Here is a 57,671-nt window from a genome sequence, read left to right as displayed (position 1 = left end):
GAGGCCGCCGACCGCCGCCGCAACCCGGACGAGGACGTCCTGCTGCAGCGCGCGCAGGAGCTGTCGCGGCGCTACCTGGCCGACCTGGCGCAGCCGTCCAGCGTGGTGTGGGTCGAGAACCAGCTGAACCGGTGGGGTTCCTGCACGCCCGCCGACGCGAGCATCCGGCTGTCGACCCGGCTGCAGGGGATGCCCGGCTGGGTCCTGGACTACGTCCTGGTCCACGAGCTCGCGCACCTGCTCGTGCCGACCCACAGCCGGCACTTCTGGGCGCTGCTGGAGGCCTACCCCCGCACCGAGCGGGCACGGGGGTTCCTCGCCGGGATGGACTTCGCGGCGGGCCGCCCGGACAGCGGCGAGGGTCTCGACGACCTCCTCGAGGAGGACGACCCGCCGGTGGCGGCCCTGGCCCGCCACGACGCGACGGCGGAGACGGTCGTGGTGGGGCGCCGGGGGCGCGCGACCGGCTGAGCCGCGCGCCCCGTCGGCCCCGTCTCAGGCCTGCGGCGGTCCGTCCGGGGTGTCGCCCGTCCCGTCACCGCGGGGGCCGTCGTCGTCCAGCAGCTGCCGCAGGGCGGCGTCGATGTCGTCGTCGGCGGGCTGCCCGCCCACCGCGGCACCCGTGCGCCGGTCGGCGAAGGCCGCCGGGTCGTCGAGGTCCGCGGCCGTCGGCAGCAGGTCCGGGTGGTCCCAGACGGCGTCGCGGCCCGCGGCCCCGGCCCGCTGCTCCAGCAGCTCCCACAGCGCGGCCGCCTCGCGGGCGCGGCGCGGGCGCAGCTCCAGGCCCACGAGCACCGCGAAGGCGTGCTCGGCCGGGCCACCTGTGGCCCGGCGGCGGCGGACGGTCTCCCGCAGCGCCGCGGCGTGGGGCAGGACCCGGGCCGCGGCCTCGTCGACCACGTGGTCGACCCAGCCCTCGACCAGCGCGAGCGCGGTCTCCAGCCGGGCGAGCGCGGCCTTCTGCTCGGGCGTGCTCTCGGGCTCGAAGATGCCGGAGGACAGCGCCTCCTGCAGCGACTCCGGGTTGGCGGGGTCGACCTGGCTCGCGGCCTCGGCGATGCGCTCGCCGTCGACGCGGATGCCGCGGGCGAAGCTCTCCACCGTGCCCAGCAGGTGCGAGCGCAGCCACGGGACGTGCGCGAACAGCCGCTGGTGGGCGGCCTCGCGCAGCGCGACGTAGCGCCGCACCTCGTCCAGCGGCACCTCGAGGCCCTCCGCGAAGGCCGCGAGGTTGGCGGGCAGCAGGGCCGCGTGGCCCGCGGGGGCCAGGGGCAGCCCGATGTCGGTGGTGCTGAGCACCTCGCCCGCGAGCGTCCCGATGGCCTGGCCGACCTGCATGCCGAACACGCCGCCGCCGACCTGGCGCAGCATCTGCCCGGCCGAGCCGAGCATGGCGGCCATCTCCGGCGGCGCCTGCTGCGTCATGGCCTCCGCCATGGCGGTGGCGACGTTGGCGGCGACGGGCTCGACGAGCTGGCGCCACACCGGCATGGTCCGCTCGACCCACTCGGCGCGGCTCCACGACTCGGTGGTCGCGCTCGGCTGGTCCATCTCCGTCACGCCGTCCAGCCAGAGATCGGCCACGTGCAGCGCGTCGTCGACGGCGCGGCGGTCGGCCGCCCCGGGCGTCGCGTCGCCGGCCTGCGCGGCGGCCTGGCGGGCCACGTCGTGCGCGACCTCCCAGTTGACGGGGGAGTCGCCGGAGCTGGACAGGAACTTCTGCAGCTGCCCGAGGACCTGGCCCATCATCGCCGGGTCGAAGCCCTCGCCGAGGCCGGGGATGCCGGCCCCGAAGCCCGGGGGCAGGCCACCGGGCAGGCCGCCGCCCGGGATGCCGCCGCCCGCGAACAGCGGGCCGAGCAGGTCCTCGAGCGGGTTGCCGGAGCCGGAGCTCCCGCCGGTCGGCCCGGGGGTGCCGGACGGGCGGAAGCCGGGCTGGCCACCGCGCTCCGGTCGGTCCACGGAGCCCTCGTCCTGCGAGCCCTCGTGGTTCCGGTCGTCGTCGGGGCCCTCGGGCCCGTCGTCGCCTCGCTGGTCCACGTCGCTCCTCCAGTGCTCTGCCGGGGTCGCCTCCATTCTGGCCCCCCCGCGTCCAGACCGACGAACGGCCGGGGGTCCGCGTTCCACACCCCCGCGTCCGCGCGGGTGGCGCCACCCGCCGCGGCGACGGAGCGTGCGGTCGGCTGACCTACGGTGGGGCGGTGCAGCGAGCGACGCCGACGGGGCCGTCCGAGCGGGGGGCCTCCGAGGCGGGACCGCCCGGGGCACCCTCCGGGACGCCCGAGCCCGCCACGTCCACCGGCGCACCGGCCGACCCGGCCGTCGCGGCCCGCAACGTCCTGCTCGCCGCCTCCGCCGTGACCACGGTCCTGCTGGCGTGCCTGCTCACGCTGCTGCCCGTGCCGTACGTGGCGCTGAGCCCCGGCCCCGTGCGCGACGTCACCGCGGCCCCGTCGTCGGCGTCGAAGGGCCTCATCACCATCACGGGCGCCCCGACCTACCCGACCGACGGCGAGCTGGACTTCACGACCGTCTCCCTGCGCGGCGGCCCGGGCCTGGAGATGGACCTGCCGGAGCTGCTCGTGGACTGGCGCGACCCCGACGTCAGCGTCGTGCCGCGCGCCGCGTACTTCCCGCCGGAGCAGACGCAGCAGCAGGCCGACGCGGAGAGCAGCGCCGAGATGACGGGGTCGCAGGAGAGCGCCAAGGTCGCCGCGCTCACCGAGCTGGGCATCCCGGTCCCGAGCACGACCACCCTGCGCGTCGCCTCCGTCGACCCCGCCGCGCCCGCGGCCGACGTGCTGCGCCCCGGCGACGTCATCACGTCCCTGGACGGGAGCACCGTCGCGGACTTCGCGGCCCTGCGCGCCGCGGTGACGGCGCTCGCCCCGGACGCCGACGTCCGGCTGGGGATCCGCCGCGGAGAGGAGGCGAGGACCGTGTCGACGACGACCTACGCCGTCGAGGGCGCCACGCGCCTCGGGGTCGCCCCCGAGGTCGACTACACGTTCCCGTTCTCCATCGACATCGCCATCGACGACGTCGGCGGCCCCAGCGCGGGGACGATGTTCGCGCTGGGCATCGTCGACGAGCTCACGCCCGGCTCCATGACGGGCGGGCAGCACATCGCGGGCACCGGGACCATCGCCGTCGACGGCACGGTGGGCGTCATCGGCGGTCTGCGCCAGAAGGTCCTCGGCGCCCGGGCCGAGGGGGCGCGCTGGTTCCTGGCCCCCGCCGCGGAGTGCCCGCAGGTGGCCGGGGCGACCCCCGCCGGCATCACGGTCGTGCCGATCGAGACCCTCGACGGGGCGCGCACGGCCGTGGAGGCGATCGGCGCGGGCCGCGGCGCGGGCCTGGCGACCTGCGGCTGACGCCCCGCCCGCTCAGTCCTCGAGCGTCGCCTGCAGCGCGCTGACCAGGCCCGGGACGAGGTCGGCGCCCGTGCGGACCTCGCCGTCGGAGTCCTTCGACCGGCTCCGGACCGCGCACTCGTGTCGGCCGTCGCGCAGCACGCCGACGGCGATGCGGACGTCCTCGGCGGCGGGGTGGGCGGCCAGGGCGCTGGCGCGGGCCCGGTCGTCCTCGGAGCCGACCGCGGCGCGCACCTCGGCCTCGGCGTCCGGCGGCACGAGGATGCGCTCGACGACCACGGCGGCGCCGTCGACGCCCGCGGGCCAGGCGAGCTGGCCGAGGAGGTCGTCGAGGTCGCCGACCTCGGGCACGCCCTCCTGCTCCACCGAGGTGAGGTGGCCGGGGTCGGCGCGCGCGTCGTCGACCACGTTGGCGGGCAGCCGGTCGGCCAGGGACGGGTCGCGGCGCAGGGCCTCGGCGGTGCGCACGAGCGCGAAGAGGCGCACGGGGGCGCCCCAGCCGTCGGAGGCCACGTGGCGCTCGATCTCGGCGACGGCGCGCCAGAGCCCCCCGGAGTCCGGGGTCGGCCGCGGGTCGGTCGTGGTGGTCTCGCTCACGGGCGCCCATGCTGTCACGCCCGCGGAGGCCGACCCGGTGTGAGCAACGAGACGGTCACGATGCGTCCTGGTGGGCACCCGGAGCACCCCTTGTAAGTTGCTGAGTCGTGAGCTTCCCTTCGCGCCCGCCGTCCCGGCCCGTCCTGCGCCGGCGACGTCGCGGGGCACTCCTGCCGACCGTGCTCGTCCTGGCCGGCATCCTCGTCGCCGTCGTCGTCGCCGCCCGCGTGGTCACCGACGTCTGGTGGTACGACCAGCTGGGCTTCCTCCAGACCTTCACGACCAAGCTGTGGCTGCAGCTCGCGCTGTTCGCCGTCGGCGGCGGGCTGCTGGCCGCGGCCGTCGCGGTGTCGCTGACCGTCGGCTACCGCAGCCGCCCGATCTACGCGCCGATCTCCAACGAACAGGCCGGCCTGGACCGCTACCGCGAGTCCCTGGAGCCGCTGCGCCGCCTCGTGGTGATCGTGCTGTCCGTGGCGACGGGCCTGTTCGGCGGATCCGTCGCGATGAGCCAGTGGCAGACGCTGCTGCTCTTCCTCAACCGCGTGGACTTCGGCACGAAGGACGCGCAGTTCGGGATGGACAACGGCTTCTACGTCTTCACGCTGCCGTGGGTGGGCTTCCTCGTGAGCTTCCTGTCGGCGGCCGTCGTGCTCGGCGGCGTCGCCGCGCTGGCCACGCACTACCTCTACGGCGGGCTGCGCCTGTCCGGCGGCGGCCCCCGCACCACGCGCGCCGCGCGCATCCACCTCGCCGTCCTCGCCGCGCTGTTCCTGCTGCTGCGCGGGGCCGGCTACTGGCTGGACCGCTACGAGCTCATGACGTCGCCGTCGACGCACATCAACATCCAGGGCGTCGTCGGGCCCAGCTACACCGACGTGCACGCGGTGTTGCCGGCCAAGGCGATCCTCGCGATCGTCGCGGTCCTGGTGGCCTTCCTGTTCGTGGCCGCGGCGGTCGGCGCCTCGTGGCGCCTGCCCGGGCTCGGCACCGCCCTGCTCGTGGTCAGCGCCATCGCCGTCGGGGGCATCTACCCGTGGGCCGTGCAGCGCTTCCAGGTGACGCCGAACCGGCAGGCCCTGGAGCAGACCTACGTGCAGAAGAACATCACCGCCACGCGCGACGCCTACGACGTCGCGGACAGCGAGGTCAGCGAGTACGTCGCCGACACGACCGTGACGCAGGGCCAGCTGCGCGCCGACGCCCAGACGATCCCGGGCATCCGGCTGCTGGACCCCTCGATCGTGTCCGCGGCCTTCCAGCAGACGCAGGGCCAGCGCAACTACTACGCCTTCCCCGAGACCCTGGACGTCGACCGCTACGCCCTGGAGGGCAAGAGCCAGGACACGGTCATCGCGGCCCGCGAGCTGAACCTCGCCGGGCTGGGGCCGGCCCAGCGCAACTGGGTCAACGAGCACACCGTCTACACCCACGGCTACGGCGTCGTCGCGGCCCGCGGCAACTCGCGGGCCCCGGACGGCCGGCCCAGCTACTTCGAGTCCAACATCCCGTCCGCGGGGGAGCTCGGGGCCTACGAGCCGCGGATCTACTTCGGCGAGAAGACGACCGACTACTCCGTCGTCGGCGGCCCGGCCTCCAAGAGCCCGGTCGAGATCGACTACCCGGACAACAGCGCCCAGGGCTACGCGACCACCACGTACGGCGGTGGGGGCGGCGTGGACGTCGGCAACCTGCTGCAGAAGGCCGCCTACGCGCTGAAGTTCGGCGACCAGAACATCCTGCTGTCGTCCTCGGTCAACGCGCAGTCGAAGATCCTCTACGACCGCACGCCCCGCGAGCGCGTCGAGAAGGTCGCGCCCTGGCTGACGCTGGACGGCGACGCCTACCCGGCGGTCGTCGACGGCAAGGTCCTCTGGCTGCTGGACGGGTACACGACGTCCGCGTCCTACCCGTACTCGGCGACGACCGCGCTCGGCGACGTCACGCAGGACTCGCTGACGCAGACGCAGAACAGCGTGCAGGCCCTGCAGGACCGGACCGTGAACTACGTCCGGAACTCGGTCAAGGCCACCGTCGACGCCTACACCGGCGCCGTCACCCTGTACGCGTGGGACGACCAGGACCCGGTGCTGCAGGCCTGGATGAAGGCCTTCCCGCAGGCCGTCGAGCCGCTGTCGAAGGTGGACGGCGACCTCATGAGCCACCTGCGCTACCCGCAGGACATGTTCAAGGTCCAGCGCGAGGTGCTCGCCCGCTACCACGTGACGGACGCGAGCTCCTTCCTCACCGGCCAGGACTTCTGGGACGTGCCCGGCGACCCCACGACGGACACCGCCGAGGGCGTCGCGGCCCCGGCCCAGCCGCCGTACTACCTGACGCTGCAGATGCCGGGGACGAGCACGTCGTCGTTCAGCCTCACGACGAACTACGTGCCGCTGCGCAACGCCACCGGCTCGGGCAGCCAGATCCTCACGGGCTTCGCCGCGGTGAACTCCAACGCGGGGGCGACGGCCGGCCGGAAGAACGACGACTACGGCAAGATCCGCCTGCTCGAGCTGCCGCAGTCCTCCACCGTGCCGGGCCCCGTGCAGGTGCAGAACAACATCCAGTCCAACGCGCAGGTCGCCGAGGCGACCCGGCTGCTGCAGCTGGGCGCCAACTCGAAGGTCATCAACGGCAACCTGCTGACGCTGCCCGTCGGCGGCGGCCTGCTCTACGTGGAGCCCGTCTACGCGCAGAGCACCGGCGACAACTCCTTCCCGCAGCTGCGGAAGGTCGTGGCCGTCTTCGGCGAGCAGATCGGCATCGGCGACACCCTGGACGACGCGCTCAACCAGGTGTTCCAGGGCGAGTCGGGCGCCTCGGCGGGCGACGAGGGCGCGCCGTCGACGACCCCGGGGGCGAGCCCGTCCCCGTCGGCCTCCCCGACCGCGCCGGCCGCCGACCAGACCGCCCAGCAGCAGCTGGACGCGGCGCTGACCACGGCCCGGCAGGCGATCACCGACTCCGCCGCGGCCCTCGCGGCGGGCGACTTCACGGCGTACGGGCAGGCGCAGACCCGGCTCTCCGACGCCGTGACCGCGGCCACCCAGGCCCAGACGCGGCTGGAGGCCGCCGCCGGGACGACCCCGACGGCGAGCCCCTCGGCCTCGCCGTCCTCGAGCCCCGCCGCCACCCCGGCCGCCACCCCCTCGGCGACGCCGACGCCCTGAGCACCGGCTGCCCGAGAACGGATTTGGCGCTCCACCCCGCGTCGCGTAAGGTCGTCGTTGCGACGCGGGGTGGAGCAGCTCGGTAGCTCGCTGGGCTCATAACCCAGAGGTCGCAGGTTCAAATCCTGCCCCCGCTACTCCATGGCGAAGGCCCGGACCACACGGTCCGGGCCTTCGTCGTTCCCAGCCCCGCCCAGCCGGCTGCGCGCACCCGTCCCCGCGATTTGGTGTGGCGGCCGTCGTCCCGTAACGTTCTGGGTGCGACGCGGGGTGGAGCAGCTCGGTAGCTCGCTGGGCTCATAACCCAGAGGTCGCAGGTTCAAATCCTGCCCCCGCTACTCCAGACGAAGGCCCGGACCTCACGGTCCGGGCCTTCGTCGTTCCCGGCGTCCTCAGGGCCGCGGCCGGGGCGCCGGCGGGCTCCCCGGTGGGAACAGCAGGCGGCGGCCCCTGGTTGCCGAGGAGGTCGGGGCACCGTGCCGGGTGTTCGTCACCGGCACCACCAGCCACCGCACCACCGGAAGAGGTCGCCCGATGTCCCTGCCGCTCTCGATCCTGGACCTCGCCCCCATCGCGCCCGGGGAGTCGGCGAGCCAGAGCATCGCGGCGAGCGTCGCGCTCGCGCAGACGGCGGAGGAGCACGGCTACGGCCGCGTCTGGTACGCCGAGCACCACAACATGGCGACCATCGCGTCCTCGGCCCCCTCGGTGGTCATCGCCCACGTCGGCGCGCACACCAGCACGATCCGGCTGGGCTCGGGCGGCGTCATGCTGCCCAACCACTCCCCGCTGACCGTGGCCGAGCAGTTCGGCACCCTCGAGGCCATGTACCCGGGGCGCATCGACCTCGGCCTGGGCCGCGCGCCCGGCTCCGACGAGGCGACGACGTACGCGCTGCGCCGCGACCCGGCCGCCTCGGCGTCCTTCCCGGAGGACGTGCAGGAGCTGCGCGCCTACCTCGCGGGCCACTCGCGCGTGCCCGGCGTGACCGCGGTCCCCGGCAACGGCTCGCACGTGCCGCTGTACGTCCTGGGCTCCTCGACCTTCGGGGCCCGCCTCGCCGCCGCCCTGGGCCTGCCCTACGCCTTCGCGTCGCACTTCGCGCCCCAGTCCCTCGGTGCCGCCGTCGCGGCCTACCGCAGCGAGTTCCGCCCCTCGGAGCAGCTGGAGCGCCCGCACGTCATCGCGGGCGTCAACGTCGTGGCCGCCGACACGGCGGAGCAGGCCCACGAGGCCCGCGAGCAGGTGCTGCGCACGTTCGCGACGTCGCTGTTCGGGCGCGGCCGCACCTTCTCCGAGGCCGAGGTCGACCAGCTGATGGCCTCCGCCGCGGGGCAGCACGTGCGCCAGATGCAGACCTACTCGGCCGTCGGCACCCCGTCGGAGGTCCGCAGGTACCTCGAGGAGTTCCGGACGGTGGCCGACGCCGACGAGCTGATCGTCGCCCACCAGGCGCGCGACACGCAGGCCCGCCTGCGCTCGGTCGTGCTGCTCGCCGAGGCGATGGAGTCCGTCGCGGCCTGACCGCCCGGCGACGCCGCCCTGCTCATCCTGCAGGTGCGGCGAACGGCAGGCGCACGGCCAGCAGGGCGCAGTCGTCCTCCGGCGCGTCGCCGACCAGCTCCCGCAGGACGTGGTCCAGCAGCTCGTCCGGGTCGCACCCCGCGCAGGTGGCGAGGACGCGGCGCAGGTCCGCGATCCCGTCGTCGATGCTGCGCCCGCGGTGCTCGATGAGCCCGTCGGTGTAGAGCAGCAGGGTCGAGCCGGGCGGCAGCAGGTGGACCCGGTCGCTGCGGGGGGTGTCCGGGAAGAGGCCGATGAGCAGCTCGGGGTCCCCCTCCAGGACCTCGGTGGTCCCGTCGGCGTGCAGCAGCACCGGGGGCGGGTGCCCCGCGTTGGTCCAGCGCAGCCGGCTCGGCCCGCCCCCGTCCTCGTTCCCGTCCCCGCCCGGCGGCTCGACGTGGGCCACGACCAGGGTGGCGAGCCCCTCCAGGTCCAGCGCGGCGAGCGCGCGGTCCAGGCGGGAGACGGTCGCGGCGGGGGACTCCCGCCGGTCGACGGCGTAGGCGCGCAGCAGGCCCCGCAGCTGGCCCATGTGGGCCGCGGCGGCCATGTCGTGCCCCGTCACGTCGCCGATGACGACGGTGGTGGAGCCGCCGGGGAGCGCGACGGCGTCGTACCAGTCCCCGCCGACCTGCTCCCCGGCCGCGGCGGGCACGTAGCGGGCGCGCAGCTGCAGGTGCTCCGACGCGGGCAGCCGGGTCAGCAGCGAGCGCTGCAGCACCTCCGCGGTGCCGCGCCGCTCGGTGATCAGCGTCGCGCGCTGCACCGCCTGGGCTGTGTAGCGCGCGAGCGCCCGCAGCGCGTCCTGCTGCTGCACGGGCAGCTCGTGGGGCCGGTCCCAGTGCAGGAAGAGGACGCCGACGACGTCGTGCCCCGCGACCAGCGGCAGGTGGGCGCTCGCGGCCCGGGTGGGCGTCCCGCTCGCGCCGGCGAGCGAGGCCCGCTCGTCGGCGCGGAAGACCGCCTGCCGCGTGCGCGTGGCCAGGGCCGCCGGCTCGTCCCGCTCCCACGCGGCGCGGGACCGGGCTGCAGCGGGGCCGACGGGCGCGTCCTGCGGGTCCGGGCCGTCCCGGGTGGGGTCGGGGAGCAGCAACCCGCCACCGGTGGCCCCGAACTCGGTGGCGATGACGTCGCCGATGGTCGCGGCGACCTCCTCCAGGGTCACGGTGGCGGTCAGCGACTCGCTCAGCGTCAGCAGCAGCCGGCCGAAGCGTCCGGCGACCTCCGCGGCCGCCCGGGCCTCCTCCGCCGCCGCCTGCGCCCGTTGGGCCCGCTCGGCGTCGGCCCGCGCGACGTCCCGCTCGCGGGCGGCGACGACCTGCCCGGTGACGTCGCTCTGGACGCTGACGTGGTGCGTGAGCGTCCCGGCCGCGTCGAAGACGGGGGAGATCACGAGGTGGTTGTAGAACGCGGACCCGTCGTGGCGGTAGTTCACCAGGGTCTGGCTCACGGTCTCCTGCGCGGCGAGGCCCCGGCGCAGGTGGGCGACCGCCTCGGGGTCCGTGTCGGCGCCCTGCAGGAAGCGGCAGTTGCGGCCGACCACCTCGGCGCCGGTGTAGCCGGTGAGCTGCTCGAAGCTGGGGCTGACCCAGATCAGCGGGTCGTCGGGGGCCGTGGGGTCGCTGATGGCGACGGCGAGCCCGCTCGCCAGCACCGAGCCGCGCGCCCGGTCGGTCGCGGCGGCGGCCTGCACCCCGGCGACGGCGTCGGGGAAGCGCAGCGGCATCAGCACCAGCAGCGAGCGCGCCCGCAGGGGTTCGGGTGCTCCCAGCAGGGGGATCCCGATGGCCCACAGCGCCTCGCGGGCCCGGGTGGCCTGCGAGCGCAGCGCGGCGCTGACCTGGCGCCCGCTCCCGGGGTCCCCGGCCGCGACGTGCGAGAGGGGGGTGCTGCTGGCGCCGAGGGCGTCGCCGGAGGCGACCTGCAGGCCCGCCGCGTGCGACCAGTCCTCCACGTCGACGGGCAGGCTGACGTGGGGGGCGAGCTCCCGGGCGAGGTCGTTGACGTACACGACCTGGCCGGAGGCGGTCTCGACCAGCAGCACGGCGGCGGGGTAGTCGTGCACGACGCTCGGCAGCGCGAGCTCCAGGGCCACCTCGGGCACCCCGCGGGCCGCCGGTCCGCCGTGCCCGGCGTCGTCCGCCTCCTCGCTCACCCCGTCAGCCTACGAGGCGCGGGTGCGGAGGGTGATCTCTGCGCACGCCGCGCGCGCGGGGTGCTGCCGGGGCGCGCGCGGTCCGGGTGGCAGCATCGGCGGGTGCCCCGCATCGCCCCCCACGCCCTGGACATCCCCGCCTCCGGCATCCGGAGGATCTTCGAGCTCGCCGTCGGCCAGGACGACGTGATCCACCTGCACGTCGGGGAACCCGGCCTGGCCGTGGCGCCGCACGTCCTCGCGGCGGGCGCGCGGGCCTGGGAGGCCGACGAGACCCGCTACACCGCCAACGGCGGCCTCCCCGAGCTGCGGGCCGCGATCGCCCGCAAGCTGCTGCGCGACAACGACCTGGAGGTCGACCCCGAGCAGGTGTGGGTGACGGCCGGCGGGATGCAGGCGTTGCACCAGGCGATGTCGCTGACCCTCGACGCGGGGGAGGAGGTCCTCGTCCCCGATCCCGGGTACACGAACTTCTCGATGGCCGCCCGCCACGTCGGGGCCGTGCCCGTGCCGTACCGGCTCGACCCCGCGACGGGGTTCCAGCCGGACCTCGCCGACCTCGAGGCGGCGATCACCCCGCGCACCCGGGTGCTGCTGGTGAACTCCCCGTCGAACCCGCTCGGGGTCGTCCACCCCGCCCCGGTGCTGCGCGACCTGGTCGAGGTCGCCGCCCGCCACGACCTCTGGGTGATCAGCGACGAGGTGTACGAGCGGTTCACCTACGGCGTGCCCCACGTCAGCGCGGCCACGCTCGACCCCGACGGCCGCGTGCTGTCGGTGTTCTCCTTCTCCAAGACCTACGCCCTCACGGGGGCGCGGGTGGGCTGGTTCGTCGCGCCCCTCGCGTGGGCCCCGATGCTGCGCAGCGCGCAGGAGGCCGTCGTCAGCTGCGTGAACGTCCCGGCGCAGCGCGCGGCCCTGGCCGCCCTCGACGGCGACCAGGGGGTCGTGGAGGACGCCCGCGAGCACTACCGGGCCACGGTGGTGGCGGCGTGCGACCTGCTGCAGCGCGAGGGCCTGCGGTTCCACCGCCCCGAGGGCGCGTTCTACCTGTGGGTCGACGTCTCCCACGCCAGCGGGGGCGACGTCGAGGCCTGGTGCGAGGAGTTCCTGCGCACCCGGCGCGTCGCCGTCGCGCCCGGCACGGCGTTCGGGGCCCACGGCGAGGGCTGGGTCCGCGTCTCGCTCGCGGGCGCCCGCGCCGACGTGCTGGAGGGGCTCGCCCGCTTCCCCGCCTGACCGGCGCCGCTCAGGCCGGCGGGCCCTCGGCGGCCACCGTCGCGACGAGGGCGAGGAACTCCCGCGCCGCGGCGCGCACGTCCTGCTCGCTCCACGCCAGCCCCGGCCCGGCCACCGTGACCTCGGTGCACGCGGTGCCCGGCGGCAGGCCGGGTTCGCGCCACGGCCGGGTGAACAGCGCCGTGCCGGTCTGCTCGGCCTGTCGGGTGGCGGCCTCGCCGAGCACGGCCGCGGGGTGGGGCAGCCAGACCTGGAACTGGTGGGTGTGCGGGACGGCAGGGTGCACGGCCGCCCCCGGGCCGCTCAGCTCCTGCGCGAGCGCCTGCGCGACCAGGCGCGCGTGGGCGACCTGGGACGGCAGCCGCGGCAGTTCCCGGTCCAGGCCGTCGAGGGCGGTGAGCGCGGCCGGGAACTGCTGGAAGACGTTGCCGCCGTAGCGGTGCCGCCAGAGCCGGGCCTGCTCGACGAGGTCCGCCGGGCCCGCGAGGGCGGCTCCCGACAGCCCGCGCAGCGACTTGTAGAACGAGACGTACACGCTGTCGGCCAGCGCGGCGATCTCGGGCAGGCTCCGGCCGAAGTGCGTCGTGCACTCCCACAGGCGGGCCCCGTCGAGGTGCACGTGGGCGCCGCTGTCGTGGGCCGCGGCGGTGACCTCGACCAGCTCCTCCCACTCCGGCAGGACGAACCCGGCGTCGCGCAGCGGCAGCTCGATCATCAGCGTCCCGACCGGCTCGGGCAGCGCCCGCACGTCGGCCGCGCTGATCGGGCGCGGGGCGGTGGTGACGTGCACGGGTTCGAGGCCGGCGACCCGGACGAGCGCGTCGGCCTCGTGGACCTGCGGGTGCGACAGGGCGTGCAGGGCCACCCCGCGGCGGCCGCTGCGCTGCGCCCAGCTGCGCAGCGCGACCTGCTGGGCCATGGTGCCGGTGGGGAAGAAGACCGCACCCTCGGTGCCGAGCAGGTCCGCCACGCGCCGCTCCAGGTCGGCCACGACCCCGCCGCCGTAGACGTCCACCGGCGCGTCGAGGTCGGCGACGGCGCCGGCCGCCGCGGCGACCTCGTCCAGCCGCTCCCGCAGCGAGGCCGAGCCGAGGGGGTGGTCGAGGACGCGGGTGGCTGCGCGCACGGCGCGCCGGGCGCGGTCGGCGTCGGTGCTGGTCGTCACCCGGCCAGCCTAGGTGGGCCCCGGCGCGGACCGGTGGCCCCTCGATCGTCAGCATCTGTTGACAACCGCGCGCCCGTCAGCACATGCTGACTCATGACCGGACCAGCCGACCTCCTCAGCGCGGGCACCGACCCCGACCCGGCCGTCGGCCTGCGCGCCGTGGCCGCCCTGCGGCAGCTCCTCGAGCGCCTCGAGGACCTCCAGGTGGCCCGGGCCCGCGACCTCGGGTGGTCGTGGGCGGCCATCGCCGGCGCCCTCGGGGTGTCGAAGCAGACCGTGCACCGCAAGCACGCCTCCCGGCCCTGACGGGCCCCCACCGGAAGGAGTCCCCGCATGTTCGAGCGCTTCACGACCCAGGCCCGCGAGGTCGTCGTGGCCGCCCAGGCGGTCGCCCGCGACCTCGGGCACCACGAGGTCGGTGACCAGCACCTGCTGCTGGCCCTGTTCGGCACCGGCGGCGTCGCCGCCGCCGTGCTGCGCGGTGCCGGCGCCGACCTGCCCGCCGTGCGCGAGGCCGTCGTCCGCGGCGAGGACCCGGGCGAGGCCCTGTCGGCGCTCGGGATCGACCTCGGCGAGGTCCGCCGCCGCGCCGAGGAGGTCTTCGGCCCCGGCGCCCTGGACCGTCCGTCGCGGCGCCAGCGCGGCCGGCTCGGGCGCTGGTTCGGCACCGACCACCTGCGGTTCACGGCGCCGGCGAAGAAGGTGCTGGAGCAGTCGCTGCGGGAGGCGCAGTCGCTCGGCCACGGCTACCTCGGCACCGAGCACCTCCTGCTGGGGATCCTGGCGCCGGGGGACTCGGCCGCGAACCGGGCCCTGCGCCGCAGCGGTGTCGTCCTCGACCGGGAGACGGCCCGGGCCGCGGTGGTGGAGGAGCTGCGCCGCAGCGCCTGAGCCCGGCTCAGGCCACGGCGGCGGTGAAGAACTCGGGCGTGCCCCGCAGGGCCTCGGCCATCGCGTCCACGCCCGAGAACTGGAACCCCAGCTGCGTCGGGTAGGCGGCGCAGGCCGCCACCTTCGCGGCGAGCTCGGCGGGCGCCGGCGGCCGGGCGGTGCCGTCGGGGGCGTCCGCCCCGGCGCGCAGCAGGTACGGCGTGTCGGCCCACGCGGAACGGACGACGCCCAGGCGCGCCGCGAGCAGCGGCAGGGCGTCGCGCACGTGGCGGTGGTCGACGTGCCCGCCCAGGGCCTGCGGTCCGAGGAGCAGGTCGAGCCCCCCGGGGAACTCCTCCGCCAGCGCGGCCGCCACGGCTTCCGCGACCGCCTCCGGCCCCACGTCGTCCGCGGCCACGACCGGCCCGAACAGGGCGGGTGCGCTCTCGTAGCCCCGGTGCGGGGCCTCGCGCAGCGGCAGGTGGCGGTGGCGCACGCCGAGCGCCGCCGTCGCGGCGACGTCCTCGGCCCGGCGCAGGGCGAGGTAGTCGACGTCCGCGGCGAGGCCCTTGTCCAGCTGGCAGGCCAGGGCGAACCCCGTCGGGTCCGGGACGCTCGCGGTGAACACCGTCACGACGCACACGTCGGCGCCCGCCGCGGCGAGCCCCGCCAGGAGCCCTCCCGCCGAGAAGGCGGCGTCGTCCAGGTGCGGGGACACCGCGGCGACCCGCGCCGCCCCGGGCAGCGGTCCCGCCGCCCCGGGCCGACCCACCGCAGGTGTCGTCACAGCAGGTGGGGGGCGGCCAGGAAGCGGCACGGCTCGGCCGAGGGGCCCGGCTCGATCCCGCGCCCCCGGCTCGTCGGGCGCTCCGGCACGGGCAGCGCCGTCCAGGACGTGTCCGGAGCGGTGCCGGCCAGGCGGGCGTAGACGGCCTCGATGCGGCCCGTCAGCGCGGGCCACGACCAGACGTCGCGGACCTCCTGCAGCGCCTGCGTCGCGAGCTTCGGCCCGAGCGCGGGGTCGTCGAGCAGCGCGGTGAGCGCGTCGACGAGGCCCTCGACGTCGCCGACCTCGTGCAGCAGGCCGTTCTCGCGGTGCCGCACGCAGTCGACGACCCCGACGGAGCGGGTCGTCACGACGGGCAGGCCCGCGGCCATCGCCTCGAGGATGGTGTTGGAGAACCCCTCCGACTGGGTGGGGGAGACGAAGACGTCGGCCGCCCGGTAGACGTCGGGGGCGTCGGCGTAGGCGACGTACCCGCGCTGCTCGACGGCGTCCTCGAGGCCCAGCTGGGTGACGAGCTCCGCCACGGCGGCGACGTCGGGGCCGATGCCCGAGACGACGAGGCGCACCGCGCGGCCCCGCGCCCGCAGCGCCGCCAGGGCGTGCAGCAGGTCCAGGACGCCCTTGCGGCGGTCGACGCGGCCGTGGAACAGCAGCGTCGTCACCCCGTCGCCGTCGTGGTCGGGGCGACCGAGGTCGTCCTCGTCGGCGGGGGAGAACGCCGTCGTGTCCGTCGCCCCGCCGAGCAGCGTGAACCGCTCCGGGTCGGTGCCGTGGTGCTCGACGACCTCGTCGGCGAAGGACTGCGAGCCGATGAGGACGGCGTCCGCGCGGTCCAGGACGGTGCGGATGCCCGTGGAGTGCTCGGGGCAGCAGAGACCCACCCAGTGCCCGTCGCCGCCCTGCACGCTGACGACGGAGGGCAGGCCGAGCTCCGTCGCCGCCTCCAGGACGGCCATGCCCACGGGCCAGGCGTACTGGGCGTGCAGCAGGTCGAAGGGCTCCTCGGCGTGCAGGCGCAGGACCGTGTCCCGCATGGTCGCCACGTCGGCGGCGAAGTCCGCCGGCTGTCCCTGCGACACGCGCTGCTCGCCGAGGGCCTCCAGCCCGATCGCCCGCACCCCGGCGGGGACGCGGTCGGGCGGGGGCGGCCCGCCGCCGTAGACGGCGCTGCCCGCCGCGTCACCCCGGAACTGCGACACGAGGACGACGTCGTGGCCGCGGCGCACGAGCTCCTCGAGCAGCTTCTCGGCGTAGACGCTCATGCCCGAGACGGCGGGCCAGTAGCGGCGGCTGACGAAGCAGATCCTCACCGGGTTCCTCCTGCCGGGGTCCAGCCCCGCTCCCGGGCCACCGCGGCGGCGTGCAGGGCGGGTTCGCGGTACAGCGGGTACAGGTCGCCGACCACCCGGTCGACGGCCGCGCGGTCCAGCCAGACGGGACCGCCGAGGCGCTGCGCCGCAGCGTCGCTCAGGTGGACGGGGGCCGCGGTGCCGGGCACCCCGGCCGCGCCGGGGACGCCGAGGCCGACGATGCCGTGCAGCCCGGTGCGCCCGTCACCGCGGGCGAGGAGGTCGGCCGCGCCGCGCTCGCCGATGCGCCCGTAGCTCATGATCTCCACCTCGAGGCCGGGGACGACGACCCGCGCGACGGCCACCCCCGCCTGCTCGTCGTCGGAGCAGTCGAGGACGAGGACGTCGAACCCCTCGGCCTCCAGCGTCGCCACGAGGTGGTCGCAGAGGGCGCGCTGCGGGTCGGAGCCCGCGGGCGCCGACCACGTCGGCAGCGAGGTGAAGGGGACCCGGGAGCGCTCGGCGAGCACGACGGGTTCCAGCAGGGCGCGCAGCTCGTCCGCGCCGAGGCCCAGCCAGCGCAGCATCCCCTGCAGCGCCCGGGGTTCGGACCCGGCCGGGTCGGCGGCGTAGGTGTCCAGGTACCCGGCGGGGGAGATCTCCGCGACGGCGGCCAGCGAGCCGTGGGTGAACGCCTTGCGGGAGCGGGCCGCGGCGAACTCCAGCACGGCCTTGCGCAGCGCGACCTCCCGGTCGGGGTGCGCGGCCTCGCCGGCCGCGGTGACCATGACCGGCTGCAGCGGGTCGGCGTCGGCGCCGACGACGGTCACGTTGACGATGCCGAAGGAGGTGTTCGCGAGCTTGGCCCGCACGTCGACGCCGGCGCTGCGCAACCGCCGCAGCGCCTCGCGCGTGGCCGGGTCGGCCACGGCGGAGTCGCCCGGGCCCAGGTCGAGCACGGCCCCGGTGTCCAGGGCGCGGAACCGCGTGCCGTTGCCGTCGCGCTGCAGGAGCTCGCCGAGGCCGTGGGCGACCGCGCGGGGCAGCGTGTCCCCGGCGCCGAGGCCGTTGCCCATGCGCGTCACGAGGTGCGGCAGGTCGTCGCGGAACCCGGGCGGCAGGGCGTCGGCGTCGCGCAGCACGACGTCGGCGGGGGCCCACACGCGCTCCCCGGTGCGGAAGCGCTGCAGCGGGAGCCACGTCAGCTCGGCGTCCGGGGAGTACGGCGCGCCGGCGTCCAGGCAGAGGGTCGGCGGGTCGACGACGGCCCGGACCCCCTCCTGCGCGACGAGGTCGGCGTAGCTGGCGCGCCGGTGCTCGAGCCCGGCGATCCGCTTGCGCAGCAGCCCGATCTCGGCGGACTCGCCCCAGCTGGAGCGGCGCGCGTCGGCGTCGTCGGCGCCGTAGCCGTGCCCGGGGTCCGAGCTCCCGGCGGTGCGGGCGATCGTCCACCAGCTCGGGATCCCGACCGTGTCCAGCAGGTAGGTCGGGAACTCGAACGCGTCCAGCGGCCCGCAGGCCGCGCGGAAGTCCGCCGTGACGGGGTGCTCGGTGCGGTCGTCGACCGGGTGGGGGTTCACCAGCGGGCGGGTCCCGGTGCCGCTCACGCGAACACCGTCCGGGGGGTCGACAGGACGTCCATCGGCACGGGGGCCGCGGACGGCGGCGCGGCCAGCATGTGGTCGATGAGGGCGCGCACGTGCGCGGTGGTCACGGCCGCGAACTCGAACGGGCTGAACACCGTCTCGAACTCCAGCGCGCCGATCACCTCCCGCATGTGCCGCAGCTCGGCGCGCGAGAGGGGGATCTGCGCGTGGAACGCCTTGTGCGCGCTCAGCGCGCGGGCGCTGCCGTCCTCGGCCAGGTCGATCTTCAGGGAGTCCCCGCAGAACAGCAGGCCGCGGTCGGCGTCGTGCAGGACGTGGTGGCCGGGGAAGTGACCTCCCGTGCGGTGCATGGTGATCCCGGGCGCGAGCTCCAGCTGCTCGTCGGCCGGCCACGTCACCCGGAACGACTTCGTCCAGACCAGGTCCTCGACGCCGACGGAGACCACCGGCGGGTCCAGCTCGTCCTGCAGCTGCCAGAGCCCGCCGAACCCGTGGACGTGGCTGGAGGCGAGGACCCGCAGCCCGCCGCGCCGCCGCAGCTCCGCGAGGGCGTCGGCGGAGTACCAGGGCGCGGCCTCGAACGCGAGCAGGCCGTCGGCGGTGTCGAGGACCCAGCCGTGGGAACCCAGCCCGACGACGGGGTCGCACCAGAACTCCTGCACCCCGGGCACGGCCTCGCGCCAGGACGTCGTCACGAGCGCGTCGACCTCGGCGGCGGTGCGGAACCCGAAACCGCCCTCGGGCAGCTCGTTGCGGACGTCGGAGCAGACCGGGCACGCGGGCGGCGGCGCCGTCGGGAACCACCGCTGCCAGTGCCCGCAGTTGGTGCAGGAGTAGGCGACGTGGCTGCGGTGCGCGCGCGTGGGCAGCGGTGCCAGGGCGGCGCTGCGGACGTCGCGCAGCGCGTGGGAGTCGTTCGGTCCGGTCACGGGGAGACCTCCAGGGCGCTGTGGCTCGGGGTGGGGACGGGGGGCAGGGCGTCGGTGAGCAGCTGCAGCAGGCGCAGGTCGCGGGCCAGGGGGAACGGCCAGGGGGTCTCGCCCGACAGCGCCCGCTCGACGGCCCGCACCTGCGCGGCGAACGGCGTGGTGACGCCGTCGAACGGCACGTCGCTCGCGGCGCCCGTCGCGGCGTCGAGCAGTTCGAGGCGGCCGCCCGCGGTCTGCCCCATGGTGTCGGTCGCGACCAGCTGGCCCGCGGTGCCCACGACCTCCAGGCGGCGCCGCGGCAGCGTCTCGACGGTGTTGAAGGAGTTCGCGATGCTCACGAGCACCCCCGAGGCGGTGCTGCCGACGAGCACCGACCCGTCGTCGACGGCGTAGTCGTGCACGCGGTGCTGCAGGTGGGTGGTCGCCCGCTCGACGTCCTCCCCGAGCAGCGCCCCCACGAGGTCGAGGCCGTGCGGGGCCAGGTCCACGTAGGCGCCGCCGCCCGCCCGCGCCGGGTCCACCCGCCAGTTGTCCCCGGTCGTGCTGCCGGGCGGCGCCCAGTCCGGCGGGAGCCAGCAGCCGTAGATGATGCGGACCGAGGTGACGGTGCCGAGACGGCCCCCGGCGATCAGCTCCGCGGCCGCCCGGTGGGCCGGGTGCCAGCGCTGGTCGAAGGCCGTGGCGGCCAGCACCCCCGCGGCCTCGCAGGCCGCGACCAGGTCGGCCGCGTCGGCCAGGGTGGCCGCGAGCGGCTTCTCGCACAGGACGGCGAGCCCCGCGGCGGCCGCGGCGGCGACCACCTCGCGGTGGGCGTGGTTGGGGGTGGCGACGTAGGCCACCTGCGCGCCGGGGGTGGCGAAGGCCTCGCCCAGGTCGGTCGCGGCCCGGGCACCCTCGAAGCGGGCGGCGAGCTCGCGCGCCGCGGCGGGGTCGCGGTCGACGACGGCCACGACGCGGCTGGTGGGCGACGCGGCCAGGGCGGGCGCCATGTGGTCGCGCGCGACCCAGCCGGCGCCGGCGATCACCCAGCCGGTCGTGGCGCCCGGCTCCGGCGGGACGGGCGGGGGCGGGACGGGGGAGGGGGTCACCAGTGCTCCGGGAGGTCGAGGAGGACGCGGCGGCGCGCCCAGGTCACGGGGTCGGCGGCCAGGTCGGCCGCCGCGGGCAGCCGCGGCGGCAGGTAGCCGCAGCGCTCGGCGTAGTCGGCCGCGTAGCGCGGGGACGGCCAGCGCAGCTCGCCGTCCGCGCTGTAGAGGGGGTTGGGGCGCAGCACCCGGCCGGGGACGGGCAGGCCGAGGTCGGGGGCGTCGGGGCGCGCGCGCCAGCCCGGGGCGCGCAGGACGGCGGAGACGGTGACCGCCTCCGCGAGCTCCGCCGGCGTCCGGGCGGGGGCCGGCGGGCCCCCGGTGACCTCGGCGGCCAGCTCGGCGTCGTCGTGCAGCTCAGCGCCGGGGAAGAGGTCCAGCAGGTCCTGCGGGGACAGGCGCGCGCCGCCCCCGACCCGGGGCAGCAGCCCGTTCGGGACCGCGCCGACCACCACGCAGCCGCCGTCCCCGGCCAGCGCCCGCAGCCGGGCGGCGGTCGAGGGCGGGTCGGGCAGGAAGTAGAACGCGTCGTGGCACACCACGACCCGGTCGGCCGCGGCGTCCAGCTGCGGGGCGAGCGCCGGCGGCCACGGGTGCGCGGCGTCCGCGACGACGAGGTCCACGTCGGCGTCCGCCGGCAGGTCGTCGAGCACGAAGCGGCGGGCCAGCCACAGCTTGGCGTGCACGACGTCGACCCCCGTGAGGCGCTGCACCCCGCGCAGGGCCAGCTCGCGCAGCAGGACGCCGGTGCCGGCCGCGACCTCGACGACCGGCAGGCCGCCGGGGCCCGCGCCGGGCCACGCACGGCGCAGAAGCCCGAGCCCCGCGAGGAACGCCGGGTCCGACCAGCGGTAGCGCAGGTAGTCCCCGACGCGTCCCAGACGCAGGTGCAGCGTCGCCTCGGAGAGGGTCGCCGCCCCCGCCGCGGCGCTCGCCTCGGCCAGCGTGGGCGGGGCCTCGTCCCACCAGTCGTCGGCGTCGCGCAGCAGCAGCGCGCGGGCGCCGGCCGGGTCGCCGCCGTCCAGCAGGTCCACGACCGCGGCGGCGAGCACCTCGCGCCCGGCGCGCTGGAACGGGATGCCGTCGACGACCGGCCACGTCGTGGGGGTCACCGGACGGGGAGGCCCGCGTCGCTCAGCACCTGCAGCTGGAAGCCCTGCACCGGCCCGGGGTGGACCAGGTCGAGGTCGTCCAGCGCCTGCTCGGCCGTGAACGCCGCGGCCCGCGCGTGGTGGTGGACCTGCAGCACGCGGTCCAGGACGTCGGCCGCGTTGAACACCCGGCCCAGCGGCGTCGCCGTGGTCTCGCGGGTCGGCAGGAGTTCGCGCAGGCGGGCCGAGAGCGCGTTCGGCAGCTGGGCGAGGGAGCGTTCCGTGAGGGTCGCGAAGACGGCCGGCAGGTGTTCCCCGAGGAGGAGCTCACCGCCGAACCCCGCGTCGGGCAGGTCCGCGTTCGGCAGGTGGTGGGCGAGCGCGACGAGGAACGCGTCCCCCCGGCTGACGCCCTGCGAGGGGGCGAGGAGTGCGGAGTAGATCGCCGTGACGAAGCAGTGGTCCCCGTGGCTCTCGGGGGGTTCCACGAGGACGCGCGGGCGCGTCGGGTGGGTGGCTCCCGCGCGGGGCTGGTGGACCAGGGCCACCGCGAACGGCGGCGGGGTCGGCAGCCCGGCGCCGGGGGACGCGTCGGCGCCCACGGCGGCCAGCACGTCGGAGAGTTCTCCGAGAGTTTCCCCGGTCGTCGCCAGCGCGGCATCCACGCTGCGCCGCAGCACGACCCGGACGTCCTCGGGCGAGAGCCCCGCGAGCCGCAGCACCGCCGCGTCGATCCCCCCGAGCCGGGCGGCCGCCAGGGCCCGCGCGGTCTCGCTCACGGCGACCTGCTCGACGTCCTGCCCGGCGACCAGGCGCCGCCAGGAGCGCAGGAACGCGCGGTCGGCGAGGGAACCGGTGCCCCCGGCGTCGCGCAGGCGCTTGAGGTCGCCGATCTCCCGCAGGAGCCCGACGACGGGTTCCAGCGCGGGCAGGGCGGGCGGGTCGGTGCGCGTGGGATCGGGCGTGGTCGTCGTCATCGTCGAGCCTCCGGGGCAGCGCGCGCGTTCTGCACGTCGAGGAGCCACCTTGTGCCGCCGCGCGTCCGCGCGCACGCCGAAACCCCGGAGGGGCCGACGTGACGAATCCCTCACCGTCACGACGGGGGGTTCGACCGCGCGTCCGGCGGACGGCGGTGGCACGCTGAACGCCCGGCGCACCCCCGCGCACCCCGTCACGACACGGACGACGTGACGCCGCGGCGCGCCCCTCCTCCTCCAGCCCCAGCGCCTTCCCCCGACGAGACGGAGCCCGCTGTGCCCCCCTCTCCCACGCCCCGCCCCGGCGACGGCCCGGCCGCACCGCTGCGGCTCGCCTACAACGCCAACGGCCTGCGCTCGGCCACGCTGCCGGACGCCGTCCGCGTGCTCGCGGACCGCGGCTACGACGGGATCGAGCTGTCCCTCAACGGCCAGCACGTCGACCCCTGGTCCTTCGGCGACGCCGAGGCCGACGCGCTGCGCCGGGTCCTCGACGAGACGGGCCTCGTCGCCTGCAGCCTCGCCACCGGCGACCCGCACCTGCTGAGCGAGCTGCCCTTCGAGCCGGCGCTCGTGGACCCGGACCCGGCCGAGCGGGCCCGCCGCCTGGACCTGCTGCGCCGCGGCATCCGCATCGGCGTCCGCGCCGGGGTGCCCCTGGTGGCGTTCTCGACGGGCAGCCGCCACCCGGCGGTGGCCGCCGCGCAGGCCGACCGCTGGCTCGACGACGGCATCGCGGAGCTGCTCGAGGTCCTCGCCGCCGAGCTCGACGCGGCGGGCCTGCCTGCGGGCGCCACCGTCCTCGGCATGGAGCCGGAGCCCGGCTTCCACGTCCAGACCAACGGCGAGGCCGCGGCGGTCATCGCCCGCACGGGCAGCGACAGCCTCTGGCTCAGCCAGGACCTCGGCCACACGGTCGTCGTCGAGGACGACCCGCTGGCCTCCCTCGCGCGCCACCTGCCGATCACCCGCCACCTGCAGGTCGAGGACATCGCGGGCCGCGTGCACGCCCACCTCGTGCCCGGTGACGGCGACGTCGACTTCCGCTCGGTCGGGCAGGCGCTGGCCGAGAGCGACTTCGCCGGCTGGCTCAGCGTCGAGCTGTACGACCACGACGCCGTGCACCGCGAGGCGGCCGAGCGGGCGCGCGAGCACCTGCTGGCGACCGTGCCCGGCCTCGGTGGGCCCGTCGGCCAGCCGGACCTGCGCATCGACCTCGACGCCGGGCGGGACGCCTCCCGGGTGCGGTGACGCCTCGGCGCCCCACCCTCCGGAGACGCCCCCGCGGCGTCGGGCCGGCGCTCAGGCGGCCGGGTCCGGGTGCAGCGCCGGCGTGGGGGCGGGCGGTGCGGCGACCCCGTCGCGGTGCTCCGTCCGGGCGGTGGCCGACTCCGGCGTCAGGCCTCCGAGCAGCGAGCGGACGTCGAGGCCGGTGGTGCGCCGCACGAGCTCCAGGGTCTCGCTGAGGTTGGCCGTGACGTTGCGCGAGAGCGCCGAGGCGCCGTCGGTGGAGATGACCGTGAGGTCGCTGATGGCCGCCATGGGGGCGGCCAGCTCGTGGGCCACCTGGGGCAGGACGTCGGTGACCATCTGCGCGAGGGCCGCGTCGCCGTACTGCTCGAACGCGTCTGCGCGCAGGCGCATCGTCTCGGCCTCCGCCTCGCCGCGGGAGCGGATCGCGGCACCCTCGGCCTCGCCCTCGAGCCGGGTGGCGGAGGCGAGCGCGGTGCGGCGCTGCAGCTCCGCCTCACCCGCGAGGCGCACGCGCAGGGCGTCGGCCTCGGCCGCCAGCCGGACGCGGTTCGCCTCCGCAGTTGCGGACAGCTCCACGCGGCGGGCCTGCGCCTCGGCGTTGGCGATGTCGGAGGCCTTCTTCGCCTCGGCCTCGAAGATCTCGGAGTTCCGGCGCGCCTGGGCCTGCTGCTCGGCGTCGTAGCGCCGCGCGTCGGCCGGCTTGCGGACCTCGGTGTCCAGCTGCCGCTCCGTCAGCGCGGCCTGGCGCTCGGCGACGCGCTCCTGCTCCAGGAGGACCTCCTGGTCGCGGGCGGCCTTGGCGAGGACACCGGCGGCGGCCGCGCGGGCCTCGGCCGTGTCGGTCTCCGCCTTGAACTCGGCCTGGCGCAGGGCGAGGTCGCGCTGGCTGGCGGACACCTTCTCGCTCGCGCGGGCCTGCGCCTGCTGGGACTCCTGCAGCGAGTTCGCCTCGGCGATGGCGGCGTTCTGCGCGGCGATCGCGGCCTCGGGGCGGCCCAGGTCGCGCAGGTAGTTCACCTCGTCGGTGACGTCCTGGATCTGGAACGTGTCGAGCACGAGGCCCTGGTTGGTCAGCGAGCTCTCGGCCTCCTCCGCGACCCGGCTGGCGAAGGCCGCGCGGTCGCGGATGATCTCGTCCACCGTCAGGGTGCCGACGATGGAGCGCAGGGAACCGGCCAGCACCTCCTGCGTGAAGGACTCGATCTCCTTCTGCTGGTGCAGGAACCGCTGGGCCGCGGCGCGCACGGAGTCCTCCGTGCCGCCGACCTTGATGATGGCCACGCCGTCGAGGTTCAACCGGATGCCCTTGGCGGACACGGCGCCGCGGATCTGCACCGAGATGCGGCGCGAGGCCAGCGAGAGCGAGTAGGCCTGCTGCACGAACGGCAGGACGAAGATGCCGCCGCCCATGACGACCTTCTGCCCCGAGAGGTCGGTGGAGATCTTGCCGGTCTCTGGGTTGGTGACCGGGCGGCCCTTCTTGCCGACGACGACGAACGCCTCGGACGGCCCGGCGATGCGGTAGCGGCGCACGATCGCCGCGGCCAGCAGCAGGACGACGACGACGGCCGCCGCGACGGCGATGAGGCCGGGGGTCAGGAAGGTCACGAGGGTTCCTCTCGGGTGGTGGTGGCGGGACCCTCGACGTCCAGCGGGACGACCCGCACGGCCGTCGCGGACAGTTCGGCGAGGACCTCGACGCGGGTGCCCCGGTCCAGCGGGCCGGCCGCGGTGGCGGTCCGCTTGACCGTCGTCCCGGCCAGGACGAGGTGGACCTCGCCGTAGCCGCCGGGCGGGACGCGGGTGGTGACGTGGCCGCGGCTGCCGACGATGGCCACCGAGGTCTCGGGCTCCTCGCGCCGCAGCAGCCGGACGAGGGAGCCGACCGCGACGAGGGTCACGAGCGCGACGGCGGCGCCGAGGCCCGCGGCGGCCGACCCGCTCCAGCCGAACGACTCGACCGCGAGGAAGCCGGACAGGCCGAACAAGGCGACGGCACCGGAGAGGGAGGTGAGGGACAGGAACCCGCCCGCGATGTCCACGTCGAGCGCCTCGAACACGCCGTCGACGAGGAAGGACAGCAGGCAGAGCCCGCCGCCCACGATGGCCAGGACCAAGAACGTCGTCATGAACCGCTTCCCCCCGCTTCGACCCTAGTGGCAGGTCCCGGGCCGGGAAGGGGTCGCCACCCGTGCGGGTGCCGCGGGTACCGTCGCACTCCCGGAGGTCACGGGGGCGGCACGGCGGAGGGGGACGGACGTGGCTGGGCGGTCGACCTTCACGACGCTGCCGCGCCGCCGCTCGCCCGAGGCGCGCGCGGCCCGGGCCCGCGAGCGCGCGCTGCGCCCGAGCACGGCCGAGCGGCTGCACGACTGGCGCGCCGCGCGGGCCGAGAACCGCGAGCTGCTGCGTGCGCGCCGCGAGGCGTTCCTGGCCACCCTCTTCCCGTGGCCGGTCCCGATCGGCCTGGCCATCGTCCTGCTCTGCGTCGGCGTGCCCGTGACCGGTGAGCTGTACGAGGTCCCGCTCGCGCTGTCCTTCGTGCTGACGACGCTGCAGGTGGTGTCGATCCCGCTCGCGGTGCGGCGGCCGTCGGTGGCCGTGGGCCTGCTGCTCGCCACGTCCGTGCTGCTGCCGGTCGTGTCGGCGCCGGGGGAGTGGCCGTGGCCGTGGTCGGTGACCAGCCTGCTCGCGTCCTGCTCGGTCATCGCCGTGCTGGGGCTGCGGGGGTTCGGCCGGCTCGGGTTGTTCACGTGGTGGTCGAGCATCCTGCTGTCCATCGGCGTCGCCGAGTTCATGGGCCCGCACGTCGGCAGCCGCGGGGCCGCGAGCCACGGCGCCGACCTGGTGGTCTACAGCTCGAACTCCGCGCTGGTGCTCGTGCTGTCCGTGGCGATCGGGGCCCGCATCACCACGCGCATGCAGCTCGCGGCGTACCGCCGGGCGACCGAGCTGGAGCAGTCGCGCCGGGTCGTGGTCGAGGAGCGCAACCGCATCGCCCGGGAGCTGCACGACGTGGTGGCCCACAGCATGTCCGTGGTCCAGGTGCAGGCCACGACGGCCACCTACCGGATCCCCGGTCTCGACGACACGGTGCGCGCCGAGTTCGACGACATCGCCGCGCAGGCCCGCACGGCGCTGCGGGAGATGCGGACGCTGCTCGGGGTGCTGCGCGAGGAGTCCGGGACGTCGCCGCTGACGCCGCAGCCGGGGCTCGCCGACGTCGAGGGGCTGGCCGCCGGGGCCCGCCGCGCCGGCTGCGTCGTCGACGTCGAGGTGGCGGAGGCGCTGCGCCGCACCGAGCTGCCGTCCTCGGTGGGCCTCGTGGTGCACCGCATCGTGCAGGAGGCGCTCGCCAACGTGGTGCGGCACGCGCACGGCGCCCACGTGGACGTCCGGCTGCACCTGCTGGGGGAGGCGGGGCGGCGCCGCGTCGTCGTCTCGGTCCGCAACGGCCCCCCGGCCGCGGGCAGCGGCGAGACGGTGGGTGAGCTCGACGACGGCGGCCACGGGCTGGTCGGCATGCGGGAGCGGGCGGTCCTGCTCGGCGGGTCCGTGGCGTGCGGCCCCACCGACGACGGAGGTTTCTCGGTGCTGGCGGAGATCCCGCTGCACCCGCACGAGCGAGGGGGCGGGTCGTGAGCGACCGGGTCGTCGGGGAGCGGTGGACGCCGTGAGCATCAGGGCCGTCGTGGTGGACGACCAGGCGATGATCCGGGCCGGGTTCGGGGCGCTGCTCGCCGCGCAGCCCGACGTCGAGGTCGTGGGCGAGGCCGCCGACGGGGCGCAGGCTGTGGAGGTCGTGCGGGCCACGCGGCCCGACGTCGTCCTCATGGACGTGCGGATGCCCGTGCTCGACGGGCTGGAGGCGACCCGCCGCATCCTCGCCGACTTCCCCGACGAGGTGGAGGGCGAGGCGTCCGGGGACGGTCGCGGGGGCGCGGAGCGGCCCCGGATCCTCATCCTCACGACGTTCGACATCGACGACTACGTCTTTGAGGCGCTGCGGGCCGGCGCGAGCGGGTTCCTGCTCAAGGACGCGACGCCGCAGGCCCTGCTGGACGCGGTCCGCGCCGTCGCGGCCGGGGACTCGCTGCTGGCCCCGGGGATCACCCGGCGCCTCATCGAGCACTTCGTCTCGACGCGGGCCCGGCCCCCTGCGGAACCCTCCCGGCTCGCCGACCTCACGCCCCGCGAGCGCGAGGTGTTCGTGCTGATCGCGCGGGGGCTGTCGAACCAGGAGATCGCGGGCGAGCTGTTCATCGCCGAGCAGACGACGAAGACCCACGTCAGCCGGATCCTCACCAAGCTCGGCCTGCGCGACCGGGTGCAGGCCGTCGTCCTCGGCTACGAGACGGGCCTGGTGACGCCGGGGCAGGAGCCGACGTGAGCCCGGCCGAGCTGGCGGAGCTCGTGGTCGCCGACGCGCAGGCGTTGCGGCACTGGCTGGCCGAGCACCACGCCACGTCACCCGGGGTGTGGCTGGCGCTCACCCGCAAGGGCGGCACCACGACCACGCTGACGTGGCAGCAGGCCGTGGACGAGGGGCTGTGCTTCGGGTGGATCGACGGGCAGGGCCGCAAGCGCGATGAGGAGACGTCGTCGATCCGGTTCACCCCGCGGGGACGGCGGAGCTCCTGGTCGCAGCGCAACGTCGCGAACGTGGCCCGGCTGGAGGCGGCGGGCCTCATGCGCCCCGCCGGCCTGGCCGCGGTGGAGGCCGCCCGGGCGGACGGCCGGTGGGCCGCGGCGTACGCGCCGCCGTCGGAGTCCGAGGTCCCGGCGGACTTCGCGGCCGCGATCGCCGCCGACCCGGCGGCCCAGGCGATGTTCGACGTGCTGACGAAGACGAACCGGTTCGCGCTGGTCCACCGCGTCGGCGCCGTGAAGAGGGCCGAGACCCGGGAGCGCAAGATCGCCGGTTTCGTGGCGATGCTCGCCCGCGGCGAGACGATCTACCCGCAGAAGGCGACGCGCCCCACCACGGAGTGAGCCGGCTGCCACGCGGCGCCCGCGGTGGTGTTGTCGGTCGCCGGACGGGAGGCGCTTCGGGGTCCGCTGCTCGAGGCCCCTTGGTTCGAGTCGCGGTCCCGACTACCGCCTCTGACGGTGGCCGTCCGCCGGGTGCCTCAGCTGCCTGCGTCGGACCCGCCTCCTCGGCGTCGTCGACAGGACGAGTCTCCACGATGGGACAGCCACGCCCTGTTGTGGAACCGTTGCAGCACAGAGGGTTCGCTATCGTTCGAACACACGTTCGAGTAGGATGCGAACATGACGTGGACCGATGGGCAGCCGCTGGAGCAGTCGCTCGCAGCGCTGCGGTCGGCGCTGTCGGAGGTGCTGGAGAGCACGGCCTCGACCTTCTCGGTGACCTCTGCGCAGGACGCGGTGACCTCCTTCCTGAGGGTGCGGCACCAGGCAGACGCGGCCTACCTGCACCTCTTGCGAGTCCTGGGCGAGGTCGGGTCTCCCTCGTCGGAGGTGGCGACCTTCCTGGCGTGCGCCCCGAACCGACTGCCGCGCGGTCAGGCCCGGCGTGATGTGGAGGCCGCGAAGGTCACGGATCCGTCGGTGACCTGGGACGGGCGGATCGGTGGGGTCGACGGGGACCGAGGCGCGTTGCAGCACCTCGGTGACGCCCTCGCCGCGGGCGAGGCTTCACGCGCCCACCTGGACGTCGCCGTCACCGCCCTCGGTCGGATCCCGACCACCACCCGGCGGGGGATGACAACCCTGACCGATGTGGTCACAGGTGAAGTCGTGGAGCACCGCACCGCAGAACTCCTGGACGCCCACCTCACCCGCAACGCCGCGAGGTACAGCCCGGGTGTGGCCGCCCATTTGGCGCGCGAGCTGGTCCTCACGATCGATCCCGACCACGAGGACCGGGCCTTCCACGACCCCGACGCAGCCAGCCGACGCGGACTCGTGTTCGGCTCACTCAGCGACGGCACGTGCCGGGTCACGGTGGACCTGGACGAGACGGCGACCGTGATCGTGAGGCAGGCGCTCAACGCTGCATCGGCTCCTCTGCCGGCACAGGTCACCGAAGACGGTGAACGGGTGCGCGACCCCCGCTCGAAGCGGCAACGCGACGCCGACGCCTTCGTCACCCTCGTGCAGCGCGGCGCGGCCGTCTCGGAGCCGGCCTTGGCCGAGACCGCACGGGTCTCGGTGGTCGCGACGGTGGCGGACGTGCAGGCGGCAGTGCAACACCGCACGGCACACACCAGCGGCGCTGCAGAGGGTTTCGGGCCGGTCTCCACCGCGACCCTGGGCTACCTGGTCTGCGATGCGACGTTCCAGCGCGTTCTGACGGCTCCTGCCGGTGCAGTCCTGGACCTCGGTCGCAGCACCCGTCTGGCCACGCGAAGCCAGCGGACCGCCCTCGCGGTCCGTGATGGTGGTTGCGCTGCTCCGGGCTGCACGACCGCCCCGTGGGCGTGCGAAGCGCACCACTTCCCCGCGTGGGAGGACGGCGGCACGAGCGACCTCGACACGATGGTCCTGCTGTGCCCGACGCACCACCGCAGCTGGCACGCCCGCCACCTGGAGGTTCGGCTCCGTCCGGATCGCACCGTCGAAGCTCGCTGGATCCACCGCGACCCTCGGTGGCCGGAGAACCCCGTACCGCAGCCCTGGGTTCACAACACCTATCCGGCGGATCGTCGACTCACCCGAGAGCTGGCCACGGCCCTGCGCGCCGGAGATCCCGCGTAGCCACGTCCGGACGTGGACGGTGGTCGCGCTGGAGCGGCGCGAGTCCCGCTGCCGGTCGTGGACGCCGCCCGCGCGCGGGGGCGTTCACGACCGTTCCGTCGTTTACCGCGTCAGCAGCGGTTCCACGACGCGGCGCAGGACCTCCGGGCCCTCCAGGGTGAGGACGGACTCGGGGTGGAACTGGATGCCCGCGAAACCCGGGCCGCGCACGGCGACGACCTCGCCGGCCGGGCCCTCGCTCACCTCGACGCCGCGCTCGCGCAGGTCCGCGACGCTGCCTGCGTCGACGCGCGCGGTGAAGGAGTTGTAGAACCCCACGGTGGCCGGTCGGCCGAACACGTCGACCTCCAGCTGCGTCCCCTGGTGCGGGGCGTCCTTGCGGCGCAGCGGGAGTCCGAGCGTCCCGGAGAGCAGCTGGTGACCCAGGCACAGCCCGAGGACGGGGTTGCCGCCCGACTGCGCCGCCGCGGCGAGCTGCTGCGCGAGACCCTGCAGGCGGGCGATCCGCGGGTCGGAGGCGTCCTCGGGGTCACCGGGCCCGGGGCCGAGCACGACCAGGCCGCGGTGCGCGGCGATCTCCGCGTCCAGCGCCGGGTCGTCGTAGCGCACGACGCGGGCGCGCAGGCCGGCGGAGGCCAGCAGGTGCACGAGCATCGACGTGAACGTGTCCTCGGCGTCGACGACGAGCGCGTCGCCCAGGGCGCTGCCGGCCGTCTGCGCCTGCGGTTCCAGCCAGAACCGCGCGAGCCGGTCGCGGCGGGAGGCGAGCAGGCCGGCGACCCGCGGGTCCGCGGCGAGCGGCACCCGGCGCGCCGGGGCCCCCGAGGCGTCGGTCGCGCGCTGCAGCGGCGGCAGGGCCCCGAGCGCGCGCAGGACGCCCGCGGACTTGGCGTGCGTCTCCGCGACCTCCCCCTCGGGGGTGGAGCCGCGCACCAGCGTGGCGCCCACGGAGACGCGGACGCGGCCGGTGCCGTCGGCGTCGGGCCGGACGTCGGCCGTGCGGATGAGGATGGGGGAGTCGAGCGTCTGCGCGCCGTCGGCGTCGCGGCCCAGCAGCGCCAGCGCCCCGGCGTAGTAGCCGCGCCCCGAGGGCTCGAAGCGGCGGATCACCCGGCAGGCGCTCTGCAGCGGGCTGCCCGTCACGGTGGCCGCGAACATGGTCTGGCGCAGCACCTCCCGGGAGTCCAGGGTGCTCTGGCCGCGGATCTCGAACTCGGTGTGGGCGAGGTTCGCCATCTCCCGCAGGTACGGACCGTGGACGGTGCCGCCGAGGTCGCCGACGGAGCACATCATCTTGAGCTCCTCGTCGACCACCATGAACAGCTCCTCGACCTCCTTGGGGTCGGTGAGGAACTCCACGATGCCGTCGGCGTCCGGGCCGGTCGCGGGGTAGCGGTAGGTGCCGCTGATCGGGTTCATGACGACCTCGCCGCGGGCCATCCGGACGTGGACCTCGGGGCTGGCGCCGACCAGGGTGCGCCCCGCGCTGCCGTCGGCCTGGCGGCCGGTGTGCACGACGAACGTCCAGTAGGCGCCCTGCTCGGCGACCAGGAGGCGGCGGAACAGGCTGAGCGCGGTGGCGGGGGAGAACCCGTCGATGACGGCGTCGACGTCGCGGCGGATGACGAAGTTGGCCCCGGAGCCCTCGGCGATCTCCGAGGCGATGATGCGGCGGACCACGTCGGCGTAGGCGTCGTCGTCGAGGTCGGGCGCGACGTCGCGCAGCCGCACCTCCTCGTCGGGCAGCGCCCGCAGCGCGTCCTCCACGGCCAGCTCCTCCGCCTGCTCCACCTGGAGCACGAGCAGGGGGGTGCCGTCGTCGTGGACCTCGAAGCCGCGCTCGCGGATCTGCCGGAAGGGCACCAGGGCCAGGGCGTCGCGGCGGCCGCCGGCGACGGCCCCGGTGGGCAGCGGGACGTCCGCGAGGTGCTCGACCTCGATGACCGGCCCGGTGAGGACCTCGACGGGGCCGGGGGAGCCCGTGCGCGGGTCGAGGCGCCGCAGCAGCGCGAAGGGGCGCTCGGGCGCGGCGAGCAGGCCGGCGACGAGCGCTTCGGCGGGGGGCGTGCTGGTCAAGGGGTTCTCCTCGGCGGGTTCGGCGTGACCGGTCGTCGAGGAGGGTCCAGGTGGCCTCCGCGACGAGGCGGGCACCTGGGACGGGTGAGCGTCAGGCGACCGCCGACACCCACCACCACGCACCGCGGGACCCGCGCGGGGCGGGGGCGGCGGAGCGGGCGGTGTTCACGGGCAGCACCCTACCCGGCAGCACGCGGGCGGGGGCAATACCGTTCGGGGTGTGACCGCGACGCCGCAGACCCCGGACCAGTCCCCGCCGACGATCTTCGTCATGTACGGAGCCACGGGGGACCTCGCCCGCAGGCTCGTCCTGCCCGCCTTCTTCGACCTGGCCCGCCAGGGGCTGCTGCCCGAGCGGTGGCTCATCGTCGGCAACGGCCGCGGTGACAAGTCGCACGAGGACTTCAAGACCCACGTGCGCGAGGCGCTGGAGGAGTTCGGCCCCCAGCCGTCCGACGGGCCGTGGGAGGAGTTCTCGCAGAACCTCCGCTTCGCCGGCGGCGGCTTCGAGTCCGCCGACCCGGGCAGCCTCCTCGACGTCCTGGGCGAGGCCCGCGGCGAGCTCGGCACCGACGTCCAGCTGGTGCACTACCTGGCCATCCCGCCGGGGGCCTTCCTGGACCTGACGAAGGCCCTGGACACCCACGGCCTCGTCGAGGGCTCGCGCGTCGTCTACGAGAAGCCCTACGGGACGTCGCTGGCCTCCTTCGAGGAGCTCGACGCCGAGGTGCAGCGCGTCTTCGACGAGGCGCAGGTCTACCGGATCGACCACTTCCTGGCCTTCGAGGCCGTGCAGAACATCGTGCACGCGCGCTTCGCCAACCCGTGGCTGAGCGCGATCTGGAACGCCGAGCACGTCTCCGCGGTGCAGATCGACATCGCCGAGACCCTGGACGTCGCCCAGCGCGCGTCGTTCTACGACGCCACGGGCGCCTTCCTCGACATGATCGTCACCCACCTGTTCCAGATGGCGGCGACCGTCGCGCTGCACCCGCCGGCCGACCTCAGCGCCGGTGCGCTGCAGGAGGCCCGCGACGCCGCCCTCACCCGGTTCCGCGCCCTGGACCCGCACGAGGTCGTGCTCGGGCAGTTCGAGGGGTACACCGACATCGACGGCGTCCCGGACGACTCGGTCACCGACACCCTCGCCGCGTGCCGGCTGTGGATCGACGACGACGCCTGGGCCGGCGTCCCCTTCCTCCTGCGCTCGGGCAAGAAGATGGCCGCCGACGAGCAGCGCATCACCCTGGTGCTCAAGCCCCCGGTCGACGGCCCGTACGCGGGCGAGCAGGTCGCCGGCCGGCCCACGAGCGTGAGCTTCTCCCTGCTCGAGGGCGGCGCGATCGACGTCGCCGTCACCGTCCGCACCCCCGGCGTCGAAGGCGGTCTCTCGCAGGCGACCACGACGCTGCCGCTGGACGGCATCGACGGCCGGCACGCCTCGCTGCCCTACGTGCACCTCATCCACCACGTGCTGTCGGGCGACCGCTCGCTGTTCACGGGCGTCGAGGGGCTGCGCGCGGCGTGGACCGCGATCGAGGACTTCTCGAACCACCGCCCGGCCGTGCTGCCGTACCGCGAGGGGACCTGGGGCCCGGACGACGTCGAGCGCCTCGCCGAGCCCGGGACGTGGTTCCTCGGGTGAGTCCCACCCCGTCGCAGGACGCGACGACCCCGGCGGGTGCGCCCGCCGGGGTCGTGGTGCGTCCGGCCGTCGCGGCGGACGCGGGGGAGGTGCTCACGGTGCAGCGCGCCGCGTTCGTCGCCGAGGCGCAGCGCTACGGCGACCCGTCGCTGCCGCCGCTGCGGGAGGACCTGGCCGCGGTCCGGGCCGCGATCGCCGCGGACGACGTCGTGTGCCTCGTGGCCGTGCGCGGCCCCCGGCTGGTGGGGGCTGTGCGGCTGCGGGTCGACGGGGCGCTCGGCCACGTCGGGCGCCTCGCGGTGGCGCCCGACCAGGAGCGGCAGGGCATCGGCACGCGCCTGCTCGCCGCCGTGGAGTCCGCTGCGCCGCAGGCGGTCACCGAGTTCCGGCTGTTCACCGGGGGCGACAGCGACGCGAACGTCGCGCGCTACGAGCGGGCCGGCTACGTCCGCACGGGCACCAGCGTCGACGACCGCGGCGTGCCGCTGGCGCACCTCGCCAAGCAGCGCTGAGGGTGCAGCCGGCCCAGGGGGTGGGGCTCAGGCCGCGAGCATCATCACCGGGCGGACCAGCAGGCGGCCCGGGACGCCCCAGCGGCCGTGGTGCAGGGCGCGGACCACGGCGCGGGGCGGGCAGCGGCGCGACAGCACGACGCCCGCCAGCACGACGGACACGAGCGAGCACACGACGACGGACACCTGGCCGGTGGCCAGGCCGTAGACGGTCCAGGTCGTGGCGGACACCTGGGTGAGGAAGAACGTGGCCGGCGCGAGACCCGTGAGGGGTTCGCGGCGCAGCACGGTGCGCACCTGGGGCAGCATCTTCACCAGCGACACGACGGTCGCGGCCATCCCGACGACCGCCGGGCCGCCGAGCACCGCGGCGGCCGCGACGACGAGCGCCCAGGCGGCGCAGGCCTGCCAGGTGCGCGCGAGCCGCAGCCCGAGGCGCCGCGCCGACAGCACCGCGGTCACCACGGCGCACGTCACGCCGGGGACGTTGGCGAGCAGCTGCGCCGGGTCGAGCAGCATCACGCCGTAGGTCAGCCAGGTGGCGGACGACAGCACGCCCAGCACGGCCGAGGAGTAGGACAGGCCGCTCGCGTCCGGTGTGCGCACCAGGCGCACCACCTGCGGGAGGCCGGTGAGGATGCCGAGCGCGGCGGCGACGAGGCCGAGGAAGGAGATCAAGGAGAGAACGGGCACGTGCCTGTGTCTCGTCGGCCGCGAGGGGGGTCCTTGAGCCTCGGCCCGCTGGTGTGGCCCGGGTCACACGCCACCACAGTGTTGCTCACCGGCAGTCATGGCGCCGAATGGCGCCATGCCGAGCGTTCAGATCAAGGACGTCCCCGTCGAGACGCACGCCGTCCTCCGCCACCGCGCTGCTCTCGCCCACCAGTCCTTGCAGGAGTACCTCCTCGCCAGGCTCGTCGAGGAGGCCGGCACCCCCACCCTCGACGAGGTGCTCGAACGAGCGGGCGGACGAGCCGGTGGCAGCCTGTCCTTCCGGGACGCGGTGCAGGCGGTGCACGACGACCGTGATCGTCGTTGACGCCAGCGTCCTCGCCCCCGCCCTCGCTGACGACGGCGGCGACGGCGACCGGGCCCGGGACCGCCTGCGGGGAGAGGTCCTGACGGCACCCGGGGTGATCGACCTGGAGGTGGCCTCGGTCCTGCGTCGCGCCGCGCTCGGGGGTCGCCTGCCCGAGCGCCGCGCCGCGCTGGCGCTGGGCGACCTCGTCGACCTGCCCCTGCGCCGCGTCGCCCACCGCCCCCTGCTGCACCGCTGCTGGGAGCTGCACCACACGGTCACGAGCTGCGACGCCGCCTACGTCGCGCTGGCCGAGCTGCTGGGCGTCGTCCTGGTCACCGCCGACGCCCGGCTGTCCCGTGCGCCGGGCTCCACCTGCGAGGTGGAGGTCCTGGGCTGAACGTCGGGGTCACTGCTCCGGGCGGGTCCAGCGGATCACCCCGAGCCGTCGCGGGTCCGGCAGCGCTAACCTCGCGGCGAGGTCGACCGAGCGTCGGCGCGCGACGTCCTGGGGAGTCACCGTGAGCCACCGCATCTTCGGGGTCAGCCTCGCCAGCATCTACCCGCACTACGTGGCGAAGGTGGAGCGCAAGGGCCGGGCGAAGGAGGACGTCGACCGGGTCGTCTGCTGGCTGACCGGCTACGACGCAGCGGGTCTCGACGCCGTCCTCGCGGCCGGGACCGACCTGGAGACCTTCTTCGCCGAGGCCCCGGGCCTCAACCCCCACGCCGCGGAGATCACCGGGCTGATCTGCGGCATCCGGGTCGAGGAGATCGAGGACCCGCTCATGCAGCGGATCCGGTGGATGGACAAGCTGGTCGACGAGGTGGCCCGGGGGAAGAAGATGACGTCCGTCCTGCGGGGCAGCACCGCACCGGCCGGCAGCAGCGCCGCCGGTGACGCGGGAGCGCGGTGACGGTCCTCGCCGCGTACCTGCCCGAGAAGGGCGGCCGGGCGACGCTGCAGCTCGGCGCCGTCCTGGCCCGCGGGCTCGGCGTGAAGCTCGCCGTGGCCACGGTCGTCCCGAAGCCGTGGGACACCGACGCCTCACCCCGCCCCGACGAGGGGTTCCGGTCCTGGTCGCAGCAGCTGGCGACCACGGCCGCCGACTCCGCGCGCGCGCACCTGGCGCAGGTCGCGCCGGACGTGGGCGTCGAGGTGCACCACCGCGTGGGCCGCTCGGTCTCGGCCGCGCTGGTGGACCTCGCCGCCGACCTGGGCGCGGCCACCCTCGTCCTCGGCTCCTCCGCCGACGGCCAGCTCGGGCAGGTCGTCGTCGGCTCGACCGCCGACCGGCTGCTGCACTCCTCACCCGTGCCGCTGGCCCTGGCCCCGCGGGGCTACCGCGAACCGGCCGCGCTGCCCGGGGGAGGGGGCTCGCGCCTCGGGCGCGTCACGTTCGCCGCCTCGGGGCGCCGCGACGCCGACGGGGTCGTCCGGGCGCAGGCGCTCGCCGCCGGGCTGCGGGTGCCGCTGCGCGTCGTCTCGCTCGCCGTGCGCGGGCGCACCACCGTCCCCGCGGCCAACGGCCCGGGCGCCGAGGACGAGGTGCTGGCGGCGTGGAGCGACCAGGCCCGCGCGGGCCTGGAGTCGTTGCGCGCCGCGGGGGTCCTGGGCGCCGACGTCCCCGCCGAGGTGGTGGCGGGGCGCGGCTGGCGGGAGGCCGTGGACGCCGTGGAGTGGGTGCCCGGCGACCTGCTGGTCGTCGGCACCCGGCCCGCGGGCCCGGTCGCGCGCGTGTTCCTGGGGTCGCGGGCCACGAAGATCCTGCGGCACTCCCCGGTCCCCGTGGTCGTGCTGCCCGGCTGAGACCGGCGGGGCCGGGGGCGGCTCAGCGGGCGAGGACCGTCCCGGGCAGGTGCCGGACGGGTTCCGTGGTGTCGCGGACGAGCGCCCGCAGCTCCTCCAGCGACCCGGTGAGGTCGCCGTGCGCCCGGGCCTGGACCAGGACGTTGCCCAGCGCCGTGGCCTCCACGGGACCCGCGACGACGGGCAGCCCGCACGCGTCGGCGGTGAGCCGGCACAGCAGCTCGTTGCGGGCGCCGCCGCCGACGAGGTGGACGACGTCCACGTCGTGCCCCGACAGCCGCACGGCGTCGGCCACCGCGCGCGCGAACGCCTCCGCGAGGCTCTCCAGGACGCAGCGCACCACCTCCGCCGGCTCCTGCGGGGGACGGGCGCCGGTCTCGGCGGCCGCGGCGCGCACGCGGGCAACCATCGGGCCGGGCGGCAGGAAGCGCGGGTCGTCGATGTCCACGACGGGCCCGCCGGTCGGCACCGCGGCCGCGGCCGCCAGGAGCGCCGCGAGGTCCTGCGGCCCCTCCGCGCTCGTCCACTCCGCGACGCACTGCTGCAGCACCCACAGGCCCATGACGTTGCGCAGGTAGCGGATCCGCCCGTCGACGCCGCGCTCGTTGGTGAAGTTCGCGGCGAAGGAGTCCGCGGTCAGCACCGGGTCGGCGAGCTCCACGCCGACCAGACCCCAGGTGCCGCAGGCGATGTAGGCGAAGCGCTCGTCGCGGGCCGGGACGGCCACGACGGCCGAGGCGGTGTCGTGCGAGCCGACCGCGACGAGCTGCAGCCCCGCGGGCAACCCCGTCTCCGCGAGGACGTCGGGACGCAGCCCGCCCAGCACGGTGCCCGGGTCGTGGACCGGCGGCAGCAGGGAGGCGGGGACCCCCGCCAGCGCCACGAGGTCGTCGGCCCACCGGCCCGTGCGCACGTCGGCGAGGCCGGTGGTGGAGGCGTTGGTGGCCTCCGCCCCCTGGACCCCCGACAGCCAGAACCCCAGCAGGTCCGGGATCAGCAGCAGCCGGTCCGCGACGCCGAGCAGCGGCCCCCGCCCCTCGGCGATCAGCTGGTACACGGTCGTGAACGGCAGGTGCTGCAGCCCGTTGCGGCGGTACAGCTCCGCGGCGGGCATCCGCGCGAACACCGTCTCGGCGACCCCGTCGGTGCGCGGGTCGCGGTAGTGCCGCGGTGTGCCGAGCAGGCTGCCGTCGGCGGCCAGCAGGCCGTAGTCGACGGCCCAGGTGTCCACGCCCACCGAGACCGCGGCGGCGCCCCGCGGGTGCCGGGCCACGGCGCCGAGGCCCGCGAGGACCTCGCGCCACAGCCCGACGGCGTCGGTGTGCAGCCGGCCGGCGACGGGCACCGCCCCGTTGGGGAAGCGGTGCACCTCCTCCAGCGCCAGGTGACGCCCCGAGGAGCTGCCGGACCCGGCCTGGGCGGCCGATCCGAGCATCACCCGGCCGCTGGAGGCGCCGAGGTCGACCGCGACGTGGACGGACATGTCGTCCCCCGCCCGCGCGCTAGCGCAGGAACGCGGCGGCGACGCCCGCGTCCACGGGGATGTGCAGGCCGGTCGTGTGCGAGAGCTCCCCGGCCGTCAGCACGACGACCGCGTTCGCGACGTGCTCGGGCAGCACCTCGCGCTTGAGCAGGGTCCGCTGCGCGTAGTACGCGCCGAGCTCCTCCTCGGGCACGCCGTACACCTTGGCCCGCTGCGCACCCCAGCCACCGGCGAAGATGCCGGACCCGCGCACGACGCCGTCGGGGTTGATGCCGTTGACCTTGATGCCGTGCCCGCCGAGCTCCGCGGCCAGCAGCCGCACCTGGTGGGCCTGGTCGGCCTTCACCGCGGAGTAGGCGATGTTGTTCGGCCCCGCGAACACGGAGTTCTTCGAAGAGATGTAGACGATGTCCCCGCCCAGGCCCTGCGCGATGAGGACCCGCGCCGCGGCCTGGGAGACGAGGAACGCCCCCTTGGCCATCACGTCGTGCTGCAGGTCCCAGTCCCTCTCCGTGGTCTCCAGCAGCGGCTTGGAGATCGAGAGCCCCGCGTTGTTGACGACCAGGTCGAGGCCGCCGAAGGCGAGCAGGACCTCGTCGACGGCGGCGGCGACCGCGGCGGCGTCGGAGACGTCCGCGGCCACGCCGACCGCGACGTCGGTGCCGCGCGGGCCGGCGATCTCGGCCGCGGCGGCCTGCGCCTTGGCGAGGTCGAGGTCGGCGACGACGACGCAGGCGCCCTCGGCCGCCAGGCGGGTCGCGATGGCCTTGCCGATGCCCGAGGCGGCGCCGGTCACCAGGGCGATGCGGGTGGCCAGCGGCTTCGGCGCCGGCATCCGGGCGAGCTTGGCCTCCTCCAGCGCCCAGTACTCGATGCGGAACTTCTCCGCCTCGTCGATGGGGGCGTAGGTGGAGACGCCCTCGGCGCCGCGCATGACGTTGATGGCGTTGACGTAGAACTCACCGGCGACGCGGGCGGTCTGGCCGTCCTTGCCGTAGGTGAACATCCCGACGCCGGGCACCAGGACGACCAGCGGGTCCGCGCCGCGGATCGCGGGGGAGTTCGGGCTCGCGTGGCGGTCGTAGTAGGCCTGGTAGTCGGCGCGGTAGGCCTCGTGCAGCTCCGCGAGGCGGGCCGTGCACTCCTCGACCGTCGCCGAGGGCGGCAGGTCGAGCAGCAGGGGCTTGACCTTCGTGCGCAGGAAGTGGTCCGGGCAGGACGTGCCCAGGCCCGCGAGGCGGGGGTGCTCGGCGCGGGAGAGGAACTCCAGCACGACCGTGGCGTCGGTGAAGTGCCCGACCTGCGGCTTGTCGTGCGAGGCGATGCCCCGCAGGACCGGCGCGAGGGCCGCGGCCCGGGCCCGCCGCTGCTCCACGGGCAGCGCCTCGTAGCCGGGCAGGACGGGGCCGAACGGCTCGGGGCGCGAGTGCTCCGCGAGGTGCGCCTCGGCCGTCTCGATGATCCAGCGGGAGTTCGCCTCCGCCTCGGCGCTCGTGGCGCCCCAGGCCGTGATGCCGTGCCCGCCGAGGACGCAGCCGACGGCGTCCGGGTTCTCCTGCTGGATCGCGGCGATGTCCAGCCCGAGCTGGAAGCCGGGACGGCGCCACGGCACCCACACGACCCTCGCGCCGTAGACCGTCCGCGTCAGCTCCTCGCCGTCGGCGGCGCAGGCGATCGCGATGCCGGAGTCGGGGTGCAGGTGGTCGACGTGGGCGGTGTCGACGAGGGCGTGCATGGCCGTGTCGATCGACGGGGCCGCACCGCCCTTGCCGTGCAGGCAGTAGTCGAAGGCGGCGACCATCTCGTCCTCGCGCTCCAGCCCCGCGTACACCCCGCGCAGGGCGCGCACGCGGTCCAGGCGCAGGACGGCGAGGCCCTGCTCGGTGAGCGTGCCCAGGTCGCCCCCGGACCCCTTGACCCACAGCAGCTCGACGTCCTCACCCGTCACCGGGTCCGGCGCCGTGCCCTTGGCCGAGGTGTTGCCCCCGGCGTAGTTGGTGAACCGCGGGTCAGAGCCGAGCGCGTGCGAGCGCGCCAGCAGCTCCCCGACCACGGGCCCGCCGACGAGGTCGGCCATCACGCTCCCCAGCCGGCCTGGTGGCCGCCGACGCGGTCGGCGGCGGTCTGCTCCGCGTAGCCCGAGGCGAGGTAGGCCGCCATCGGGTCCGGGGCCAGGCCCATCGACTCGCGCAGCTGCGCCAGCAGCGGGCGCACGTCGGTCGCGTAGGCGTCCATGAGGACGTCGTTGGCGGCCAGCACGTTCCCGGCCCGCTGCGCCTCGCGCAGCGCGTCGCGGTCGACGAGCAGGGCCTTCGCCGTCGCCTGCTGGACGTTGGTCACCGAGCGGATCTGGCCGGGGATCTTCTCCTCGACGTTGTGGCACTGGTCGAGCATGAAGTTCACGCCCGACTCCGGCCGCAGCGCGTCCGAGCGGACGATCTCGTACATGATGCGGAACAGCTGGAACGGGTCCGCCGCCCCCGCCATGAGGTCGTCGTCGGCGTAGAACCGCGAGTTGAAGTCGAAGGCGCCGAGGCGGCCGGCGCGCAGCAGCTGCACGACGATGAACTCGATGTTGGTGCCCGGCGCGTGGTGACCGGTGTCGAGGACGACGTTCGCGCGGTCGCCCAGGGCCATGCAGTGCAGCAGCGAGGTGCCCCAGTCGGGGATGTCGGTGTGGTAGAACGCCGGCTCGAAGAACTTGTACTCCAGCACCATCCGCATGTCCTCGTCGAGCAGCGCGTAGACCTGCTGCAGCGAGTCGGCGAGGCGGTCCTGGCGGTCGCGCAGGTCGTCCTGGCCCGGGTAGTTGGTGCCGTCGGGCAGCCAGAGCTTGAGCTCCTTGGAACCCGTCGCCCGCATGACGTCGACGCACTCGGCGTGGTGCGCGACGGCCTTGGCGCGCACCGCCGGGTCGGCGTGGGTGAGGGAGCCGAACTTGTAGTCGTCGTCCTGGAACAGGTTGGAGTTCACCATCCCGATGGACACCCCGACGTCGGCCGCGTGGGCCGCGAGCTTGCCGTAGTCGTCCACCCGGTCCCACGGCACGTGCAGGGAGACGCGGGGCGCGATGCCGGTGTACCGGTGCACCTGGGCCGCGTCGCTGACCTTCTCGAACGGGTCGCGGGGGGTCCCGGGCGTGCCGAAGACCTTGAACCGGGTCCCGGAGTTGCCGAACGCCCACGAGGGCAGCTCGATCGTCTGCCGGCTCAGGGCCGCCAGCACGGCTTCCTGGGATGTCATCTGGACCTCACTCCGTCGGGGGGACGCTGCGCTCACGGTAGCGACAGGTTGACACGTTTCACAACCGGTCCCGCGAGCCGCCTCCCACGACCCTCGGAGTCGGAAAGCGCCTTCCATACCACGACCGCGCGGGGGAGCAAGGTCACGGTTCGGTGGAGGCGCTTGACGGGTCCGGGACTCGCTCCTACCGTCCTAGCCATCGCCGATTGAAACGTGTCACCACCTCGGCGCCACACCAGCACACCGCCCCGCCGCACCGGCCGGGCGGCCGTCTCGACGAGGAGACTCCCCGTGGCACTCCGACCCACCCGTTCGTGGACCCTCAAGGGCCTCGCCGTCCTCGCCCTCGCGCCGCTGGCGCTGACGGCCTGCAGCGCGGGCAGCCTGGGGTCCTCCGACGCCGGCAACAGCGCCGGCGGCACCACCATCACGTGGCTGACCGGCACCGACGAGGCGGCCCAGGCCACCGCGAAGGCCGTCGTCGCGGCCTTCGAGGACGCCAACCCCGACATCACGGTCAAGCTCGACGCCCGCCCCGCCGGCGCCGACGGCGACAACCTCGTGAAGACCCGGCTGCAGACCGGGACGATGCCCGACGTCTTCGACTACAACTCCGGGTCCCTGTTCCAGCAGATCGCCCCGGCCAACAACCTCGCCCCGCTGACCGGGGACGCGTCCGTGGGTGCCGTCCAGGAGGCCTTCACCCCGCAGGTCTCGGTCGGCAAGGACGTCTACGGCGTCCCCTACGGGACGGCCTTCGGCGGCGGCGTCATGTACAACCGCGCGGTCTTCGACAAGCTCGGGCTGCAGGTGCCGAAGACCTGGGCCGACTTCATGGCGGCCTCCGCGACGATCAAGGCCGCGGGGATCGCCCCGGTCATCCAGACCTACCAGGACACCTGGACGTCGCAGCTGTTCGTGCTCGGCGACTTCCACAACGTCGCGGCCGCCGACCCGCAGTGGGCGGAGAACTACACCGCCAACAAGGCGAAGTACGCGGGGGACCCGAACGCCGTCAAGGGCTTCCAGCACCTGCAGGACGTGCACGACGCCGGCTACGAGAACGCGGACTTCGCCTCCATCAAGCTCGAGGACGGCATGCGCCAGCTGGCCGACGGCACCGGCGCCATGTACCCCATCCTCAGCGCCAACGTCAGCACGCTGCAGTCGATCGCCCCCGACAAGCTGGGCGACATCGGCTTCTTCGCCCTCCCCGGCGACGACGCCGCCACCAACGGCCTCACCGCCTGGTACCCCAACGCGGTCTACGTGCCCAAGACGACCACGGGCGCCAAGCTCGACGCGGCCAAGAAGCTGCTGGGGTTCATCGCCAGCCCGGCGGGCTGCGACGCCCTCACCTCGGCCTCCGCCCCCACCGGCCCCTACCTCGTGGACGGCTGCGAGCTGCCCGCCGACGTGCCCCAGGTGACCAAGGACGTGCAGGCCTACTTCGACGCCGACGCGCAGTCCCCGGCCCTGGAGTTCCTCTCCCCGGTGAAGGGCCCGAACCTCGAGCAGATCACCGTCGAGATCGGCTCCGGCATCCGCCCGGCCGCCGACGGGGCGGCGCTCTACGACCAGGACGTGGAGAAGCAGGCGCAGCAGCTGGGGCTCGAAGGCTGGTGAAGCGGTACGCCCTGAGCACCACGAGGACCCCCGGCCCCTCCGGGCCGGGGGCGGGCCGAGGAGAGGAAGAGGTCTGAGCATGGCGACGACACTGCGCGCGGCCCCACCCGCGCCCGCCCGCCGGCGGCGCGGCCGGAGCCCCTACCCGGGCTGGTTCTACCTGCCCGCGGCCGTCATCTACGGCGTGCTCTTCCTGGTCCCCACGGTCGCGTCGTTCTACTTCGCGCTCACCCGGTGGACCATCTTCTCCTCCGAGTTCATCGGCTTCGACAACTTCGTGCAGTTCTTCCGGGAGCCGGCGCTGACGAAGGGCTTCGTCAACACCTTCATCTACGCGGCGCTGACGTCGGGCGCCAAGGTCGTGCTCGGGCTGGCGCTCGGCATGCTCCTGACCAGCCAGATCCTGGGCCGCGGCTACCTGCGCGCGGTCGTGTTCTTCCCCGTCCTCGTCTCCACGGTCGGGGTCGGCATCACCTTCCAGGTGCTGATGAACCCGAGCAAGGGCGCCATCAACGCGGCCCTGGGGTTCATCGGCATCGACGGGCCGGGCTGGCTGGTCGACCCCTCGATCGCCCTGCTCTCGGTGGCGCTCGTCGACGTCTGGAAGGGCGTCGGCCTGGCGACCCTCATCTACATGGCCGGGATCGTCTCCATCCCCAAGGAGTACTACGAGGCCGCCCGCGTCGACGGCGCCGGCTCGTGGACGCTGTTCCGCAACGTCATCTTCCCGCTGTCCTGGCCGGCCACGTCCACGGTGGTGACGCTGTCCCTCATCGGCGGGCTGCGCTCCTTCGACCTCATCTGGAGCATGACCCGCGGCGGACCGGGGTTCACCTCCGACGTCATCGCCTCCGTCATCTACAAGCAGTACCAGGCCGGGTTCTACGGGCTCTCGACCGCGGGCAACGTGATCCTCTTCATCGCCGTCATCGCCATCGTGCTGCCGCTGACGCGCCTCCTGGCGCGCAAGGAGGTCGAGCTGTGAGCTCCACGGTCACCCCGCCCACCCCCTCCGTCGCCGGGACCGGCCCGGCGCCCGTGCCCACCACCGTGCCTCCCGCGGGGCGCGTCGGCGGGGCGCGCAGCGCGCTCTACCGCTACGGCGTGGGGTCCCTGGCGATCGTCGTCAGCGTGGTCGTGTTCCTCGTGCCGTTCGCCTTCATCCTGCTCACGGCGGCCATGGACGCGACCCAGGCCTCGGAGTTCCGGTTCGCCTGGCCGCGGAACTTCCAGCTGTGGGACAACGTGGTGCAGGTGCTGCAGACGCGGGACTACATCCTCGTCATCGCCTTCATCAACTCGGTCGTCCTGACGCTGGTCAGCGTCACGGCGCTCGTCGTGCTCGGGTCGATGGTCGCCTTCGTCCTGCAGCGGCGCGTCTCCCGGTGGACAGGGCTCATCAACTTCCTCGTGCTGACGGGGCTCATCATGCCGCCGGCCATCGTGCCGACCATCTGGGTGCTGCAGCGCTTCGGGCTGTTCGCCACGATGCCGGGGCTGATCCTCGTGGAGATCGCCTTCGGCCTCTCCTTCACCATCCTGCTGTTCCGGGCCTTCATCTCGACGATCCCCAAGGAGCTCGACGAGGCGGCCGTCCTCGACGGGGCCGGCCCGCTGCGGCTGTTCTTCCGGGTCGTCCTGCCGCTGCTGCGACCCGTCATGGTGACGGTGATCCTCGTCCAGTCGGTCGCGGTGTTCAACGACTTCCAGAACCCGCTGTACTTCCTTCCCGGCGACGCCGGGGCCACGGTGCAGCTGACGCTCTTCAACTTCCAGAGCCAGAACCTCTCCTCCTACAACCTCCTGTTCACCGACATCCTGCTCATCACGATCCCGATGCTCCTGCTGTACCTGTTCTTCAACCGCCAGATCGTCGCCGGCCTGACCTCCGGCGCCGTCAAGGGCTGACGGCCTCCGTCCCCCTCCCGCACCTCGCGAACGGAACCCCATGCCCTCCCGCTCCGACGTCGTCCTCACCGACCTGCGCGCCGAGCACGGCCAGCCCCCGCTCGGGCTGGGTTCCCCGCGGCCACGCCTGTCCTGGACCGCGCGCGCCACCGCGGACGGCGGCCTGGACTGGGGCCAGGAGGCCTACGAGGTGCGCGTCACGCCCGTGCCGGCCGCCGCTGCCTCGGGGAGCGGGGGCGAGCCCTGGACGAGCGGGCGGCTCGCCTCGGCGGAGAGCGTCCTCGTGCCCTGGCCCGCGGCGGCCCTCGGCTCGCGGCAGCGGGTGCGGGTGGAGGTGCGGGCCTGGAGCGCGGACGCGGCCGAGCCGACCGCGTTCAGCGTCCCGCTGGAGCTCGAGACCGGGCTGCTGGAGGCTGCCGACTGGGTCGCCGTGCCCGTCGGGCCCGACTGGGACGAGGACGTCGACACCGAGCCCAGCGACCACCGGCCGGCCCTGCTGCGCCGTGGGTTCGACCTGCCCGCGCCGGTGCTCCGCGCCCGCCTGCACCTCAGCGCCCACGGCCTCGCCGAGGTGGAGCTGAACGGCCGGCGCGTGGGCGAGGAAGAGCTCGCCCCGGGGTGGACCAGCTACGGCACCCGGCTGCGCCACCGCACCCACGACGTGACCGCGCTGCTGCACGAGGGGCCCAACGCCCTGGGGGCGTGGCTCGCGGACGGCTGGTACCGCGGCCGCTTCGGCATCCGCGGCGGGGTCCGCAACCTCTACGGCGAGCGGACCGCGCTCCTGGCCCAGCTCGAGGTCGACCTCGCCGACGGTCGTCGCGTCGTCGTCGCGACGGGTCCCGACGCCGACGGGGTGGGCTGGCGGGCCGCCCACGGCCCGCTGCTGGCGAGCAACCTCTACGACGGCGAGGACTTCGACGCGCGGCTGGCCGTGCCGGGGTTCTCGACCCCCGGCTTCGACGACACCGCCTGGGCGGGGGTGCGCCCCTACGAGCGCGACCCGGCCACCCTGGTCGCGGCGGACGGCCCACCCGTGCGCTGCACGCGGGAGCTCCTGCCCGTCGCCGTGCTCACCAGCCCCGCGGGGGCGACCGTCCTCGACTTCGGGCAGAACCTCACGGGGCGGCTGCGGATCCGCGTGCGCGGCCGCGCCGGCGACCGGGTGCGGCTGCGCCACGCCGAGGTGCTGCAGGACGGCGAGCTGTGCACGCGCCCCCTGCGCTCCGCCGCCGCCACCGACACCTACGTCCTGTCCGGCGACCCCGCGGGGGAGGTCTGGGAACCCCGGTTCACCGTCCACGGGTTCCGCTACGCCGAGGTCACCGGCTGGCCCGGGAGCCTCTCCGAGGGCGACGTCGTCGCGCGCGTGCTGCACTCCGACCTGCGGCGCACGGGGTGGTTCGCGTGCTCGGACGCGCGGCTGGAGCGGTTGCACGAGAACGTCGTCTGGAGCCTGCGCTCGAACTTCGTCGACCTGCCCACCGACTGCCCGCAGCGCGACGAGCGGCTGGGCTGGACCGGCGACATCCAGGTGTTCGGCCCGACGGCCGCGTTCCTCTACGACTGCCAGGGGTTCCTGGCGAGCTGGCTCGCCGACGTCGCCGCCGAGCAGCTGCCCGACGGCACCGTGCCCTGGTACGTCCCGCGCGTGCCGGCCGGCTTCTGGGAACCCCCGCAGCCCGGGGCCGTGTGGGGCGACGTCGCCGTCCTGCTGCCCGCGGTCCTGCACGAGCGCTACGGCGACACCGGGGTCCTGCGCCGGCAGTACGACAGCGCCCGCCGCTGGGTGGACCTCGTCGAGCGCCTCGCGGGGCCGGGGCGGCTGTGGGACACCGGGTTGCAGCTCGGCGACTGGCTCGACCCGGCCGCGCCCCCGGACGACCCGGCCGCCGCCCGCACCGACCGCTACCTCGTGGCGACGGCGTACTTCGCCCACTCCGCGCGCACCCTCGCGGTCATCGCGGACGTGCTCGGCGAGGCGGCCGACGCCGCGCGCTACGGCGCGCTGGCGCAGGAGGTCCGGGCCGCGTTCGCGGCCGCGCACCTGCGCCCCGGCGGTCGCCTGAGCAGCGACGCCCAGACCGCCTGCGCGCTCGCGCTGGTGTTCGACCTGCTGCCCGCCGACGACCGCGAGGCCGCGGGCAAGCGCCTCGCCGACCTCGTCGCCGAGGAGGGGCACCGGGTGGGCACGGGGTTCGCCGGTGTGAACCTCGTGGCCGACGCGCTCACGCTGACCGGCCACGACGAGACGGCGCACGCCCTGCTCACCGAGACCGGGTGCCCGTCCTGGCTCTACCAGGTCGAGATGGGCGCCACGACGACGTGGGAGCGGTGGGACTCGATGCTGCCCGACGGCAGCGTGAACCCGGGGCAGATGACGAGCTTCAACCACTACGCGCTCGGCTCGGTCGCCGACTGGATGCACCGCACCGTCGCCGGGCTCGCCCCCGCGGCCCCCGGCTACCGCACGCTCCTGGTCCGCCCGCGCCCCGGCGCGGGCCTGGCGTCGGCGTCGGCGCGGCACGAGACGCCCTACGGCACCGCGGCCGTCGGCTGGCGGCGCACGGGGGAGCGCCTCGTCGTCGACGTCGACGTGCCGCTCGGCGTGCGCGCCGTCGTGGACCTCCCCGGCCGGGGGGTCAGCGAGGTCGGCGCGGGCCGGCACCGCTTCGAGACCACCCCCTGACCGCCCGACCCCTGACCGACCAGCCCCTGACCGACCAGCCCCTGACCGACCAGCCCCTGAACCGTTCGACCCCGCACCATCCGCACCCCGAGCACGGAGGACCCATGCCGACCTGGCAGGCCACGATGATCGCCGCCGACGCCGACCACGACGGTGCGCCGCTGCTGCGGCGCCGCTTCACCCTCGACGAGGGCCACGGGGAGGTGCGCCGCGCCGTCCTGCACGTCACGGCCCGCGGCGTCGTCGAGACGCACCTGGACGGTCGTCCCGTCTCCGACGACGTCCTCAGCCCCGGCTGGAGCAGCTACGAGTGGCGGCTGCGCTACCGCAGCCACGACGTGACCGCGGCCCTGGCGGGCGGCGGGGAGCACGTCCTCGGCCTCGCGCTCGGCAACGGCTGGTCGCGCGGGCGCCTCGGCTGGACCGGCCGCGGCGGGTTCTACGGCGACGACCTCGGCGGGTTCGCCCAGCTCGAGGTGGAGTTCGCCGACGGCGCCACGCAGGTCGTCGTCACCGACACCGACTGGGCGTCGCACGCCTCGGCGGTGACGGCCAACGACCTCTACGACGGCCAGTCGATCGACGCCCGCCGCCACGACCCCGCCTGGGCCACCGTCGGCGCCTCGGACGAGGGCTGGGGCGGCGTGCGCGCGCTCGAGTTCGACCCGGCCGTCCTGACCGAGCACGTCGGCCCGCCCGTGCGCCGGCAGGAGGTGCTGCCCGCGAAGGAGGTCTGGACCTCGCCCGCCGGGAAGACCCTCGTCGACTTCGGGCAGAACCTCGTCGGCTGGCTGCGGTTCACGGTGCGCGGCGAGGCCGGCACGACGATCACGCTGCGCCACGCCGAGGTGCTGGAGCACGGCGAGCTCGGCGTGCGGCCGCTGCGCAGCGCCGAGGCCACCGACCGGTTCGTGCTCTCGGGCGGCGAGGACGTGTTCGAGCCCACGTTCACCTTCCACGGCTTCCGCTACGCCGAGGTCGAGGGCTGGCCGGGGGAGCTCGGCGCCGGCGACCTCGAGGCCGTCGTCGTGCACTCGCAGCTGCGCCGCACCGGCGAGTTCGAGTGCTCCGACGAGCTCGTCAACCAGCTGCACCGCAACGTGGTCTGGGGCACCAAGGGGAACTTCCTCGACGTCCCGACGGACTGCCCGCAGCGCGACGAGCGCCTCGGCTGGACCGGTGACCTCGCGGCGTTCGCACCCACCGCGGCCTACCTGTACGACGCCAAGGACTTCCTGCGCGACTGGCTGCGCGACCTCGACGCCGAGCAGCGCGCGGCGGACGGGATGGTGCCTTTCGTCATCCCCGACGTCCTGAAGTACATGGAGCACCCGCCGGAGTTCCCGGACCCCGACAGCACCGCCGTCTGGTCCGACGCCGCCGTCTGGGTGCCGTGGGCGCTGCACCAGGCCTACGGCGACGACGAGCTGCTCGCCGAGAACTACCCGGCGATGGTGGCGCACGTCGACCGCGTCGAGTCGCTGCTCTCGCCCACGGGCCTGTGGGACACCGGCTTCCAGTTCGGCGACTGGCTCGACCCCGACGCGCCGGCCGACAGCCCGGCCGACGCCAAGGCGGACAAGGGCGTCGTCGCGACGGCGTGCCTGTTCCGCTCCGCGTCCACGACGGCCGACGCCGCGCGCATCCTCGGCCACGACGAGGACGCGGCCCGCTTCGACGCCCTGGCGCGGCGGGTGCACGAGGCGTTCGGCGAGCACTACGTCGACGCGCAGGGCCTGGTGCGCAGCGACTGCGCGACCGTCTACGCGCTGGCCATCGAGTTCGGCCTGCTCGGCGGGGAGCAGCTCGCCTGGGCGGGGAACCGCCTCGCGGAGCTCGCCGAGAAGGCCGGCTTCCGCGTGTCGACGGGTTTCGCGGGAACCCCCTTCGTCACCGGGGCGCTGTCCAGCACCGGCCACCTCGACACCGCCTACCGGCTGCTGCTGGAGCAGGAGTGCCCGTCGTGGCTGTACCCCGTCACGATGGGGGCCACCACGGTCTGGGAGCGGTGGGACTCGATGCTGCCCGACGGCTCGATCAACCCCGGGCAGATGACGAGCTTCAACCACTACGCGCTCGGGGCCGTCGCGGACTGGATGCACCGGACGATCACGGGGCTGTCCCCGCTGGCGCCCGGATACTCCCGCGCGCTCGTCGCGCCGCAGCCCGGCGGCGGGCTCACCTGGGCGAGCGCGGCCCTGGAGACCCCGCACGGCCGCCTCGCCGTCGCGTGGCGGATCGAGGGCGGCGAGCTGGCCGTCGACGTCACCGTGCCCGCGGGGACGACCGCCGTCCTGCGGCTGCCCGGCCGGGACGAGGAGGAGCTGGCCGCCGGCGAGCACCACGTGGCCGTCGCGGTGTGAGGGTCACCTCGTGAGCGTGCCGGGTGCGACGGGGTGGGACCCTGAGCCCGTGGCGACGGTCAAGGAGGTCGCCCGGCGGGCCGGGGTCTCGCTGGGCACGGTGAGCAACGTGCTCAACCGGCCGGAGGTCGTGTCCGAGCAGTTGCGCACCCGCGTGCAGCAGGCCATCGACGAGCTGGGGTTCGTCCGCAACGAGTCGGCGCGCCAGCTGCGCGCCGGGGTCAGCCGGACGATCGCCATGGTGGTCCTCGACGTCGCGAACCCCTTCTTCACCGACGTCATCGCCGGGGCGGAGGAGCTCGCCGAGCAGCACGACGCGCTCGTCGTCATGTGCAACAGCGCGAACTCCGCCGAGCGCGAGGCCCGGCACCTGCACCGCCTGGACCAGCAGCGGGTCCTGGGGGTGCTGCTGACCCCGGTCAGCGGCACCCCCACCACCGCGCTGCGCGACGTGCGGTCCCACGGCACGCCCCTGGTCCTCGTCGACCGCGTTTCGGCCACGCCCGAGCACCCCTCGGTCGCGGTCGACGACGTGCTCGGCGGCCGGCTCGCCGGGGAGCACCTGCTCGGGGCGGGGCACCGCCGCGTCGCCTTCGTCGGCGTGCCGCCCGGTCTGCAGCAGGTCGACGACCGCCGGCACGGCCTGCGCCTGGCCGTCGCGGCGGCGGGGGAGGTGCAGGAGGTGCGCTCCAGCGGCATGTCCGTGCGCGCCGGGTCGCAGGCCGCGGCGCAGCTGCTGGCCGAACCCGCCGGGACCCGCGCGAGCGCCGTCTTCTGCGCCAACGACCTGCTCGCCCTGGGCGTGCTCAACGAGTGCGTGCGCCGCGGGGTCCGGGTGCCCGACGACCTCGCCATCGTCGGCTACGACGACATCGGCTTCGCGGCCACGGCCACCGTGCCGCTGACGTCGGTCCGCCAGCCCCGGCAGCTGCTCGGGCGCACCGCGGTGGAGCTGCTGCTCGCGCAGGTCGAGGGCCGGGCCCCGCAGCAGGTCGTCTTCGAGCCGGAGCTCGTCGTGCGCCGCTCGACCGCCCGCCGCTCCCGGATGGCCGTCGCCGCCGACGCACCCGTCGCCACCGCGGACGTCCTCGGCGCAGGCGGCTGAGCGGTCCTCTCAGGCTCCGCCGCCCGGGCCGGCGAGCGCGGCCGCGGCGCACCGGTCCGACAGGGTCCGGAACGCCCCGGCGAGCTCCGCGGGGCCGACGGCGAGGACGTCGGCGTCGAAGCGGGCCACCGCGGCCGCGACCCCCACCCACGACCACGCGCCCAGCGTGAGCCGGCAGCGGTCGGGCCCCAGCGCCTCCACGGTGCCGTCGCCCGCGAAGGGGCTCACCCGCGCGGCGGGCAGCGCGAGCTCGACCGTTCCCGTGCAGGGCCAGGCGTCGACGCCGTCGGGGGAGCCCTTGAACGCGGCGCGCACGAAGGTCGCGACGTCCCCGCCGGGCAGCTCGCGGGGGGTGAAACGCGGCCCCGTCGGCACCAGCGGGGTGATCCGGTCGGCGCGGTAGGTGCGCCACGCCCCGCGGTCGAGGTCCCACCCCACGAGGTACCAGCGCCCGCCCCGGGCGACGAGGTGGTGCGGCTCCGCCCGCCGGCGCGGGGCGTCGTCCGGGGCGGTGCCGTTCGAAGCGGCGGCGTCCGAGGGGCTGCCGTCCGCGTACCCGAAGCGCAGCACCTCGCGGGTGCGCACGGCGGTGGTCAGGGCGACGAGGACCGCCGGCTCGACGTCGGGGGCGGCGGCCGGGGGCACCGGGGTGACCCGGACGGCGTCCACGCGGTGGCGGAGCCGGGCCGGCAGGACCTGTCGGACGGTCGTGAGGGCGCGGGCGGCCGCCTCGCCGACGGCCGCGCCGCCGGTGGCCGCGAGCTGCAGGGCGACGGCCAGGGCGACGGCCTGCTCGTCGTCGAACAGCAGCGGCGGGAGCTCGGTGCCCGCGCCCAGGCGGTAGCCGCCGTCAGGGCCCTTGAACGCCTGCACCGGGTAGCCCAGCGTGCGCAGCCGGTCGACGTCGCGGCGCACCGTGCGGGGAGTCACGTCGAGGCGCTGGGCCAGCGTGGCGCCGGGCCAGTCCCGGCGGGCCTGCAGCAGCGAGAGCAGCGTGAGCAGCCGCGCCGACGTCCCGTTCTTCTCGGTCACGTCCTCAGGATGCGGCAGGTGGCGGACACGCCCTGTCCTCTTCTGGCGACACCGTCTCCTCGTGGCCACCGCCCGGGTGGCCGGACGCACCGAGGAGCCCCCGTGAGCATCACCACCACCACGCACCTGAACTTCCGCGGCCAGGCCCCCGAGGCCCTCGCCTTCTACGCCGCGGTCTTCGGCGGCGAGGTCCTGTCCTTCACCTTCGCCCAGGGCGGGGACGAGCGGGACACCGCCGACGGCGCCGTCGGGACGCAGCTGAAGTGGGGCGGCGTCAGCGCGCCGAGCGGGTTCTCCCTCATGGCCTTCGACGTGCCCCCGGGGCGGGCCCACGACGCGGGCACGGACGCCGTCTACGTCTCGGTGCGCGGCACGGACGCCGCGGAGCTCACCGCGTGCTGGGACGCCCTGGTCGTCGGCGGGACGGTCCGCGCCGGCCTGGCCCCGGCCGGCTTCTCGCCCCTGTACGGCATGGTCACCGACCGCTTCGGCGTGACCTGGGTGCTGGACGTGCTGCCGCCCGTCCAGAGCTGACCCGCACGGGGCTGACGAGCCCGGGACGGGGGGCGGGCGCCCCCCGTCTCCGGTCGTCGCGGCTCGCGGCGTCGGGACCTCAGCCCGGCAGCCAGGACACCTTGCCGACGAGCAGCGAGTAGCCGACGAACGCGACGACGTCGATGGCCGTGTGCGCCACGATCAGCGGCACCGTGCGTCCCCACCGCTGGTAGATCCACGCGAAGACGACGCCCATCGCCACGTTCCCGGCGAACCCGCCGAGGCCCTGGTAGAGGTGGTAGGAGCCGCGCAGCAGCGCGCTGATCGCGATGGCCGGCACGGCCCGCACCCCCAGCTGACCCAGCCGGTGCAGCAGGAACCCCGCGACCAGGACCTCCTCGAGGATCCCGTTCTCCGCGGCGGCGAGCACCGCGATCGGCACGGCCCACCACACGTCGGGCAGGTTCGAGGCGACCACCGTGCGGTTCAGGCCCGCGGCCTGCGAGGCCAGGTAGAGCACCAGCCCGAAGGCGCCGATGACCGCGGCCAGCCCCAGCCCGGCCCCCAGGTCGCGGCCCGGGCGACGGCCGTCGACGCCGATGCTGCGCAGCGACTCCCCGCTGCGCACGAGCAGGTAGGCGACCAGCGCGACGGGCGCCAGGCCGGTGACGATCTGCGTGAGCTGCAGGGACAGGTCCAGCCACGGCCGGTCGGGCGCGTAGCTGCCGAGCACCGTCGCGGTCTGCGTGTTCAGGGCCTGCGGGGCCGTCACGGCCCCGACGAACGTCACCAGCGCGCGCAGCCCGCTCGCGCCCAGGGACACGGCGAAGACGACGACGAGCTCGGCGGCGACCAGCCGGCGCTCGCGGGGCGCGAGCCCGGGCGCGGTGCTCACTCCACGGGCTCCCCGGCCGGCGCACCGGCGGCGCCGCCAGCCGGGGCTCCGGCCCACGCGGCGGCCGTGCCGAGGTGGGCCAGCGCCGCCTCGTGCAGGTGGCCGTTGCTGACGACGGCATTGCCGCCGTGCGGGCCGTCGACACCCTCGCGGGAGGTGAAGCGGCCGCCGGCCTCGGTGACGATCGGCACGAGCGCGGCCATGTCGTACAGCTGCAGGTCCGGCTCGGCCGCGATGTCCACGGCGCCCTCGGCGAGCAGCATGTAGGACCAGAAGTCGCCGTAGCCGCGCGTGCGCCACACCTTGCGGGTCAGGTCGAGGAACGCGTCGAGGCTGCCGGTCTGCTCCCAGCCGTCGAGGGAGGAGTACGCGAACGAGGCGTCCGCGAGGTCCGTGACGCCGCTGACGGAGATCCGCGTGGCCGCCGACAGGCTGCGCCCCGTCCAGGCCCCCGAGCCCGTCGCCGCCCACCAGCGACGCTGCAGCGCGGGCGCCGAGACCAGGCCGACGACCGGGACGCCGTCGTCGAGCAGCGCGATGAGCGTCGCCCACACCGGGACGCCGCGCACGAAGTTCTTGGTGCCGTCGATCGGGTCCACGACCCACTGCCGGGCCCCGTGGCCGACGAGCCCGAACTCCTCGCCCAGCACCGCGTCGCGCGGTCGGGTCCGCTTGAGCTGGGAGCGGATCAGCTCCTCGGCCGTGCGGTCGGCGTCCGTGACCGGCGTCAGGTCCGGCTTGGTGTCCACGACGAGGTCGCGGGCCTTGAAGCGGTCCGTCGTCACCCCGTCGACCTGGTCGGCGATGACGTGCGCCAGCCGCAGGTCGTCGTCGTAGCGCTTCACCTGGGCGGGGGAGGTCGGCACGGCGCGAACCTACCGCCCGCACGCCCCGCGCCCGCGGACGCTCGTCGTCGGCGTGGGTCGGGCGCCACCGTCGACGTGGGCGTCCAGCCGGCGCCCAGGCGCGCCGAGGATCCTGGGAGGGGCCGGGACGTCGCACACTGGTGGGGGACCGGCCGCGAGGGACCGCACGGACAGCACCGCACCGGACAGCACCGCACGCGAGGAGGACCGATGGCCGGCACCACCGCCGCCCACGACCGGGGGCACGACGACGGCGAGCTCGCCGACGACGACCTGTTCGCCGACGACGACCTGCTCGACGAGGACGCCTCGCGCGAGGGCCACCTGTCCGCCCTGCCCGTCTCCGTGCGCGCCCGCGGGCTGCTGCTGACCGTCGGCGGCCTCGTGGGGTTCGTCGCGGCGTTCACCCTGACCGTCGAGCGCTTCAAGCTGGCCGAGAACCCGGGGTACGTGCCCAGCTGCAGCATCAACCCGGTCCTCTCGTGCGGCAGCGTCATGAAGACCGACCAGGCCGCGGTGTTCGGCTTCCCGAACCCGCTGATGGGCATCGCGGCGTTCACCGTCATGACGCTGCTGGGCCTGCTCGTGCTGTCCGGCACCCGGCTGCCGCGCTGGGTGGAGCGCGGCTTCCAGGTCGGCATCACCCTGGGCGCGGTGTTCGTGGGCTGGCTCGTCACCCAGAGCCTCACCTCGATCCACGCCCTCTGCCCCTACTGCATGGTCGTGTGGGCCGTGGTGGTGGCGACGTTCTGGACGACGACCGCGGACTCCCTCGACCGCGGCCTGCTGCCCGTGCCCGCCGGGCTGCGGGGCGCGGCCCGGACCCTCGTCGAGTTCCGCGTGCTCGCGGCCGTCCTCACCTACGCCCTGCTGGTGGCGCTGATCGGCGTGGAGTTCTGGAGCTACTGGCGCACGCTGCTCTGAGGCCCGTTCCCGCTCGCCGCCGCGGCCGCCGTCACGGGGCGAGCACCACGGCGTCGCGGCCCGCGGCCTTCGCGGCGTAGAGGGCCGAGTCGGCCCGGCCCAGCACGTCGCCCAGGTCCTCGCCCTCGCGCAGCAGCGCGACCCCGACGCTCACGGTGACGCGCAGCCGCTCGCCGCGGACCTCCACGGGGGTGCGGCTGACCCCCGTGCGCAGCCGCTCCGCGAGGCGCCGCACGTCGTGCTCGCGCGCGGCGGCGCCGTCTCCGGTCCCCGCGACGACCAGGGCGAACTCCTCCCCGCCGTAGCGGCCCAGCACGTCACCGTCGCGCGCCGCGTGGCGCAGCCGCCCCGCCACGGCCGCGAGGACCTCGTCGCCCGTGGCGTGGCCGAAGCGGTCGTTGACGGCCTTGAAGTGGTCGACGTCGACCATCAGCGCGGCCAGCGATCCGCCGCCGAGGCGCTCGACGCGCTGCTCGCCGAGGCTCAGCAGGTGCCCGCGGGTCGCGAGACCGGTCAGGGAGTCCGTGCGCGCCAGCTGCTCGACCTGGGCGAAGAGCCGCGCGTTCTCCAGGGCCACGGCCGCGGGCGCGGCCAGGGCGGCCGCCACGTGCGTGCGCCCGTCGAGGCCGCCGGCGCGCGCGAGCAGGACGAGCGCCGCGGTGACGCGGCCCGTCCGGTCGCGCAGCGGGGCGACGAGCCAGCGCCCGGCCGGAGCCGCACCGGCGTCCTCCGTGGCGGGACCGCTGCCGGGGTCGTCGGCGGGATCGTCGGCGGGGTCGCCGGCGGGGTCGCCGAAGAGCAGCGCGACGGCGGGAGGCAGGGGCCCGGACCCGGTGCTCGTGGTGGCCCGGGCCAGCAGCGGGTGGGCGCCGGCGCCGCCGGCCCACGGCTGCTCGCGGACCTCCGCGCGCCTCCCCGCGCCGCACACGAGGGCGGGGCCGTCGTCCGCGGGCGTGCCGCCGGCGCCGACCGGCACGAGCGCACCGGAGTCGGCCCCGAGCTCGCGCACCGCGGCGCGCAGCAGGCGGCGGCGCACGGTGGGCAGGTCGAGGCTGCCCGCGACCTCCTCCGTCACGCGGCGCACGGCCTCGGCGAGGTCGCGCTCGCGCTGCGCCCCGTGGACCTCGACCTCCAGGCGCGCGGCCCGGGCCGTGGCCAGCGACAGCGCCACCTGACCCGCGATGAGCTGCAGCAGCTCGACGTCGGTGCGGCCGAAGGCCCCCTGCGCGACGGTGCTCACGACGGACAGGACGCCGGTGCGGCGACCGCGGACGAGCAGCGGGACGGCGACGACGCTGCGCGGCACGTCCCCGCGCCCGTCCTCGGGCGCGTCGGGCCACGCGGCCTCGGCCGGGGGCATGCCCTGCACGACGGGGCGGCCCGTCTGCGCCGCCCGCAGCACGGTCGGGTGGATCGCGACGGCCTCCACCCCGTCCGCCGCCCCGCCCTGGGCCCCGTCCTGCGGCACGCCGGACGCGCTCGTCAGGTCGGTGCCCGCGCGCGTGCGGCCCGCGAAGACGGTGAGCCGCCCGGCGCGGTCGGTGAGGTGCAGCACGGCCCGGTCGGCGCCCAGCAGGTCGCACGACTGGTCCAGCGCCAGGCGCACGAGGTCCAGCGGGTCGAGCACCTGCGCGGCGTCGCCGACGTCGCGCATGGCGGCGAGCATCCGGCGCCGGCCCGCGTCGGTGGCCCGCCCCGTGCGCGAGGGCCCCGAGCCGGAGCCGGGCAGCGGCCCGAGCGCGGCGTCCCCGGCCTCCGTGGGGAGCGCGGGACGGGTCTGGCGGGTCGCCTGCTGCGCGCGGCGCACGAGGTTCGGCCACCCCTGCCGCTCGGCGAGGACCCCGGCGAGCCACCGGTCGCGGTCCGCGTCGGCCACCGCGCCCTGCGCGAGGCGGGCCGCGGACTGCGCGAGCAGCACCCGGTAGGTGAGCAGCGGGGCGTCGAGGGCCGCGCCGAGCTCCTGCGCGCGCCGCACCCGGCGCGCCGCGGCCCGGGTCCGGCCCTGCTGCACCTCCGCCTCGGCGAGCAGCAGCTGCCGCCACGCGCCCTCCAGGGCGCTGCCGCCGCGCCGGCCGAGCAGGGGCAGCGCGGCGAGCAGCTGGCGCC

The 57,671-nt window shown here is 75.5% G+C and carries 48 protein-coding genes and 2 tRNA genes (1 of these 50 running past the window's edge); 28 read left to right on the top strand and 22 right to left on the bottom strand.

The window, feature by feature from the left end:
- Positions 1–471, top strand: partial view of a M48 metallopeptidase family protein gene (locus tag F1544_RS25840; protein ID WP_167585119.1) — the 3' portion only. 303 nt of this gene lie to the left of the window's left edge; the window shows 471 of its 774 coding nt (coding positions 304–774); its start codon lies beyond the left edge, outside the window; the stop codon is at positions 469–471.
- A 24-nt stretch (positions 472–495) separates the two neighbouring features.
- Here the strand turns inward: F1544_RS25840 and F1544_RS10805 are convergent, their stop codons facing one another.
- The gene (locus F1544_RS10805; protein WP_308470003.1) at positions 496–2,040 is read right to left on the bottom strand and encodes a zinc-dependent metalloprotease; all 1,545 of its coding nucleotides are present in this window, start codon (positions 2,038–2,040) and stop codon (positions 496–498) included.
- A 161-nt stretch (positions 2,041–2,201) separates the two neighbouring features.
- On the opposite strand from F1544_RS10805, the gene F1544_RS24335 reads away from it, so the two are divergent.
- The gene (locus F1544_RS24335; RefSeq protein WP_167585115.1) at positions 2,202–3,374 is read left to right on the top strand and encodes a YlbL family protein; all 1,173 of its coding nucleotides are present in this window, start codon (positions 2,202–2,204) and stop codon (positions 3,372–3,374) included.
- Positions 3,375–3,386: 12 nt separating this feature from the next.
- On the opposite strand, the gene F1544_RS10795 is transcribed toward F1544_RS24335, so the two are convergent.
- The gene (locus tag F1544_RS10795; RefSeq protein ID WP_167585113.1) at positions 3,387–3,971 is read right to left on the bottom strand and encodes a PPA1309 family protein; all 585 of its coding nucleotides are present in this window, start codon (positions 3,969–3,971) and stop codon (positions 3,387–3,389) included.
- A gap of 107 nt (positions 3,972–4,078) precedes the next feature.
- Here F1544_RS10795 and F1544_RS10790 point away from each other — a divergent pair, with 107 nt between their 5' ends.
- From F1544_RS10790 to F1544_RS10775, 4 genes are all read left to right on the top strand, one after another.
- On the top strand, positions 4,079–7,144 hold the full coding sequence (locus F1544_RS10790; protein ID WP_167585111.1) for a UPF0182 family membrane protein: 3,066 nt from the start codon (positions 4,079–4,081) through the stop codon (positions 7,142–7,144).
- Between the two features lie 63 nt (positions 7,145–7,207).
- A tRNA-Met gene (locus tag F1544_RS10785) sits at positions 7,208–7,281 on the top strand.
- A 127-nt stretch (positions 7,282–7,408) separates the two neighbouring features.
- A tRNA-Met gene (locus F1544_RS10780) sits at positions 7,409–7,482 on the top strand.
- A 196-nt stretch (positions 7,483–7,678) separates the two neighbouring features.
- Positions 7,679–8,668 (top strand): LLM class flavin-dependent oxidoreductase, encoded by a 990-nt coding sequence (locus F1544_RS10775; protein WP_167585109.1) that lies wholly within the window; start codon positions 7,679–7,681, stop codon positions 8,666–8,668.
- A gap of 22 nt (positions 8,669–8,690) precedes the next feature.
- Here F1544_RS10775 and F1544_RS10770 read toward each other — a convergent pair whose 3' ends face one another.
- The gene (locus tag F1544_RS10770) at positions 8,691–10,862 is read right to left on the bottom strand and encodes a SpoIIE family protein phosphatase (RefSeq protein WP_167585107.1); all 2,172 of its coding nucleotides are present in this window, start codon (positions 10,860–10,862) and stop codon (positions 8,691–8,693) included.
- A 102-nt stretch (positions 10,863–10,964) separates the two neighbouring features.
- Between F1544_RS10770 and F1544_RS10765 the strand changes: the two genes are divergently transcribed.
- On the top strand, positions 10,965–12,101 hold the full coding sequence (locus F1544_RS10765) for a pyridoxal phosphate-dependent aminotransferase (protein WP_167585105.1): 1,137 nt from the start codon (positions 10,965–10,967) through the stop codon (positions 12,099–12,101).
- A 10-nt stretch (positions 12,102–12,111) separates the two neighbouring features.
- On the opposite strand, the gene F1544_RS10760 is transcribed toward F1544_RS10765, so the two are convergent.
- On the bottom strand, positions 12,112–13,266 hold the full coding sequence (locus F1544_RS10760; RefSeq protein ID WP_167585103.1) for a threonine aldolase family protein: 1,155 nt from the start codon (positions 13,264–13,266) through the stop codon (positions 12,112–12,114).
- Positions 13,267–13,359: 93 nt separating this feature from the next.
- On the opposite strand from F1544_RS10760, the gene F1544_RS10755 reads away from it, so the two are divergent.
- Positions 13,360–13,572 carry a helix-turn-helix domain-containing protein gene (locus F1544_RS10755; protein ID WP_167585101.1) on the top strand — a complete coding sequence of 71 codons (213 nt, stop codon included), beginning with the start codon at positions 13,360–13,362 and terminating at the stop codon, positions 13,570–13,572.
- A gap of 27 nt (positions 13,573–13,599) precedes the next feature.
- The gene (locus tag F1544_RS10750) at positions 13,600–14,157 is read left to right on the top strand and encodes a Clp protease N-terminal domain-containing protein (RefSeq protein WP_167585099.1); all 558 of its coding nucleotides are present in this window, start codon (positions 13,600–13,602) and stop codon (positions 14,155–14,157) included.
- A 7-nt stretch (positions 14,158–14,164) separates the two neighbouring features.
- On the opposite strand, the gene F1544_RS10745 is transcribed toward F1544_RS10750, so the two are convergent.
- From F1544_RS10745 to F1544_RS10715, 7 genes are read right to left on the bottom strand one after another with little or no spacing between them, the layout of a single operon-like run.
- Complete coding sequence (locus F1544_RS10745) at positions 14,165–14,908, bottom strand: PIG-L family deacetylase (RefSeq protein WP_308470002.1); 744 nt, start codon at positions 14,906–14,908, stop codon at positions 14,165–14,167.
- A gap of 11 nt (positions 14,909–14,919) precedes the next feature.
- Positions 14,920–16,233 carry a glycosyltransferase family 4 protein gene (locus F1544_RS10740; protein ID WP_167585097.1) on the bottom strand — a complete coding sequence of 438 codons (1,314 nt, stop codon included), beginning with the start codon at positions 16,231–16,233 and terminating at the stop codon, positions 14,920–14,922.
- Entirely contained in the window at positions 16,230–17,819 is a 1,590-nt protein-coding gene (locus F1544_RS10735; RefSeq protein ID WP_167585095.1) for a YcaO-like family protein, read from the bottom strand. The genes F1544_RS10740 and F1544_RS10735 overlap by 4 nt, the downstream gene beginning before the upstream one ends.
- Positions 17,816–18,748 (bottom strand): MBL fold metallo-hydrolase, encoded by a 933-nt coding sequence (locus F1544_RS10730; protein WP_308470001.1) that lies wholly within the window; start codon positions 18,746–18,748, stop codon positions 17,816–17,818. Before F1544_RS10730 ends, F1544_RS10735 begins: the two co-directional genes overlap by 4 nt.
- Complete coding sequence (locus tag F1544_RS10725) at positions 18,745–19,836, bottom strand: Gfo/Idh/MocA family protein (RefSeq protein WP_308470000.1); 1,092 nt, start codon at positions 19,834–19,836, stop codon at positions 18,745–18,747. Before F1544_RS10725 ends, F1544_RS10730 begins: the two co-directional genes overlap by 4 nt.
- Positions 19,833–20,945 (bottom strand): class I SAM-dependent methyltransferase, encoded by a 1,113-nt coding sequence (locus tag F1544_RS25370; RefSeq protein WP_167585093.1) that lies wholly within the window; start codon positions 20,943–20,945, stop codon positions 19,833–19,835. The genes F1544_RS10725 and F1544_RS25370 overlap by 4 nt, the downstream gene beginning before the upstream one ends.
- Positions 20,942–21,901, bottom strand: a complete 960-nt coding sequence (locus tag F1544_RS10715) for an HD domain-containing protein (protein ID WP_167585091.1) — start codon at positions 21,899–21,901, stop codon at positions 20,942–20,944. Before F1544_RS10715 ends, F1544_RS25370 begins: the two co-directional genes overlap by 4 nt.
- A gap of 276 nt (positions 21,902–22,177) precedes the next feature.
- Between F1544_RS10715 and F1544_RS10710 the strand changes: the two genes are divergently transcribed.
- Complete coding sequence (locus F1544_RS10710; RefSeq protein ID WP_208971662.1) at positions 22,178–23,152, top strand: sugar phosphate isomerase/epimerase family protein; 975 nt, start codon at positions 22,178–22,180, stop codon at positions 23,150–23,152.
- A 51-nt stretch (positions 23,153–23,203) separates the two neighbouring features.
- On the opposite strand, the gene F1544_RS10705 is transcribed toward F1544_RS10710, so the two are convergent.
- Positions 23,204–24,754, bottom strand: a complete 1,551-nt coding sequence (locus tag F1544_RS10705; protein WP_167585149.1) for a flotillin family protein — start codon at positions 24,752–24,754, stop codon at positions 23,204–23,206.
- A 5-nt stretch (positions 24,755–24,759) separates the two neighbouring features.
- Entirely contained in the window at positions 24,760–25,284 is a 525-nt protein-coding gene (locus F1544_RS10700) for an NfeD C-terminal domain-containing protein (RefSeq protein ID WP_167585089.1), read from the bottom strand.
- A 130-nt stretch (positions 25,285–25,414) separates the two neighbouring features.
- Here F1544_RS10700 and F1544_RS26310 point away from each other — a divergent pair, with 130 nt between their 5' ends.
- The 4 genes from F1544_RS26310 (at position 25,415) to F1544_RS10680 (ending at position 29,875) form a co-directional block, all read left to right on the top strand.
- Positions 25,415–26,797, top strand: coding sequence for a sensor histidine kinase (locus F1544_RS26310; protein ID WP_167585087.1), 1,383 nt, complete (start codon positions 25,415–25,417; stop codon positions 26,795–26,797).
- Positions 26,798–26,828: 31 nt separating this feature from the next.
- Positions 26,829–27,545, top strand: a complete 717-nt coding sequence (locus F1544_RS10690; protein ID WP_167585085.1) for a response regulator — start codon at positions 26,829–26,831, stop codon at positions 27,543–27,545.
- On the top strand, positions 27,542–28,147 hold the full coding sequence (locus tag F1544_RS10685) for a YdeI/OmpD-associated family protein (RefSeq protein ID WP_167585083.1): 606 nt from the start codon (positions 27,542–27,544) through the stop codon (positions 28,145–28,147). Before F1544_RS10690 ends, F1544_RS10685 begins: the two co-directional genes overlap by 4 nt.
- Before the next feature lie 279 nt (positions 28,148–28,426).
- Complete coding sequence (locus F1544_RS10680; RefSeq protein ID WP_167585081.1) at positions 28,427–29,875, top strand: HNH endonuclease signature motif containing protein; 1,449 nt, start codon at positions 28,427–28,429, stop codon at positions 29,873–29,875.
- Positions 29,876–29,977: 102 nt separating this feature from the next.
- Here F1544_RS10680 and F1544_RS10675 read toward each other — a convergent pair whose 3' ends face one another.
- On the bottom strand, positions 29,978–31,951 hold the full coding sequence (locus F1544_RS10675; RefSeq protein ID WP_167585079.1) for an anthranilate synthase family protein: 1,974 nt from the start codon (positions 31,949–31,951) through the stop codon (positions 29,978–29,980).
- 220 nt (positions 31,952–32,171) lie between these two features.
- On the opposite strand from F1544_RS10675, the gene F1544_RS10670 reads away from it, so the two are divergent.
- Together F1544_RS10670 and F1544_RS25835 are read left to right on the top strand one after the other, a co-directional pair.
- Positions 32,172–33,596: a glucose-6-phosphate dehydrogenase gene (locus F1544_RS10670; protein ID WP_308469998.1), complete on the top strand. Its 1,425-nt coding sequence runs from the start codon at positions 32,172–32,174 to the stop codon at positions 33,594–33,596.
- The gene (locus tag F1544_RS25835; RefSeq protein WP_167585077.1) at positions 33,593–34,108 is read left to right on the top strand and encodes a GNAT family N-acetyltransferase; all 516 of its coding nucleotides are present in this window, start codon (positions 33,593–33,595) and stop codon (positions 34,106–34,108) included. The genes F1544_RS10670 and F1544_RS25835 overlap by 4 nt, the downstream gene beginning before the upstream one ends.
- 27 nt (positions 34,109–34,135) lie before the next feature.
- Here F1544_RS25835 and F1544_RS10660 read toward each other — a convergent pair whose 3' ends face one another.
- Positions 34,136–34,801, bottom strand: coding sequence for a SemiSWEET family transporter (locus F1544_RS10660; protein WP_167585075.1), 666 nt, complete (start codon positions 34,799–34,801; stop codon positions 34,136–34,138).
- Between the two features lie 115 nt (positions 34,802–34,916).
- Here F1544_RS10660 and F1544_RS10655 point away from each other — a divergent pair, with 115 nt between their 5' ends.
- The 4 genes from F1544_RS10655 to F1544_RS10640 all read left to right on the top strand — a co-directional run bounded on the left by F1544_RS10655 (position 34,917) and on the right by F1544_RS10640 (position 36,936).
- Positions 34,917–35,147: a FitA-like ribbon-helix-helix domain-containing protein gene (locus F1544_RS10655; protein WP_167585073.1), complete on the top strand. Its 231-nt coding sequence runs from the start codon at positions 34,917–34,919 to the stop codon at positions 35,145–35,147.
- Positions 35,134–35,526, top strand: a complete 393-nt coding sequence (locus F1544_RS10650; RefSeq protein ID WP_167585071.1) for a type II toxin-antitoxin system VapC family toxin — start codon at positions 35,134–35,136, stop codon at positions 35,524–35,526. Before F1544_RS10655 ends, F1544_RS10650 begins: the two co-directional genes overlap by 14 nt.
- A gap of 121 nt (positions 35,527–35,647) precedes the next feature.
- On the top strand, positions 35,648–36,043 hold the full coding sequence (locus F1544_RS10645) for a DUF2200 domain-containing protein (RefSeq protein ID WP_167585069.1): 396 nt from the start codon (positions 35,648–35,650) through the stop codon (positions 36,041–36,043).
- Positions 36,040–36,936, top strand: coding sequence for a universal stress protein (locus F1544_RS10640; protein WP_167585067.1), 897 nt, complete (start codon positions 36,040–36,042; stop codon positions 36,934–36,936). The genes F1544_RS10645 and F1544_RS10640 overlap by 4 nt, the downstream gene beginning before the upstream one ends.
- A gap of 22 nt (positions 36,937–36,958) precedes the next feature.
- Here F1544_RS10640 and F1544_RS10635 read toward each other — a convergent pair whose 3' ends face one another.
- From F1544_RS10635 to rhaI, 3 genes are read right to left on the bottom strand one after another with little or no spacing between them, the layout of a single operon-like run.
- A complete protein-coding gene (locus tag F1544_RS10635; RefSeq protein ID WP_167585065.1) occupies positions 36,959–38,419 on the bottom strand; it encodes a rhamnulokinase in 1,461 nt (486 codons plus the stop codon).
- A gap of 19 nt (positions 38,420–38,438) precedes the next feature.
- Positions 38,439–40,496 carry a bifunctional aldolase/short-chain dehydrogenase gene (locus tag F1544_RS10630; RefSeq protein ID WP_167585063.1) on the bottom strand — a complete coding sequence of 686 codons (2,058 nt, stop codon included), beginning with the start codon at positions 40,494–40,496 and terminating at the stop codon, positions 38,439–38,441.
- The gene (gene rhaI / locus F1544_RS10625) at positions 40,496–41,662 is read right to left on the bottom strand and encodes an L-rhamnose isomerase (RefSeq protein WP_167585061.1); all 1,167 of its coding nucleotides are present in this window, start codon (positions 41,660–41,662) and stop codon (positions 40,496–40,498) included. The genes F1544_RS10630 and rhaI overlap by 1 nt, the downstream gene beginning before the upstream one ends.
- Positions 41,663–41,953: 291 nt before the next feature.
- On the opposite strand from rhaI, the gene F1544_RS10620 reads away from it, so the two are divergent.
- The 6 genes from F1544_RS10620 (at position 41,954) to F1544_RS10595 (ending at position 51,353) form a co-directional block, all read left to right on the top strand.
- On the top strand, positions 41,954–43,288 hold the full coding sequence (locus F1544_RS10620; RefSeq protein ID WP_167585059.1) for an ABC transporter substrate-binding protein: 1,335 nt from the start codon (positions 41,954–41,956) through the stop codon (positions 43,286–43,288).
- Between the two features lie 79 nt (positions 43,289–43,367).
- Positions 43,368–44,273, top strand: a complete 906-nt coding sequence (locus tag F1544_RS10615) for a carbohydrate ABC transporter permease (protein ID WP_167585058.1) — start codon at positions 43,368–43,370, stop codon at positions 44,271–44,273.
- Positions 44,274–44,392: 119 nt separating this feature from the next.
- Positions 44,393–45,196: a carbohydrate ABC transporter permease gene (locus F1544_RS10610; protein WP_373368070.1), complete on the top strand. Its 804-nt coding sequence runs from the start codon at positions 44,393–44,395 to the stop codon at positions 45,194–45,196.
- A gap of 40 nt (positions 45,197–45,236) precedes the next feature.
- Entirely contained in the window at positions 45,237–47,885 is a 2,649-nt protein-coding gene (locus tag F1544_RS10605) for a family 78 glycoside hydrolase catalytic domain (RefSeq protein WP_167585056.1), read from the top strand.
- 104 nt (positions 47,886–47,989) lie between these two features.
- On the top strand, positions 47,990–50,248 hold the full coding sequence (locus F1544_RS10600; protein WP_167585054.1) for a family 78 glycoside hydrolase catalytic domain: 2,259 nt from the start codon (positions 47,990–47,992) through the stop codon (positions 50,246–50,248).
- A gap of 49 nt (positions 50,249–50,297) precedes the next feature.
- Entirely contained in the window at positions 50,298–51,353 is a 1,056-nt protein-coding gene (locus tag F1544_RS10595) for a LacI family DNA-binding transcriptional regulator (RefSeq protein ID WP_167585052.1), read from the top strand.
- 9 nt (positions 51,354–51,362) lie between these two features.
- On the opposite strand, the gene F1544_RS10590 is transcribed toward F1544_RS10595, so the two are convergent.
- On the bottom strand, positions 51,363–52,385 hold the full coding sequence (locus F1544_RS10590) for a helix-turn-helix transcriptional regulator (protein ID WP_308469996.1): 1,023 nt from the start codon (positions 52,383–52,385) through the stop codon (positions 51,363–51,365).
- 102 nt (positions 52,386–52,487) lie between these two features.
- On the opposite strand from F1544_RS10590, the gene F1544_RS10585 reads away from it, so the two are divergent.
- A complete protein-coding gene (locus F1544_RS10585; protein WP_167585050.1) occupies positions 52,488–52,919 on the top strand; it encodes a VOC family protein in 432 nt (143 codons plus the stop codon).
- 79 nt (positions 52,920–52,998) lie between these two features.
- Here F1544_RS10585 and F1544_RS10580 read toward each other — a convergent pair whose 3' ends face one another.
- Together F1544_RS10580 and hisN are read right to left on the bottom strand one after the other, a co-directional pair.
- On the bottom strand, positions 52,999–53,775 hold the full coding sequence (locus F1544_RS10580) for a CPBP family intramembrane glutamic endopeptidase (RefSeq protein ID WP_167585048.1): 777 nt from the start codon (positions 53,773–53,775) through the stop codon (positions 52,999–53,001).
- A complete protein-coding gene (hisN, locus tag F1544_RS10575; protein ID WP_373368069.1) occupies positions 53,772–54,641 on the bottom strand; it encodes a histidinol-phosphatase in 870 nt (289 codons plus the stop codon). The genes F1544_RS10580 and hisN overlap by 4 nt, the downstream gene beginning before the upstream one ends.
- 210 nt (positions 54,642–54,851) lie before the next feature.
- Between hisN and F1544_RS10570 the strand changes: the two genes are divergently transcribed.
- Positions 54,852–55,565, top strand: a complete 714-nt coding sequence (locus tag F1544_RS10570) for a vitamin K epoxide reductase family protein (protein ID WP_167585046.1) — start codon at positions 54,852–54,854, stop codon at positions 55,563–55,565.
- A 31-nt stretch (positions 55,566–55,596) separates the two neighbouring features.
- Here F1544_RS10570 and F1544_RS10565 read toward each other — a convergent pair.
- Positions 55,597–57,671 (bottom strand): diguanylate cyclase (locus F1544_RS10565; RefSeq protein ID WP_167585044.1); only part of this gene is annotated, 2,075 nt, incomplete at its 5' end.

Source organism: Kineococcus rubinsiae (assembly GCF_011839805.1).
In the GTDB taxonomy this organism is placed as follows: domain Bacteria; phylum Actinomycetota; class Actinomycetes; order Actinomycetales; family Kineococcaceae; genus Kineococcus; species Kineococcus rubinsiae.
This window is presented reverse-complemented; position numbering and strand designations above follow the sequence as displayed.

Coding starts and splice junctions, on each gene's coding strand:
- F1544_RS10775 (WP_167585109.1), top strand. CDS start 7,679: ATGTCCCTGCCGCTCTCGATCCTGGACCTCGCCCCCATCGCGCCCGGG.
- F1544_RS10755 (WP_167585101.1), top strand. CDS start 13,360: ATGACCGGACCAGCCGACCTCCTCAGCGCGGGCACCGACCCCGACCCG.
- F1544_RS10750 (WP_167585099.1), top strand. CDS start 13,600: ATGTTCGAGCGCTTCACGACCCAGGCCCGCGAGGTCGTCGTGGCCGCC.
- F1544_RS10715 (WP_167585091.1), bottom strand. CDS start 21,901: ATGACGACGACCACGCCCGATCCCACGCGCACCGACCCGCCCGCCCTG.
- F1544_RS10700 (WP_167585089.1), bottom strand. CDS start 25,284: ATGACGACGTTCTTGGTCCTGGCCATCGTGGGCGGCGGGCTCTGCCTG.
- F1544_RS10680 (WP_167585081.1), top strand. CDS start 28,427: ATGACGTGGACCGATGGGCAGCCGCTGGAGCAGTCGCTCGCAGCGCTG.
- F1544_RS10655 (WP_167585073.1), top strand. CDS start 34,917: ATGCCGAGCGTTCAGATCAAGGACGTCCCCGTCGAGACGCACGCCGTC.
- F1544_RS10635 (WP_167585065.1), bottom strand. CDS start 38,419: ATGTCCGTCCACGTCGCGGTCGACCTCGGCGCCTCCAGCGGCCGGGTG.
- F1544_RS10630 (WP_167585063.1), bottom strand. CDS start 40,496: ATGGCCGACCTCGTCGGCGGGCCCGTGGTCGGGGAGCTGCTGGCGCGC.
- rhaI (WP_167585061.1), bottom strand. CDS start 41,662: ATGACATCCCAGGAAGCCGTGCTGGCGGCCCTGAGCCGGCAGACGATC.
- F1544_RS10615 (WP_167585058.1), top strand. CDS start 43,368: ATGGCGACGACACTGCGCGCGGCCCCACCCGCGCCCGCCCGCCGGCGG.
- F1544_RS10605 (WP_167585056.1), top strand. CDS start 45,237: ATGCCCTCCCGCTCCGACGTCGTCCTCACCGACCTGCGCGCCGAGCAC.
- F1544_RS10600 (WP_167585054.1), top strand. CDS start 47,990: ATGCCGACCTGGCAGGCCACGATGATCGCCGCCGACGCCGACCACGAC.
- F1544_RS10570 (WP_167585046.1), top strand. CDS start 54,852: ATGGCCGGCACCACCGCCGCCCACGACCGGGGGCACGACGACGGCGAG.